Here is a 57,671-nt window from a genome sequence, read left to right as displayed (position 1 = left end):
GATTTTAGTTACGCGCATAGAAACTACCAATTGTCAGTCTATGAAAGTGCGGGTACGCTCTTTACAAACATTACAAATTATGGACTCTCCAAGAGCTACTACCAAAAAATGAGTAAAATCCCCTTGGATAATTTTTATCAGATGAAGTATGCGGCCAATCTCGCCATGGTCAATTACTATGATTCCGCCTTCACCCAGTCTCTGGAATATGCAGATGAAAGTCTCAAACTCTTGGAGGCCATGGGATACCGCGGTTCAAGTACATATACGGTAATGATCCTTAAATCTGAATTGTTGAATAATCTGGGAAGAGCAGAAGAATCCAGGGATTTGATTGTGAAGATTTATTCGGAACTGCTTGAGAGACCATTGACGGAGGCAGACTTGCAGGGTTTGGATTATCAGGAATTTGAGGGGATGAATACCGACCGACACATCACCATCATGATCCGAAGTGGGAATATCTATCGGGAATTATTCAAAAAGTCAGGTGATGCTTCGGATTTTGAGCGGGCATTTAACTTTTACAAGCTTGCGGCGCAGATGTTTCATGAGTATTATCTCAAAGGGTCCTACACTGCATGGCTTGAAAAACTGAACAAGGAGATAGAGGGCGGATTGTTGAGCTTGCTTGCTGAGCCGGACAGATTTGGTCAGGATACGGTACTCTCCACGCTCAATTTACTCGAACGTAATGCCTCACAGGAACTTTGGAAAAAATTTATCAGTAAAAACGAAGAAAGTCTCGGGAAAACAGCGGAAAGAATCAGTGAGTATAATCTCAAGCAAATGGAGCTAGAGAATTTGGCTGATTCACTCCAAGTAGAAAAAAAAGAACTTGAGTTGGCACTGGAAAAATTAGAACAGGCAATATCTTCCGAGCGGACCTTTGGCTTTTATTCCGGAGAAGATTTCGACTTGAGAGATTTTCAAAAATCCATTCCAGAGGACGAGCAGGTGTTGAAATATTATGTGGCAGATGCAGAGGTATTTGGAGTGCTGCTGAATTCCAATGAAGTTCAGGTCAGGAGACTGGGAAAAGCAAAGGAGCTAGAAGAACAAGTGAATCAGTTTCGCAAATCAATTCTCAATATTGACGACAAGTATTCTTCCCACGCACCAGAACTCTATCAGGACATCCTTTCTCCATTTTCGATTCAGGAAGGAAAAAGACTACAGATCATTCCAGATGACTTCCTTCACCTACTTCCATTTGAAGCCTTGAGTGAATCTGGGGCTGATTTTTTAATAGAAAAAATACCCATTGCCTATCAGCATTCATATAAACTGCTGAATTATCGCAATCCCGTCAAGTCCAAGTTTAACCCTGATTTCCTGATCGGATTTGCACCGTCTTACGAGGGAACCCAATTTAGTTCGATTGAAAACAACCTGGAAGAAACCGAACGCATCGTGTCTTACCATTCTGGTGAGGCTAAAGTAGGCCAAGAGGCCAGCAAACGAAACTTCGTCGCCAGTCTGGCGAATTATCGAATTCATCACCTTGCCATGCATACCGAGCAGCAGGAGACGAATTACGATCAGTCAGCCTTGGTTTTTTCCAATGCGGAACTACTGAAACTGGATGAATTGTATCGGATGAATTTCCCATCCGAACTCGTCGTCCTCAGCGCTTGCAACACGGGAGTTGGGCAGATGATGCCGGGAGAGGGGCTGAGCAGTTTGTCAAGGGCTTTGACTTTCTCTGGTGTGAAAAGCAGCGTCTACAGTCTCTGGGAAGTGCCTGACAAGGAGACCTCGGAATTGATGATTTTTTTCTATGAAGAAATCAAAAAAGGAATCCCGAAGGATCAGGCTTTGGCTCAGGCCAAGCGTAGATTTCTCAGCGAGTACCCGCTGAAAAATCACCCGATTTTCTGGGCAGGATTTGTGATCAACGGACAGTTGGATCCTATTCAGGCTTCCCTATTTCCGGCTTGGATGGGGATTGTGAGCGGATTGATTTTGGTGGTGCTGATCCTTCTGTTTTGGTTCAAAAGAGCCAAAAAACCTTGATTACTGCATTATTCCAGGGATTTCAAAATTTCCTCAGCTGAAGTTTGAAAAGGATTGGCACTTCCAGACGTAACCTGAAGTGCTGCTTTTCCCTTGTCCAGCATGTTTAATTTGAAATAGCCCAAGGCCTCATACCAAGATGCGATTTCTTTAGAATCAGAGCTTGCTGGTACAAGATTTAAAACCGGAATTGCTTTCTCAGGTCTACCGAGCTCGAGTTGGCAAATACCCAAATAGAGCAGGGCATATTCAGCGTCAGGTTCATTTTTAAGTTGTTCAAAAAGCACAGCAGCTTGCTCAAAATTTCCATTGTCGTAGGCCAAAAAAGCCTGGGCTTTTGGATCAACTGAACCTTCGCCCCGGGTACTGGGAGCGATGAGATTCGGGTAGGTTTCATAATGTCTGGCGTACAGTTTTTCACCCGGAGACATAGACAGGGTCGTCCACAGGAAGTATCCAGCCAGTACAACCATACATGCCGCAGCGGCGGAAAAAAGCCAGGACTTGACCCTGCTTTTCGGTTTGGCGGAGTTATCTTCAATTTCATCTAGAAATCCCCTGAGATTTTCACGCTCAGAAATCGTGATGGCAGCTTTGATTTTGCGCTGAGCCTCGAGTTCAGCTTTGTACTCCGGATTTTGGGCAATCAGATTTTCGAAAATCTTTTGATCTTCAGGACTTAGCGTTCCTTCCAAATAGGCGTTGATTAATTCCTCCTGATCCATGATTTCTTATTTTTTCATTGACTCTTTGAGACTTTTCAGACATCTCGATTTGGTACTTTTCAGCACATCTTTGGAAACATAACCTAATTGCAGGTAGATCTCATCCATGCTTTTAGCCTGATAATAGAATAGCCTGAGTAACTCCTTGCATTTCGCACCCAGCTTTTCAAACTGCGACTTGAGTTCCATGATTTCCTCATCGTTGGCTTCCTCTTCATAGCTTTCCCAGGGGATCGCTTCCAATTCATCAGCCTCGAGATTGACTTTTCGGTCGCTGATTTTATTGGATTTGAAGATTAGATACTTGCCGATGGCAAAGAGGTAGGTGCTGATGGTACTCTGCAGCTCATCCAGTTTGCCTTTGGCGGCATTTTCTACCAGCGCAAGAATCGCGTCCTGGTAAATATTTCGAATCTCCTCCACATCATCTGTGTATCGCTTGGCGAAAAGCCGGAACCCCTGTTGATTCTCTAGGTAAATGGTTTTGATCGTCTCCCGGTCTCCTGCTTTCAATAATGCGATCTGCGTCTCTTTTTCCATTGGTTAAAAAAGTCACTTAAAGTAAACACAAATTTTTTTGATTTTTTTTCAAAAACCCATGTTTACCTCGATCGATTTCCAGCACCAACAGGCAAATCATTACTTAAAATACCATGAACAAATTTTTAATCCTGGGTTTGTTTCTTTCGCTTTCTGCATGGGCAAATGCCCAAAACACCGGACAGCGCGTAGTGACAAACGCAAAAACCAAATCTACTACACGAGTAGAAACCAAAGCGGATGAAACTGTAGACCAAGCCCTCGATAAGATTGAGGATGGAATTGGGTCACTTTTCAAGAAAAAAGAAAAACCTGCCAAAACGCAGGAATCAGGATCTGAAGAAAAGATGTCTGAATCCTCAGAAGACGCAGCAGAAGGAACTTCAGGCTCTGAAACATCCAATGGAGGAACCACCAATCCAAGCTTGAGATCTTACTCCAAGTTTGACTTTGTCCCTGGGGAAAATGTGATTGCGATTGAGGACTTTTCTCAAGATGCTATCGGTGACTTTCCTGCTAAATGGAACACCACTTCCTCCGGTGAAATTGTGACCATTACTGGCTTGGAGGGAAACTGGTTGGCTTTCAAGGATGAAGGGGAGCTTTACCCTGAATTTTTGGAGGCACTTCCGGAAAATTGTACCATCGAGTTTGATCTGGGGGTTTTCAATGAAAGTCAGGCTTACACCCAATTCCTTTTTCTGGATGAAAACAACGGTCATGACCTTCTGGCTGGCTATCGTGAAAATGGAGTCGAAGTCGGTTTGGAAGCCAGGGGTATGGCCTATGTGCGAACTTATGATGCATATGGCGCGGCAAAAATAGATAATGATAAGCCTCAGAAGCAGTATTACATCCCAGAAGGTGAGGATTATACTTTTGTCAGAGTGTCGATCTGGAAGCAGAAGTCCAGACTGAGGGTCTACCTCAATGAAGAAAAGATCTGGGATATTCCAAGGGCATTTGTTGAAGAGGGAGCTTACCGGTTTATGCTGGGTTCAATTACTTACTACCACGAAAACAAAGAGTTTCTGCTAAGCAATCTGCGCTTTGCGGTCGGCGCGCCGGATACCCGATCCAAGTTGATTACCGAGGGAAAATTCACTACGCAGGGGATAGTTTTTGATTCAGGATCAGCGACTATAAAGCCGGAATCAGCCGGTGTGTTCAAAGAAATCGCTACAGTACTTCAGGAAAACCCAACAATCCAGATTGAGATCATTGGTCATACCGACAGCGACGGTGATGACAGCCTCAATCTTGCCCTTTCTAAAAAGCGGGCAGATGCAGTGAAAAATGCCCTCAACCTAGATTTCGGTATCGATGGATCACGCATGACCACCGATGGAAAAGGGGAATCCCTTCCCCTCGGTGACAATAAGACAGCTGTCGGGAAAGCCCAAAATAGAAGAGTCGAATTCATAAAAAAATAAGGATATGAACAAATACAATGCACTACTGCTCCTTCCCCTTGGCCTGATCCTTATGAGTAATTCTTGCGGGTCTGAAAGCAAGAAGGACGAGGTTACTTCCGAGATCTCTGAGGTCTTGGGAGAAGCTACTGAAGCTTCGGGAATGGCTTCTCTGGATGACTATACAGGCAAACTCAATGAGCTTCTCACTCTGGAGATGGCAGCATCACTCACGGGATACGATCCAGCTGACGCCAGTGAGGATTATTCCCAAATCATGGGTCCCCAATACCATAGCATCGCTTATACTTGGGACAGAGGCAGAACTAAGGTGATGAAGGTTGGGACTATGAGTGTGGATGTGCCGGACTTGGATGTAGTTCAGTTGGATGGATTGGCGGAGATTTCCAAGAAAGATTTCGAATACAATAATCGGCAACTCACCGAGCAAGATCTCAAAGACATCGACAATGCCATGAGTTCAAAGTTGGATGAAAAAGTCGCTGACGGCTCAGTTTCAAAGGATCAGGGCGACATGGCCGCCGACATGGCCAAGGGATTTTTGGGTGATTTGACTCGGGAACCGGTGTCTGGTGTGGGCGAAATGGCCGTCTGGATGCCGGGACATCATGCGCTGTCAGTCTATGAGGATGGGGTGACCTTTATCCTTCGGGTAAATCTGAATGACGATATGGAAACCTGCAAATCCAAAGCGGCTGTATTGGCCAAACAAATTCTTGAAAAGCTTTAAACATGTCAAATTCTTTTAAAAAATCTATGAAATCAATAGTTATTGCCTTGGTCCTTATCTTTAGTTTGGTGTCTTTTTCCCAAGGACAAAATCTTGTCTTTGTCAATGTGCAGTCCAATGCTACCACCCCAAAGTTTGAAATCAAAGGAGGGAAAACTTTACTCTATCAAATGGTGGGTACAGAAATGAAACTTACCAATACCTGGAATCAGGTTCCCAAATTGAACAGTTCGGAGGATCGGCTGGATAAATATTCAGGGGTGTTTGTCAATGATGATAAAGTAGCAAATAAGAAATATGAGATCCATTATGACCGAGAGTGGGGCTCCAATCGCTACACAGGATATATCCGCACGACGATTGACTTCAAAGATTCCCGACCTACTAAAGTGTTGGAGCATCGATTTAAACTCCAAGGCCAATAGCAAAGAAGATGAGAACGATTTTCACCCTATTCCTGATCTTGGCAGCTTCGGTTACTTTTGCGCAGCAAAAACTCAAAGTCGTCCGCAAATCCGATACGGAAAAACCGAAGGTAGACCGTGTCGATGCCACCAAAACAGAGGTGGAGCGAATCCAAGATCCTACCAAAGCACAAGTTGAACGGATTGAAGATGCCCCAAAAACCAAAGTTGATCGTATCGAAGATGCTCCGAACTCCAAGGTAGACCGCATAGAAGATGGTACTAAGCCTAAAGTGGATCGTATCGAAGATGGCCCTAAGGCTAAAGTAGACCGGATCGAGGACGTCGATCGAATTCAAGATGGGCCAAAAGCTACGGTAGATCGAATCGAGGATGCACCAAAAACTAAAGTAGAGCGACTTCCCGGAGAACCTGTCAAGCCTAACGTGCCTATCATTACCGATCCTATTCCCACACAGGTGGACCGAATCGAAGATGGACCTAAACCAAACGTAGATCGAATTGAAGATGGACCAAAGCCGAAAGTAGAGCGGATAGTCGATCCTCAAAAAGCGAATGTGGATCGGATTGAAGATGATCCCAAACCAAAAGTAGATCGAATAGAAGATCCGAAAAGAACCCAAGTGGATATCCTAGAGGATGAGGATGGAGGAAGTGGCACCGGTTCTGACAGTGGAAAAGCTTCAGGTGGAGGAGCTCCGGCGGCAGCAAATTCAGGTAGAGGAATATATGAAAATCAGGGTTTAAACAGCAAGTTTAAATTCAACCGTAAGATTGGATTTTATGTCACATCACCTGAAGGGAATATGGTGGGTCATTTTTATCTCGATACCCATACCGGAGCTTCGATGCTGGACCATGAGGGCAATCAGGCGATGGTAGAAGACAAATTGGAGGGAGAGACTACCCAAATCATGACTGCGATGCGGGATTTTCTGGGGTTCACCAAGTCTTCCGAGGGAAATTATTCATTCAAATTGGGGTCTGGCTCTTCACCTGTGATGGCAAGTCTTCAGGATGAGAAGTTTTCTAAAGAATTTTCCAAATACTTCAAGCCCACTGGAGAATCCCTTGCCAAAGGTCAAGGTGGAAATAAATTTAACAGCCAGGAATACTCAGGTATTTACGAAGGTCAGAGCATTACAGTATACTTAGCCGATCCCGGTCAGGTGCGCCTGGATACTAAGTATACGCATTCACTTACCGGGCATTTTGGATTGGGTTATATCGCGGATGAAAGTGGTAAGACATTCATGCTTACCGGTATCCAAGCAGGAGGGGTTTCGATTTTCATGACCTACAATGAGCCTTCTTCCAAGACATTTGATGGTTCCGGCTACCAAAGCATGGGGGATTTTTAGAGGTTTGAGAATCTTTGCTATTAAACGCAACTCAAAAAATGAATGCAAAATCAAATTTTAAATACAATCCAAACTGGTGCAAACAAATTAGAAGTTAGATGGAACAACAAGAAAAAGACGGCAAGCAGATCGGAATGATCGCTTACCTCACCGTGATCGGATTGATCATCGCATTTGTGATGAATAGTGAGAAAAAATCAGAGTTTGCCTAATACCATATCCGGCAGATGCTGGGTCTATTTGTCAGCGGAGTCGCCATCGGCTTGATTGGAATAATTCCGTTTTTGGGATGGCTGGTCGTGATTGTCGGGGTGTTTGTCCTGTTTTACATGTGGGTGATGGGGCTGATTGCTGCCATCAATGGGCAAATGAAACCCATGCCTATTTTGGGCAAAAAGTACGAGGAGTGGTTTTCAGGTGTTTGAAGGTAAACCTCAAAAAATATTTTTTAATTTTGGGTGAAAAAAAGAGCCGATTGATTTCGGCTCTTTTAATTTTTATATCCCCAATTCTACCCGTGGCCAACTTTCATTAAGGTTCACCTCTCTTCAATAACCTGAAATCCGGTGGCCGTTCGACAGTTGGTGAGCTTGTCGAAGTGTCGAGGCCATTTTGACCTTCTGGTAAAAACCGGATATTCAGACTAAAAAAAGGAATAGAGGATCCAGTACAGATCCTTAGTTATTGTTTTTTACTACAAATTAGGCGAAGTAAACCCCAGCTTTTCCAGTCCAGCTTTCACCTCAGGTGCTCCCATGAATAGCTTCCAACCCAGTCCAGTTCGGTGATTTTCGATCATTGCCACCATCGGTCCCTGATCAATCGCCAGATACCGGGTAGGGTAGAACTCATGGTGTGGGCTCATCGCATCGTAAAATCCATATTTGCCCAGTACTTTTTCGCCATAGGTGTAATAGAGGTTTTTGATCACTTCCATGGATTCTTTTGGGGTGTAGGGAATCGATGAAATGGCAGCGGTGGGCGAAATGACTCCGTTGTCATTGCCCGGGTGATGGGCATTGTAGAAGTTGATGGAGTAGGAGGCAGTCAGTCCCCATAGCGATTCTCCATAGCCTTTGTAGTTGCCCGGATTTTCAATACACCAAGCACGATTGATCAGCGTCTGATTTCGGTTTTCCTGCTCGTAGTCCGCATAGCGATCTTTTAGCCCCATGGGATTCAATCCTAGGTAGGAATAATGCGCCCAAAAGAGGGGTCCACCTTTGGACTCGGCACCGTTATGCTTTAGTTGGAGAGCGTAGCCATAGGCCTCGACATCGGCTTTGATAGCGCCACCCCTTGCCCATCCCTTGTGATAAGCTTCGGGTGAAATGGTATGCGTCGGAGAGGCAGCTGCCAGTACATAGGTGATCAAGCATTCATTGTATCCCTCCAGCGCGAAATTCATCTCCCACTCATACTCTGGTGACCAGTGCCAATAGAGGACATTCTTACCCCCTTGAGTATGCCAGGCCCAGTCCATTTCTTCCCAGAGCGTGTTGATCCGGTCGGCCACAGCTTTTTCGGCTGCTGTTCCATTTTTATAGTATTCCCGGACTGCGATTAAGCCCTGCATGAGAAAAGCTGATTCGACCAGGTCTGCTCCGTTATCCTTTTGTCCGAAAGGCTTGGTTTTACCCGTTTGCCCATCGATCCAGTGAGCCCAGATTCCATGGTAGCGATCAGCTTTCTCCAGAAAACCTACGATCCGCTCCATTCTGGCCACTCCTTGTTCCCGTGTGACCCAACCCCGATCAATCCCTGCTATTAAACCAAATAAGCCAAATCCGGTGCCCCCTGTGGTCACGATATGGGCGTCATTATCGGGGTATTCACCGTCTAGGTGAATCCGTTCGGGAGCCATGCCTGAGTTGGGCTCGGCCCCATGCCAGAAGTACCTGAACGTGTAATACTCCACCATGTCGAGAAGCTCTTCCTCTGACATCTTGCGGGTGGTAGTTTCCTTGGAGGCAATGACTACCGTGTCCTGAGGCTGAATGGCCCGGATTTCATAGGTTAGTTTGAGCTCGGAGCCGAGGTCAGAAACAAAGTCCAAGTAGAGTGTATCGGAAGTCTCTCCCCGCTGCGTGAAGGATTTACCATCCAGACTCACCCAAACAGCATAGCCCTGGGCTGCTTCAGCAGGACTCCATCTCAACTCTACATGACGATCATAAGGGTCTATCTCTAGATTACCGGAATCGACCGGTTCACTTTGGCAGGCCAAAAGACCCAAACCCAGCAGGAGTGGAGTGAGTATTCGTGTAAGCTTCATTTTGAATTAAGTTTAGGTGAAATCGGGCTTGTCGAAAGTCCTATTTTCTGTGGGCAAAACCAACAAAATAGCACAATCAGTAGCTTTCAAAAGTAGGATTTTGGTTCAAAGAAAATTCCCGGAATGTTCTGAAATATCACTACTTCAGAACGATCCGGGAATTTATTTTTTTGAGCTAGAATGCTGGACTACGCATCAACTAGTATTGTTTGCTAGGATTAATAGCCCGGATTCTGAGTGAGAGTCCCACCGCTGATATCTATTTCAGACTGAGGAATAGGATAGACTTCATGTTTGTTGGGAGTCCAGTTGATTCCGAGCGCATTGAATACTTCCTCTGCCTGACCCTGTCTGACCAGATCAAAATAGCGGTGCTGTTCCATAGCCAGTTCTACTCTTCGCTCATGCCAGATGGCAGCTCTCAGATCGGCCTGATCCGTTGTGGTGATATCAGGAAGGATGTCGGGATTACCCTGACGTGCCCGCTCACGCACTTGGTTTAGGTAGTTGAGGGCATCGGTACTATTTGCCAATTCGTTTGCCGCTTCTGCTGCAATGAGCAGTAGGTCTGCATATCTGAATAAGCGGATGTTGGCCCCGCTATTTCCAAATCCGATTGGAGGACGCTCCGGGACCCAGGCTTTTTTGCTGAATTTGGCACCTGCTCCCATATTCGGATCAGCGATCACCACCTGACCGGTAGATAGGGTGTCTCTGTTGAAAATCACCGTGGCGGCCAATCTAGGGTCATTTTCTTCAAAAGCAGCGATCAAATCATTGGATGGATTGTTGAATCCCCATCCGTTGTTTGGATTGCCTCGGATACCTTGGACTTCGTTAAACTGTGAACCGCCACCACCTTGCTCCAATCCTACAGTGGAAACTTCGAAGATACTTTCCGAACTATGTTCACCTTCTCTTCTGAAAATGGCTTCATAGTTTGGATACAGTGCATATTCTCCGCTGTTGATCACTTCCTGAGCTACCTGGAAAGCAGCCTGAAAATCATCCTGAAAGAGGTGAACTTTGGCCAGATAGGCTTTGGCTGCACCCGAGGTTGCTCTTCCCAATTCACTGGCAGGGTACGCTGATTTTTCTGGAAGATTTGCTATCGCAAAATTTAAATCCTCCTCTATAAAGGCATAAATCTCCGCAGCAGGCACTCGCTCTTGTCTGTATTCATCAGGATTCAATGGCCGGTCGATCAAGGGGATATCTCCGTAAGTTCTGACTAGGAAGAAATAGAAATAGGCCCTCAGAAATCTTGCTTCTCCCAGAAGTCTTGTTTTCAGTTCCTCGTCCATCTCAATGTTTGGAACATTGGCCAATACTTGGTTTGCCCGGAAAACACCCTGATAGTAACCTCTCCAGATCCCGTTTACAGCAGTGTTGTTGGCATCAAAAGTGAAATCATTGATGTCCTGCAAGAAGCCCGCATCACCCGGTACGGACCCTTTGTCTGCATCGTCAGAAGCAATGTCCGTGATTCCAATATAGGAAAATACATGGACGTTGAAGTTTCGCAGATGGGCATAGATGGCATTGACTGATTGCTCAGCCTGAACCGCATCCTTGAAGAAATTGTCCGAGGTCAGTTCTCCTTTTGGAGCCCGGTCCAGAAATTCATCTCCACAGGAGATCAACCCAGCCGACAGCACCAAGCTGAGGGATAGGGTCAAAATTTTAGTTTTTATAGTCGATTGCATGATAGTTTTTGGGTTTAGAAGTTGGCTGAAATACCTACATTAAATGTGCGGGCTATTGGGTAGATACCAGAATCGAAGCCAGTTCCCAATACATTTCCTCCTCCGATCTCTGGAGTATAGCCTGAATAGTCAGAGATAGTAAAGACATTGGTGCCCGATACGTAGACCCTGAAATTCTGCAGCTTGATTCGTTCCAAAGCCACAGTAGGAAAGCTATATCCGATCTGGATATTTCTCAATCTCAGGAAGGAGCCATCTTCGATGAATCTGTCTGAGACTTCATAATTGTGTCCTCCGTTGGTTACTCTTGGTTCGGAATTGCTAGTGCCCTCTCCAGTCCAGCGGTCCAAGAATGAAGTTTCGAAATTGTAGGTATTGAATCGAACTTGCTTTTTAGAGTTATAGACTTCATTTCCGACCGTTCCGTTGAAATCTGCACCGAAGTCAAAGCCTTTGTAATTGAATCCAAGATTGAATCCGAAGACCAAATCCGGGATTGGACTACCGAGGATTACGCGGTCGTTGTTATTGATGACGCCGTCGCCATTGGTATCCTCAAATATTAAATCACCCGCTACCTCTGGACCTCTTTTGGGGGTGTTTGCCAACTGTTCAGCGTTTTGGAATACTCCGGCTGTTTTGTAGCCAAAGTAATGGCCAATGGATTCGCCGACTATCGTTCTGGCACCCAAAAGTCCACTGATGCCTACAGCTCCGCCAAAGATGGCTTCATTTCCTTCACCGATATCCAAGACCTTGTTATTGACGGTGGAGGCCACGATTCCGAAATTGTATCCAAATTCGCCTTTTTGTTCTCTCCAGTTTAAGCTGAGGTCAATTCCCCTGTTTTCAACCGAGGCAGCATTGACGATCGGGTTGTTGGATGCGCCGACATAGGCTGGGATGGGTACACCGACGAGGATATCATTGGTTCTACGGTAGTAGTAATCCAGTTCACCGGTCAGTTTGTCATCGAAAAACCCAAATTCCAAGCCGATGTTGGAGGTTACTGTTTCTTCCCATTGGATAAATGGATTAGCCAGTCGGGTCAACGTTGCCCCATAGATCAGCTCTTCATTTTCTCCAAATACGGCATTTTCATTTCCAGTTACGACCGGACGTCCTTCGTAGAAAGCAATTTTATCGTTACCGATGATACCCCAGCTACCTCTGATTTTGAGGTTGGAAAGGAAAGTTTGATTTTGAAGAAAACCCTCTTCAATCAAGCGATATCCCAAGGCAATGGAAGGGAAATTACCATATCGACTTTCTCTACCGAATCTGGAGGAGCCGTCCCGACGGAAGGTACCCGTCACCAAAAATTTATCCTTGTAGGTATAATTCGCTCTGAATAAAAAAGAAAGCATGGACCAGTCACCTGCCGAGTTTGAGTTGGTCTGGGACGTAAGCTCTCCGGCATTTAGGTACCAAAGTGAAGGATCCTCACCAGGAAGATTTCTTCGCGCTCCGCCCAGAAATTCCTGATAAAAGGACTGGGTGGTGATACCTCCCAAGAGATTCAGTCGGTGGTCATCCCATTCTTTGGTGTAGTTTAAGGTATTTTCCCAAAGAAAATTCCGAGTCCTTCCCGTGTTCACTGACACGGAGTTTTCAAGATTTTGCTGGGTAGGGGAGACAAAGAAGACTGGCGTGAATGATTTACTGTCACGGAAGGCAAGATCAACCCCAAAATTACTTCGGAACGTGAAATTCTTCAGGAATTTGACATCCATGAAAAAGTTGCCCACACTACGATAGTCGTTGGTTTGATTGTTTGAGTTGTATTCAAACTGGGCAAGAGGATTCCCTACCGGAGCGGTGTTGGTGTAAGTTCCGTCAGGATTCCGTGGGTCAAAGATCGGGTAAGCGCGATAGGCGTTACCGACTACGCCGGGTTCATTCTGCTGATTGAAATAAATAAAGGAAAGATTGTGACCGAATGTCACTGCGTCCCCGAATTTGTATTGATTGTTCAGTCGGATGGTCAGTCGCTCAAACTCGGACTCTTTTACTACGCCTTTTTGGTCAAAGTAATTGACGCTGAGGTTATAGTTTGTGTTGGCATTGCCTCCGCTGGCGCCTAAGTTGACACTGGAAACCGGAGCATTTCTGAAAATCAGATCCTGCCAATCCGTACCTACGCCGTAGTCTTCCACATTGTAGAGCGGTTCGTTTCCTACGTTCTGCTCCAGTTCATTGGCCAATTCGGCAAATTGCCGACCATTTACCAAATCGATTCGCTTGGCGACTTGCTGGATTCCGGTGTAGGCATCGATGCTGATTTTTCCTTTGGTGCCAAAGCTAGCCTGTTTGGTGGTGACGATGACCACACCATTTGCACCACGCGAACCATAGATTGCTGTCGCTGAAGCATCTTTGAGGACTTCCATGGATTCTACATCGTTTGGATTCAAAAAGTCGATGTCATCCAGGAGCATTCCATCCACCACAAAAAGTGGATTGGAATTGTTTAATGTACCCACGCCCCGGATTCGGATAGTTGTCCCTGCGCCGGGAGCACCTGAGTTGGAAGTCACCTGGACTCCTGATACTCTTCCCTGAAGTGACTGACTGACATCCGATACCGGTAGTCGGTTGATTTCTTCAGATTTCAAGGATGAAATTGAGCCCGTCAGATCACTTTTTCGCTGGAGACCGTAGCCGACTACGATAAATTCATCCAGATCTGCAGTGTCATCTGCCAAGGTCACGTTGATTTCAGTTTGATTGTTTACCGGAATCTCCTGACTCATAAATCCAACAAAAGAAAAAATCAGTACTGCATCGGAAGGTGTATTTAAGGAGTATTTCCCATCCAGATCGGAAACTGTGCCTGAGGTAGTGCCCTTGATGACCACATTCACACCGGGTAGTGGCTCCCCTGTGGAGTCTAGGATTGTCCCTTGTACTTGAACTTGATTTTGGGCATTTGCGACTTGTCCCATGACTAGGAAAAGTGCGACGAGAAGAAGGCGAATGTGCTGGATACAATTCACCCGAGGTAGTAGTTTTCTCATTGGGTTATTTGGTTTAGTTTTTTGTTTGGGAATAAGGATTGATTTGGCTTGATTCCTTAGCTAAAACTAAACTTCCAAATACCGCTGTTTGGCAGTTGGGTCTAAAAATTGCCAAAAATCGATTCGAAATCGATTGTATTTTTTGTCGATTTTCCCGCTTGAATTCCAATTAAAATCGCCTCAAAATGGAGCTAGAAGCCTTTTATGGTTTTTCTTTCCCTCTTTGATCGCAGGTTTCAGATTATCATTCAGCCAGGCATCAAAGCCCCTTCATTCCGCTGTTCCAGCAATAGATCTTCCCAGACGAGGGAAGAGTTTCCGGAACTTTGCAAGAGCTGGCGCACCTTGATCCGAAAACTGCTGATGGCATTGATTCGCAGATCCAGCAGTTGTGAGAGTTGCTCCAATGTGTAGTCCTCCTGATCCGAAATAACCAAGTATGCGATGAAAAAAGCCTTTTCCAGCGGAATCCGAATTCCATGAAAAACCGTGTTGGCAGTAGGCGATTCGGTATGTCCGCAGCGGCCGCATCTCCTATTGAATAGTTTTGGAGCTTTGGATTCCCGATGATGACCGCAGGACTTACAGGAATAGCCTTTGCCCCATTTGATTTCATCCAAATACCTAAGGCAGGCGGAGGCATCCGGGAAGATCAGTTTAAACTCCGCGAGATTCATACGTTTATTGGTGATTCGCGCCTGCATACTTTCCTTTACTTGGGACTTGAGTTTCCAGATGTCCTTATCCAGAAGCGCATTGAAGCGCTTGATTTCCTCGTCTTTTTCCAGGATTTTTTTATTGTATTCCTCCAGAAGCCGGTTTTTGGTTTCGAGTTCCTGCGTTCGTTCGGCTACCTTTTGCTCCAGTTCTTCATTGATTTTATCCTTCAGCTTCGCATTGGTTTCGGATTGTCTGAGGGATCGACGCAGCGCCTGATCTTTGGTTTCCTTCAGAATTTTGACCCGGTCACCCAGAGCCAGAGTCAGCAGGAGCATTTCCACCAAAAAAGCGATGTGGAGGGAATAGTACAGTACCGTACTGTGTGGGATCACGGCCATCTGTACCAGCACTTTCAGCATCAGCCCAATAAAGAGAATTGTATATGCCGCGACAAAAAGCCGGGCGACTTTGTAGCCTTTTACTAAGACTTGGATACTGGCAATCAGGATAAGAGAAAAGGGAATCGCATCATACACCTGGATCTCCAATAATCTGGGAAAAAACCACAACCCGGCCAAAAATACCACGGAGCGGAGGATCAGAAAGCCAATCAATATCCGATGAAAAACACGATGCCGGTGTTTCAGATTCAGGAACCTGACAGAGAAAAGAATGGAAAAACTAATGATAGAAAAAGCAAAGACTCCCGTAGCAAAGGTGTTCCATGAGGGATGATTGGGCCATAGATACTGAAAACCCACTCCATCCAAAGCCATAGCAAACCCCGCTACACTCACCAGATAAAAGACATAGTAAAGGTATTTCATCTCCCGGATGGCGCCGTAGATCAGCAGATTGTACAAGGTGATGATCAGGATCATGCCGTAGAATATCCCATAGAGAAAGTATTCATTCAGGGCATAAAAGACAAAACGGTTCACTGAGCGGAATGCGATTCGGATATCAGCTTTTTGTGAGGATTTGATCTTAAAATAGTAATGGTCGACGCCTGCTGTGGTATTGCTGACGGGGATTTCGAAGTTTTTATGCGCAAAAAGACGCGCAGCAAATACCTGTTGATCTCCGAGTAGGATTCTCTGGTAGCCCGTGGGACTGGGGATGTAGGCTTCTATCCGGTCAATGGTCTGATCATAGAATTCCAAAATCCAGTTTTTGTCGCTTTCGGGCTGTTTGAGTAGGGATACTTTGACCCAATAGCTATGTGAGGTGGAAAAGTTGTTTTTGGAGAAATCTGGGTCAATTCTGAAGCGATCCTGGAAATCCGGATGCACCACCTCCTCAAAACTCAGGCTATCGGAGCTGTCCTCCACAAACTGCAGCTGATCGATGGCATAGATTCGCTCCTCGAGTTGATCATTGATCGCAAACGTAAAATTGCCTTCAGACTTGAGCTGTGCCTGTGAATTCAGGCTAAAAAAAAGCAATGCCGCTCCTATCATCCAATAGGAATGAAAAACTTTCATGGTAATGTTGGTTTAGTTCCTTTTTGAAAAAAGGCTTACTTAAACAACGGACTGCCAGAAAACATAGTTTCCTTGATCGGTATTCTTACAGGAGTGGTTGAGGGGAATTTGACCCTGGGAAGCTTCCGCTTAATCAAAAGAAAATAAGGCGGTAACATTGAGTTCATGTCCCGCGCTGATTTTTGTAGGATGCGAGGTAGTCTGTTTTTTGTTTTCTTACTAATCGGCTTGTTTTCAGAGAGTTTTGCTCAGCAGGATGCGCTTTCCGAAACTGAGATTTTGGAACGAGCCAGTCAGATGGCTTCCAAAGACCCTGAGGAAGCTTTTCGCTTGGTTTCCAGCTTGATTCAGGATCCAGATCAGATCAAAGACTTGGAATTTGCCAAAGCTCAAGCTTTGCGCGGAGCGCTATTGATGGGACTGGGGCTTTATCAGGAAGCGCTCAGCCCGCTGTATGAGGCCGAAACCCTTTTTATGAAATTGGATTGCCTCTCCTGCCTTGCCGATACCCACAATAAACTGGGGCAACTTTATTACAAAATAAAAACCCCAGAGTCTGCAATTGCCCGGCATGAAAAAGCCCTGAGTCTGTATTCGGAAGTAATGGATTGGCATGGCATCGCGGAGTCTAAGGGCTTCATCGGAGGAATGCATGAGAAAATGGGTGATTATTCCCTTGCCTTGGCCTATCAAAACGAATCCCTGGAGATGTTCAAAAGTGAGGGAGATCATGCCGATATGGCTTTTGTGCTGGAGAATATCGGAAGTATCTATGAAGATCTGGAGCGTTTTGATTCTGCGTTTTTCTACTTTGATCAGGCTTATACGTACAACCTGGCCGCGGGAGACAGTGCTGCGCTGATCGGTAACCTGAATAACCTCGGGGATGTATTCCGTAAATCAGGGAACCTGGATTCAGCACTGGTCTATTCCCAAAAGGCACTCAAGCTCAGTGAGCGCTTGGGCAATAGCTACCAAATACGAAGTGCTTTAGTCGATCTTTCCAAAGCCAATGACTTATTGGGAAATCATGCCCAAGCTTATTCCTATCTCGAGGAAGTGCGGCAGCTGAGCGAAGTGATTTTTTCGGAGGAAGCTGCCAGGCAGTTGGCGGTGAAGGAAGCACAATATGAGGTCAATCAAAAAATTGCTCAGATTGCCCAGTTGCAACAGGTCAGTAGGGCAGATGCGCGAATTCGCTGGCTGCTGATATTTCTTTTGTTGGTGCTGGCAGGCCTTGCTTGGGCAATGATCAACCGGCAGAAACTAAAAATCCGAAATAGCAAAGATCTTCTTGCGCGTCAGCAGGAGCTGCTGGAGATGAAGGAAAAACTGATTGCTACCGAAAAAGAAAACATCAACCTCCTGGAGGCACGAATGGCCACCGAAGTAGAGGCTCAATCCAAAGCGCTGACGGCACAGACCCTGCACGTGCTGGACAAAAATCAAATGCTCGAGGAAATTCAGGAAAAGCTAAAAAAGATCTTGGAGGAGGATCCAAAGGAGCAAAAGAAAAAAATCCGAAACCTGATCAAGCAGATTGATTACAATTTTTCGCAGGATACGGACTGGGATGATTTCAAGTTCAGTTTCGAAAAAGTACATCAGGATTTCTTCAAAAAACTGAACCAACCCGGTAATGAATTGACTCCCGGTGAGCTCAAACTCGCCAGTCTGATGCGGATGAATCTGAGCTCAAAAGAGATCGCATCCACCCTCGGAATATCACCGGAAAGCTTGAGGATTTCCAGATATCGGCTTCGCAAAAAACTGAATCTGGATAAAGGCGAAAGTCTACAGCAATACCTGCTTTGTATATGATTCACAATTTGTTAATCTGTTTTTAATATCCATTAAGTAACAGTAAAACAATGAGTTATGAATTTTTTTTCATCTTCTGTTTAGGTTTTGTTAACGCTCTGAAATCCGGCTGTAGCTCAATTGATAACGCGAAAATCTGGCGCTTGAGTCACCTGATCTCTAACATTGTGCTGTGATTTTACACCAGCAAAACCATGTTTAAAAAACCAACCCATTACCTCCTTTTACTTGCTTTGGCAGGCACGGTGGCCTGCAGTTCCAACTCAACAGAAGAGTCCAGCGATTCTGTTGATTCTGTCCAAATCGTCAAACCTGTTTTTGTGACCGATCCTGTGATTCACGATACCGATGATCCCGCAATTTGGATCAATCCTGCAAATCCTGCTAAGAGTCTGATTATCGGTACGGACAAAGATTCGCTGGGGGCATTGTATGTCTATGATCTGAAGGGAAAAGTGATCGACTCGCTTGTAAGAAAAGACATTCAGCGACCAAATAATGTCGATATCAACTATGGGCTTTCCCTTGGAAATGACACGGTAGACTTTGCTGTCACGGGCGAAAGATTGACCTCCAAACTCCGGTTTTTTTCCCTTCCTGACATGAAAGAAATCAATGCTGGCGGCATTGAAATCTATCAGGGTGAAAGCGGTCCTGACTTCCGAGACCTGATGGGAGTAGCTACTTACAAGAGCCCAAAATCCGGGAAAATGTATGTCATCGCAGGACGAAAAAATGGACCAACCGACGGCACCTACCTCTGGCAATATGAAGTGATCGGCGAAAATGGCCAAATCCGTCTGGAATTGATCCGCAAGTTTGGCCAATACTCAGGGCAGAAGGAAATCGAAGCAATTGCAGTGGATGCCGAATTAGGATATATCTACTATTCCGATGAGGGAGTAGGAGTGCGAAAGTACCACGCCGAACCTGAGATGGGAAATGAGGAACTGGCACTTTTTGCGACTGAGGGATTCACAGATGATCACGAAGGGATCTCGATCTACAAATTGGATGGTACCACTGGATACATTTTGGTATCAGATCAGCAAGCAGCCCTTTTCCATGTATTTCCTAGAGAAGGAAGCGAAGGAAATCCGCATCAGCATACCCTAATCACCAAAATTCCTGTCAGCACGGTGGAAAGTGATGGTTCAGAAGTGACGAGTACGTCTCTAGGGCCGGACTTTCCAAAAGGACTATTTGTCGCCATGTCTGATGACAAAACTTTTCAAATCTACCGCTGGGAAGACCTAGCAGGTGATATCCTCAAATCTAAAGGCAACTAACTCTAACCAATATGAACAAACAATTACTAACGCTTATCGCCCTTGTATCGATGACATTCCTGAGTGCAGGAGTCTTCGCTCAAGGCGTGCTGAAGGGTAAAGTGATCGATTCTCAGAATCTTTCGCTTCCTGGTGCCAATGTGATCCTGCAAGGGACCTCCATCGGTTCGGTGACGAATCAAAACGGTGAATTTACTATCGTGAATCTCGAAGCAGGTTCTTACGAAGTCGTGGTGACCTATTTGGGTTATGCTTCACTAAACCAAAATGTAACCATTTCAGCAGGTGAAACTACACTGGTCAATTTTAAATTGAACGAAACAGCAATTGAAGGAGCTGAATTCATTGTATTCGGTGATCGACTGAAAGGTCAGGCTAGAGCCTTGAACCAGCAAAAGAATAATGCCAATATCACCAATATTGTGTCTTCTGATCAAATCGGTCGATTCCCGGATGCCAACATTGGAGACGCTCTCAAGCGTGTACCGGGTATCACCATGCAAAATGACCAAGGTGAGGCTCGAAACATCATCATCCGAGGTATGGCTCCTCAGCTCAACTCGGTGACGTTGAACGGTGAGCGGATTCCTTCGGCTGAAGGTGACAACAGAAATGTGCAAATGGACTTGATTCCATCAGACATGATTCAGACTATCGAGGTGAACAAAGCTGTGCTTCCAAATATGGATGCAGATGCGATTGGTGGTTCTGTCAATTTGGTGACCAGACAAGCACCAAATGGCCTTCGTGTTTCCGGAACAGCAGCTTCCGGCGTGAATTTACTTTCCAACAAGCCAATTTGGACAGGTGGCGTGGTGATCGGTGATCGCTTCGCAAATGACCGATTGGGTGTGATTTTCTCAGGATCTTACAACAATCATAATTTTGGATCTGACAACGTGGAGGCAGTATGGTATGAATCTGACAACGGAGTCACACTTGAAGAATTTGATATTCGTGAATACCGAGTGCAGCGTGTTAGAAGATCAGCTACGCTAGCTTTGGATTATAAAATCAATGATAACCATACACTTTTCCTATCCGGGATGTACAATCACCGGGATGATTGGGAAAATCGTTTCAGGATGCGTGTGAGTCAGCTCGATGATAGCTTCGATGATGGAGACTTCACGGAGACATCTCCTGGTGTTTTTACCACCAAAGGAAGAGTGGAGTTCCAGACAAAAGGTGGATTGGACAATGACCGGATCAAGGCTGCAAGATTGGAAGATCAGCGCGTATACAATGCAACTCTTGGTGGTAGCCACCTTTTCAATAAGTTGAAAATGGATTGGAATGTAACCTATGCCAAGGCATCCGAAGAGCGGCCAAATGAACGGTACATTGCTTACAGGTCTTCCAATCAGGATGTGACTGTTGACCTTAGTAATCCTGAAAAACCATTGGCTATCCTCAGTGACTTGGCAGACAACACAGGCATTGGCTTCAATACCCTTCAGGAGCAGTATAGCTATACTTTTGATCAGGATTTGAATGCAAAACTGGATTTCAAACTGCCATACAGTGACAAAGGAATTCTTCAGTTTGGCTTGAGATACAGAGGGAAAGACAAAGAAAGAGACAACAATTTCTTTGAATATGAGCCACTGGACGAAGATGCATTTGGGGCGACTATCGGGGATGTACCAAACAGAAACTATTCTGACCCGAATTATTTAGCAGGTTCTCAATATGCAGTTGGGACATTCGTCACGCCGGAGTTCCTGGGTGGACTTGATGTGAAAAATGGTGGCCTATTTGAAGAAACGGATGTTTTGGAAGAGTATGTGCCCGGAAATTTCATCGCGAATGAATCAATTGTAGGAGCCTATGTGATGGCTGACCATCAGTTTTCGGATAAATTCTCTGCGATTGCCGGTTTGAGATTGGAATCTACTTCAATTGACTACACTGGAAATATTTATGATGTAGACAACGAGGAGTTCTCATCTGCAACGGGAGATCAAAGCTATTCCAACTTTATGCCTGGATTGCACCTGAAGTATGATTTGGATCCTAACAGCATCATCCGTTTTGCCTGGACAAATACGATAGCAAGACCAAATTACTACGACTTGGTTCCTTATGCTTTCTTTAGTCCAGAGGATGCTGAGTTGGAGCGGGGAAATCCAAACCTGAAGCCAGCCACAGCGATGAATTTCGACTTGATGGCTGAGCGCTATTACGAAAATGTAGGTCTGATATCATTCGGTGGATTCTACAAAGACATCGACGATTTTGTCTATACCATCACTACGCAGGGCTATTCAGACCCTCAATTTGGTTCAGATTTGCAATATTCCAGACCGGAAAATGGTGGGACTGCTTCTGTATATGGTTTTGAGGCAGCTATCCAGCGTCAGATTTTGAAGAACTTCGGGATTTATTTGAACTATACCTTCACCAAGTCTTCGACGACCGGTATCGAAGGTCGTGATGAAGATGATCTTCAGCTTCCAGGCACAGCGGAGAACATGTTTAATGCCTCACTTTCCTATGAGAATAAGCGATTGGTGGTCCGGGTTTCTCTCAATTACGCATCCGATTATTTGGATGAATTGGGTGGAGAAAACTTTGAAGACCGATTCTATGACAAGCAGACATTCCTTGACGTGAATGCCTCCTACGCCATCACGCCTAAGTGGAGAGTATTCTTTGAAGGCAATAACCTGACCAATCAGCCACTGAGATACTATCAGGGAATTCAGTCTCGCACCATGCAGATGGAATACTACAATGCCCGTCTCAACTTCGGTTTGAAGTTCGATTTGTTTGAGTAAAAATTAATTGATTTTACATTTGAAAGCTGCTTCTGGGAGGAGGCAGCTTTTTTGATTTTTTTTTAAAATTTCCCGCAGATTTCCACAGATAAAAACACAGATACCCGCAGATTCATTCTTAGCTATTTTAAGGTCTTTGTGAGATGATTATTTGATTGGATCTATTTGTATCTTGAGGTAAAAAATTAAACCGTCAATCGAATCAAATTTCTTTTCACCGAGAGAAATTGAAAAAGGATCTTTTTCTACTAAAATTGGTGATTTCACTTCTGATATTCCAGCTTTTTGAATTGCCTTTCTAGTCCAAAAAACCAGCTCTTTAGGTCCGGAAATCTCAAATCTCAAATCTTGAATTTCGGATTCTAATTTTCCTCTTTCCACACTGAACCGGTACTTTTCTCCGGGAAGTAACAGATTGATTTTACCTGAAATGATCAAGTCCTCCGGCTTTCCTGAAATTAGCGGAGTTCCACAATTTAGCAACCAGAATCGATCCGCTGTCTCGATCGCAATGTCTAAATCATGCGTTACCACCAAGACAGCTTTGCCTTTTTGCGCAGCAATGTCCCGCAGCAATTCCATGATTTCAAATCGGTTGACCAAATCCAGATGAGCCGTTGGTTCGTCCAGAATCATGAGTTTTCCATCCTGAGCTAAGGCCCGAGCGATCATTGCTTTTTGCCGCTGACCATCGCTGATTTCACTCAGGCGCTCGTTCCGGAGGTAAGTGATTTTGGTGTCTGAGAGGGCTTTTTCGACGATTTCTCGATCAGTAGAATTTAGCTTTCCAGACCAACCTGTGTGTGGAGTTCTTCCCAGAGCCACGAGCTGTCCGACGGTCATATTTCCTGGGAAAACAGGATCAGTCAGAACTACTGAGATGCGCTTGGCGAGTTCCTCGACTCCAAGGTTTTCTATGGATTGGGTTTCGATCAAAATCTCGCCTTTCCAAGGTTTGATTTGACCTAAAATGGCTTTGATGAGTGTTGATTTTCCGACTCCATTTGGGCCAAGCAAGCAGGTGAGTTCGCCGGAAAAGAGCTGAAAGTCAAGATCGCTCAGGATTTCCTTTTTGGATTTTTGATGAAAATAGCCTAGCGTCAAACCCTTGCCTTCCAATGCGATATGTTGCTTATTTTGTCCCATATCTTAAAAATCCCGGCTAAAATTCCGTTTCATAATCAATCCAATCACGATTGGTGCTCCTACCAAGGAAGTGACTGCATTGATCGGCAGTGTACTGGCAAAGCCCGGAAGTTGCCCAGCTGCATCACAAAGCAACAGCAAAATCGCCCCGATCAGTGCCGATGCCGGAAAGAGAATCCGATGATCTGAACTTTTCCAAACGATCCGCGCCAGATGTGGCACCGCAATGCCGATAAATGCAATCGGTCCGCAAAACGCTGTAATTCCACCTGCCAAAATCCCCGTGCTTCCGATCATCAGCCAACGCATTTTTTCAGTGCGGATGCCCATGCTCTTTGCGTAGGCTTCCCCTAGCAAAAGCGCATTGTAGGATTTAATCGATCCGAAAACAGGGATGCATCCGATTAAAATTAGCATACCTAAAATCCCGACTTGCGACCAGCCCAAAGCTCCCAAACTCCCCATCGACCAAACGGTGAAAAGCTTTAAAGCCTCGGCTCCTGAGAAGTAGGAAAGTACCGAGATCACAGCCGATACTGCCGAGCCAAACATCAACCCGACGATCAAAAGCGTCATGCTATCCTTGACTTTCCAAGCCACCAAACTCACGGCCGATAGGACCAATCCTGCTCCCAAAACTCCTGCAAAAGCTATTGCCCAAGAATTTACTCCACTGAGCACAAAACCAAAAGCCGAACCCGCAAGCATCAAGATTGCGACGCCTAAACCTGCACCAGAACTGATCCCCAAGACAAATGGTCCTGCCAATGGATTGCGGAAAAAGGTCTGCATCTGAAGTCCGCTCAGACTCAATCCAATTCCTGCACAAATCGCTACCAGCGCCTTTGGAAGTCTATAATTGAGAATAATTTGCTCCCAAGAAGCTTTGCTCCAGTCGCTGGAAAATAGACCTGACACGATTTCCCCAAACGGAATCCACACCGATCCCAAGCTCAGATTGAGCAGAAAGCTCAGGCCGAGGAGGAGGAAGGCGATGGGGAAAAGGTATCTTTTGGTATTCATCGATTTGATTTGTAAGTGGTTTTTGGGGACACAAACCACGGCGGTGTAGAAAGGCCCAAAGGGAAAAGGATCAGGTTACTTGCCTTCATCGAGTTTCTTATAAAAATACAACTCATACTCGGGCAAAAGCTCCGGGTGGAGGATTTTGATCAGATCCTTGAGAATCAAGTCTGGACGGACGTAGCCCAATTCGAAATATTCCAAGCCTCCGGTTGCTCCTTTTTTGGCAGTGTAGGTGTAAACCTCACCTTTTTTCCAAGGAGTAAATGCTTGATAACGAGGTTCGGAATTGCCCATGGCTTTCAGGTCTGCAAAGTCAGCTGAACCGATCCAAAAGTCAGTTTCTAAGCCATTGTCCAAGACAAATTCATAGCTGAGCTGCAGACTTCCTTCACCACTTTGGTCAGCGAAAATGTAGCTTCCTCCGGCGTTTTCCAGGATTCTCGCTCCCCAACTGTCAGCACCCGGCGCGTACCAAATGTCCTGATACATCACCCCGCTGAGGACTTTTGGTTTTGCAGAAACCGATAAGTTCTGAGTGAGCTTTTCCGCATCTAAATATGCTTTTTCAATCTCCTCAAAAGCGATTTTTGCCTCCTCATATTTCCCAAGTAAAATTCCTGTGAATTTGATCCATTCTGCCCGTCCTAGTGGGTTTTGTTCCACATACTCTCCATTGATGACTGCTGGAATTCCTGCTTGCGCAAAGAGATCCAAATACCTCAAATCTTCACCTAAAGTTGAAATCATCATCCAATCGGGCTGCAGGTCGATGACTAGTTCCGGGTTGGCTGAGGGACCATTTCCCAAGTCAGTGACTTTTCCGGATTCGATGAGCTTCCTTGTTTTTTGTGAAGAAATCAAATCGGTTTGGGGAAAACCGACGAGTTTTTCGGTCGAATTCAACAGGTCCAAGTGAGGAATATGGGTGGTCGAAGTCATGACAACTTTGGATATTGGGAGTTGAACTACAGCATCAAAGCCGGTTTTTTCTGCCCCGGAGTTTTCCTCCAACACCAGATATCGGAAGGTTTTTTCCGCTCCGGTGTATCCTTGTGTCACGTGGACTTCCCAGAAATCTTTTCCCTGAAAAATTTCAAAACCTTGAGCGTAACTCAGCGGAATTGGAGTTTTTTCAGTGCTGGCGTCCTGCTTTTTTTCGCAGGAAATCATTAGGACAAAACCAAAAAAGTAGAGGAGGTAAGTATTTGGTAGCGAGGGAAAAATGTGGTTTTGTCTTTTCACGGATTGGAGAAATGCTGGACGAAATATTCTGCCAAGGTAAAAGAGATATTCGCTGCTTTCCAAAATTTCTTGTGGTCTTGGGCTTTTTTGCCAAATCAAAATCGCTTTACTTTGTCGCCGATGAAGGTTCCCAATCCGCTCGTTCGGCTCTTGGGATTAAAAGGGAATCCGGTGTAAAACCGGAGCTGTCCCCGCAACTGTCAGTCTGTCTTTCGGATCATTCGAAAGGAAAAAGTTTTTGCTCCACTATGCCATTTCTCGCTGAGGCGGGAGAGAAGGCCGGCAAAAATCAGATGAGCCAGGAGACCTGCCTTGATCTGTTGATTCTGTGCTTTCGGAGGAAAAGCGAAGAAGACGTGTCGATTTTCGTCCTTTTGCCATCGCTAGGGTAGCATTGGGATCGATTAGTTTTCATTTCTTCCCATTTCTCTTCAAGCCCGAATCGAATTGAGTTTAAACTTATTCGATCAGGCATGACCTTGTTGTTTTGGGTATTTTCTGTCTTCGGCTTGGTGCCGGAGCAGGACACCGTTTCATTGGAGCAGGTGGAGGTGTATGCGCCTGCCTTGGATCGTTTTGCTCAGGGGCAAAAGCTGATCAACTTTGAATCCAAAGTATTGGAGTCCTATTCTGCGCGTTCACTTGCTGAGCTTTTGCAGGAGCAAAGCCCTGTTTTCATTCGGCAATACGGAGCGGGTATGTTGGCGTCGCCCTCTTTTCGAGGCACTTCGGCAGGTCATACGGCCATTTTTTGGAATGGTTTGCCGATCAACAGCCCTTCGCTTGGGCAAAGTGATTTATCCATTTTGCCACTTGAGGCGATTGATCAGGCTCAATTGCATTTTGGAAGTTCGGGAGCACTTTTTGGCAACGAAGCTATTGGAGGAAGTTTGCATTTGAATTCAAAAACAGACTTTGGAAAAGGATTTGAAGGAAAAATCGCACAGACAGTTGGAAGTTTTGGCTTGTTCAATACAGCGCTTTCGGGAGGCTTTTCTTCGAACAAATTCAGTAGCAAAACTCGGGTTTACAGGCAATTTGCCCTAAACGATTTCTCTTTTCGGGACATTTCACGACCTGGAAGTCCTGAGGTGAACGAGGATCATGCTCAAACAGAGCAAAGGGGAATGGTGCAGGATTTGGCTTGGAATATCAGTGACAAAAGCCAGTTGAAAGCTGCGTTTTGGTGGAACAAGGCTGAAAGAGAAATTCAGCCTGTGATGGGTTCCAATACTGTGGATCATCAGTCTGACGAAAGCTTTCGGGCAGTTTTGGATTACTTCCGGTTTGGAACAGGTTCTGTTTGGAATCTGAAAGCCGGCTGGGTTCAGGACAAGATGATTTTCAATGAAAGTCTAAATGAAACCCGACAGTTTTTCGCAGCTACGGATTGGGATTTTGCAAAAGGGAACAGTTGGCAATTCAAGGCAGGCCTGCGTGCGACATTTATTCAGGGCGATTTGAGCACGTATTCTACCACGGATCAGCGGGTTGAATTGTATCAATCCGGCCGCTGGACTGCTTCTGAAGACCTGTCGCTTTCATTGAACCTCCGGCAATTCGCCTATCTCGATAATTTAGTTCCTTTTCTCCCTGGTATTGGCGGAGACTGGAAGTTTTGGGATTCAGACTCACAGCAACTTCTATTGAAAGCCTCCGTGGGAAAAGGATTCAAAATTCCGACGCTGAACGACCAGTTTTGGAGCCCCGGTGGCAATCCTAACTTGCTGCCTGAGGAAAGTGTCTCTGGTGAAATTGGCCTGAATTGGCTGAAAAAGGGGGGATTCTCTTGGGATCAAAGCCTTACTTATTACCGAATGCAGGTCGATAACTGGATCATTTGGCTGCCTCAGGGATCAGTCTGGAGTCCTGAAAATATCCGTGAAGTCCAAAATCAGGGGATAGAATACCAGGGGAAAGCAAATTGGAAGATCGGAGGAATCAAGTGGGATTTAGGGCTGAGCTATACTTTTTCAGAGGCTTTGGATCTCACTTCAGAGCCCGCAAATCCCCGCCAACTTCCTTACACGCCGAAACATCAAGCGAATGGCAATCTCAGTGCGGAATATGCAGGGGTTGTCTTGAATCTGGGGTCCTTTTTTGTTGGCCAACGGGCCATCGGAACGGGCAATGCGCGGATTTTGGATTCCTATCAAATCTGGAACGCAGGACTTCAATTCTCTGACCTCAAATGGGGGAATACCCGATTTCCACTCAGTTTTCAGGTACTCAATCTCCTTGACAAAGACTACCAAGTGCTTTATCTCCGTGCCATGCCCGGCAGATCGTATCAATTTAATCTAACCATACACTTATGAATTACAAAAACCAACTAGGAGCTTTGGCTCTCATTTTTCTATTGTTTTCCTGCGAGGAATCGGGCAGCGAACGTCCCCTTGGTGTCTATGACACTGGGGTTCTGATCATGAACGAAGGAGCATTTGGCACAAATGACGGAGAGGTTTTTCACTTGGATCCGGCCACTGGAGAGATGAAAGAAAACATCTTTGAGGCAGAAAACAATCGTCCTTTTGCAGGTCTTTTGGAAGATATTGTTATCGAAGAAGACCGAGTTTATCTGGTAGCCAATACCGGAAAAGTGGAAATCGTCAATCCGGGAGATTTCAAATCCATTGGTGCAGTGATCGGTGACTTGGATCAGCCAAGATCGCTAGCTACGTCCCGAGGCAAGTTGTTTATTTCGGATTATGGGCCTTACGATGCGGATTACAATACACCTGATTCTTATGTCGCTGTGGTTTCCAGTTTGGATGGAGGAGTGGTGAAAAAGAAAATTGAAGTGTCAAATAAGCCGGAAGACCTGTTTGCTGTAGGGAAATATGTGTTCGTCGCGGGCTCAGAAGAGGGGAAAATCGAAATCATCGATGCTGAGACAGAAACAATCACCAAGACAATCGAGGTCTCGGGGAAGCCTGCACAGTTTTTTGAAGCGCGAGGCGATCTGTGGGTGTATTCTTATGATGCGAATATGATTTATTTCCAGTCTTTCCATTTGGATAATCTGACCAAACAGAATTCGCAGGAAATGCCTTTGGCTAATGCTACCAGCCGGATTGCATTGGATGAGGAGGATCGGATTTATATTTTGACCAGTTCTGGGTGGCCAGATTATAGCGATGGTATTACGATCTTTTCTCTTTTTGAATCAATCTTTATTCCAGACTGGAAGACAGGTTCGGGATTCTATGGCATCGGCTATGATCTGCAGCGTGAGGAAATTTACGTCACCAATTCAAATGGTTTCCAGGGGAATGGATCTGTCACAGTTTACAGCAAAGACGGAACAGAGGTGACTAATATGGAAGTGGGAAGAGGTCCTTCGGGATTTTTATTCAGGTAATTTGAAGATTGAAAGACTTTTCCGCCGTGGCGGATTGAAAGATTGAAAAATTAGCCCGGTCCGTGGATCGGGCTTTTTTTGAATTTTTTCCCGCAGACCTGACTGCCGTCAGGCAAGTTTTACATAGAAAAAAACACAGACCTGCCTGCTGCAGGCAGGTTTTCGCAGATTTTTTTTGAAATCTATTAAGAGTATTGAATTCAACAACTTGAGCGTCATAGATTTTTCCATTCAAATCCCATGAAAAGAGCCACTTTAGAGGAATCAATTCCATGTAGGTTGCGACTTTTGTGTATTGCGATAGATTTTCTCTATATAAGCTGGATTTGATGCAATTCTGATTTGATAATAGACATCAAAATCACTCCTCCAGCTTTTTCACCATAGTTCGCTCAAATCGCTCCAAAAGCCTAATGTATCTTTTGCGGATATTCTCCAAGAAGTTGGATTGCGTATCAATGTTATAGACAGGATTATACTGGATGCGGTCGATGATCATGTCCAGCCAAGATTTGCCGTCATCAATCAACTCGGCATGGAAAGCCTCAACAGTTGCGTCTCTGGAACCTGAAAAAGGGCCTTTTTTATGTCTTTCGAAATACTTTGCGATGACTTTCAAAGCCAGTTCATGTGCTACTTCAAAATTTATAATCAAATCTCTCGATTGGCTTTCGGTATATCCGGTTTTTTCACCGCGGGTTGCATAAATCGCCAATTCCTCCAAGGCAGTGCTGAATTCCTCGAGGCACTGTTCACAAGTTTGCGGTAAAGTCTTCATTTTGAGTTTAATTTTTCGGCTACTTCTTCTTTCAAATGGGGGAGATGATTCTTGACAATCGCCCAAATAATATTAAGATCAATCCCATCTAGGCATGAATTAGTCGGTTTCTAAGTCCAATGATCTTATTTTGACTTTTCAGCCTCAGGCTAGAATCTGTCTTTCTAAATTGACTTAGTGCTTCTCCAATTATTCCTAGTTGCCTTTCTATTGCAGATTGAGTTTTATAATCCTTTAGAAAATCGGTGAACGATTGAGCTCCCACAAAATCGATAATTCTTTCACAAGATTTTAGAATATCAATTAAATACTTCTGCTCCCGATCTGTCATAGATCATCACTTTATTTGCATCAATTGATTTTCTAAGAATAGGATTTTTCAAGCTATCAGGAGTAAGAAGATCCACTCGCCGATTAGTCAAACCTTCCAATTTATCCCAAAGACTCATCAAGAGTTCACCTTTAACTATTGGATCGGACTCCTCAATTTCTACCAGAAAGTCAAAATCACTTCTAGTTGGGTTAAATTTCTCAGTGAGGATAGACCCAAAAACATAGGCTTTTTTTACCTGATGGATTTCCAAAAGGGGGATTAGATTTTCCAAGTTTAGAAGCTTTTTCAAATCTGAATGCATAGTTCAATATACCATTTTCTTGAACAAATTACCTATTCTCAAATCACCTCACATTATAACTCTGCATAAACGGCTGACCATTTGGTGCGACACCTTCCAGTCGAAGTTTCCCGCTGAATTCCTCCAAGTATTTCCCTGCAGCTTTTGGATCTTTGGCAGGCACCTGATTGATATGGGTGATCACATAGCCATCCCGGAAGCCAAGATCCCGGAGATAACCTCTTGTCATGGAAGTGATTTTGACACCATAGGGGATTTTGAGCCGGTCCCGTTCGATAGTATTTACAGCTTCGAGTTTTGCTCCAAGGAGTCCCGAAGTGAAAAATTCCCGCTTGATTACACCTTCTTCACCTTCTAAGTTTTGTAGGGTAAGTTGAGCGGACTTTAAGCTTCCTCCCCGCATGTATTCCACGTTCACTTTGTCACCTGGATAGAAATAGGAGAGTGCTTCCTCAAAACTTCCCTTACCAGTGATTTTCCAATCGGCAATTTTGGTGATCACGTCATCCTTTTGAAGACCGACTTTGGCAGCTGATCCTTCTCGAAGTACGTGCGTCACGATCACCCCATCAAGAGATTTTAGTTTCATCTCTTCTGCCAATTCAGGAGTCAATTCCACCACATCGATTCCGGGAATTGCTTTCTGCACTTCTCCGTATTTGATCAGGTCATTGGAGATTTTCAGAGCGATATCCACAGGCACAGCAAACCCATAGCCGGTGTAAGACCCCGTTCGGGATAGGATCGCAGTATTGATTCCCACCAATTCTCCATTGACGTTTACGAGCGCGCCACCTGAGTTTCCGGGGTTAATTGGAGCGTCGGTTTGGATAAAGCTTTCCAGCGGAAAATCTCCGCCGAGAATATTGATCTGCCGCTCTTTGGCAGATACAATTCCTGCTGTGACAGTAGAAGTCAAGTTGAAAGGGTTACCCACCGCTAGTACCCATTCTCCGATTTTTAGGTTGCGGCTATTTCCGACTTTGATCTCAGGAAGGTTTTGCGCTTCGATTTTGAGTACGGCGATGTCTGTATTTTTGTCCGTCCCGACTAGTTTGGCCGAGTAAGTTCGCTTCTGATGGACCACCTCGATGGTCTCGGCTCGGTCAATGACGTGATTGTTGGTGATGATGTAGCCGTCCTTGGAAATGATCACACCGGATCCAGTGCTCACTTGCTGGGTTGGACCTGTACCAAAGAAATAGTCGAACATGCTATAGCGACGCGGGTCAGTTCCGGAAAAATTCTTGATAAACACGACCGACTCGGTACTGTTTTGCGAAGCTTCTACAAAAGAGAGCGGAACTTCTGTGGGAGGAATAGAGGTGTTGGGCTGATAAGAAGATGCAAACTGCATCTCACTTCGCGTCGGTTCTATGAAGCTGTTTTCGGAGGATTGAGGTGAATTGACTTCTACTAAGGACCAACATGCCGCTCCGGCAATCCCTGCCAGAAACGGTAATCCGATAGATTTAATGAGTGAGTTCATAGTAAAATAGGTACTCAATAAGTGGGCTAATAGTTTCTTCGGTACAAACCCTTCACAATTTTTAAGAGGTCTGGATCGACCGATAAATTCCAAAAATCATCCCAATTGCCAAAAAGTGACGAGATGTACAAGGAAAAGTCTGGTCAATTGGTAATTTTGTCAGCCTGAAAAAGAACTTTGGCAAAAAACTGAAGTTTTGATACAGCATGTAACCCCCTTCGAATGACAGAAATTAAGCGCGTAGCCATCCTGGGAAGTACCGGAAGCATCGGTACTCAAACCCTGGAGGTGGTTCGTCAGCATCCCGAGACTTTTTCCGTGGAGGTGCTTACAGCCCAGAACAACTGCGATTTGCTGATCGCGCAAGCTTTGGAGTTTAATCCAAATGCTGTGGTCATCGGAAATGAAGCCAATTACCAGAAAGTTAAAGAGGCACTTCTACCTCACGATATCAAGGTCTTTGCTGGGCAAAAAGCCATCGCACAAATCGTGGAAATGGAGACCATCGATGTAGTCTTGACAGCATTGGTTGGCTATTCGGGTTTGATTCCTACTGTAAATGCGATCAAGGCAGGCAAGCAAATTGCCTTGGCGAATAAAGAAACCTTGGTGGTTGCAGGTGAGATAATCACCGCTTTGGCCAAAGAAAATCGGGTTAACATTTTTCCGGTGGACTCCGAGCATTCGGCGATTTTCCAATGTCTAGTGGGTGAATACCAAAATCCAATTGAGAAAATCATTCTGACTGCTTCTGGTGGGCCTTTTCGCGGAAAAGATCGGGCTTTTCTCGAAACAGTCACGCGAGAGCAAGCGCTGAAGCATCCCAACTGGGACATGGGTGCCAAGATCACGATCGATTCTGCTTCCTTGATGAACAAAGGCCTAGAAGTGATCGAGGCAAAATGGCTTTTTGGCTTGAAAACCGAACAAATCGAAGTCATCGTCCATCCGCAGAGCATCATCCATTCCTTGGTGCAATTTGAGGACGGTTCGATCAAAGCACAACTCGGCTTGCCTGATATGCGTATCCCGATTCAGTTTGCACTCAGTTTTCCGGATCGGTTGAAAAGCGACTTTGAGCGCTTTGATTTCATGAATTATCCTCAATTAACCTTTGAGCAGCCGGATTTGAAAACGTTTCGGAACCTTCAGCTGGCATTTGATGCTTTAGCAAAAGGAGGAAACGCCCCCTGTATCCTAAATGCGGCTAACGAAATAGCGGTCGCAGCTTTCCTGAATAGAGAAGTGGGATTTCTGGAAATGTCTGATCTGATCGAAGAGACTTTGGAAAAAGCAACCTTTATTGCCCGTCCTAGTTTGGAAGATTACATTGGTACAGACGAAGAGGCTAGAACAATTACAACACAACTAATTAAGCGTAAAGTATAATGGAAACATTGATTATGGTGGGCCAACTGCTCCTGGGATTGTCGATCCTGGTAGGGCTTCATGAATTGGGTCACTTGCTTACTGCCAAGATGTTTGGCATGAGAGTAGAGAAATTTTCAATAGGTTTTCCTCCCAAAATCGCTGGCTTTCAGTGGGGAGAGACCGAATATTCGATAGGGGCGATTCCTTTGGGAGGATTTGTGAAAATCTCCGGAATGGTGGACGAATCCATGGACACCGAGCAGATGGCTTCAGAGCCACAGCCTTGGGAGTTTCGCTCCAAACCCGCCTGGCAACGTCTGATCGTCATGCTTGGAGGTATCATAGTCAACGTGATCACGGGGATTATCATTTTCGTAGCCTTGGTTTACCACAACGGGGAGACTTTTTACTCAAGAGATCAAGTCATCCAAAATGGAATTGTCGCCTACGAATATGGGGAGATGATCGGTTTCAAGACCGGAGATAAGGTTCTTGATATCAACGGACAACCCTATCAGGGTATCAATGACCTGACGAGCGGATCTGCTTTGCTCAGCGAAAATGGGTACTATACAGTGGACCGAAATGGCGAGCAAATCAAAATAGAAATCCCGAGAGGGTTCATCAATACGTTCAACACTGAGGAATCTTTTAACAAGTTTGTTCAGATCCGATTTCCTTTTGAAGTAGGAGCAGTGGACAAAGAAAGTGGAGCCGAATCCGCGGGTATTGAACCTGGGGACAAGATTCTGGCCGTGAATAACCAGCCTGTTGAATACTTTGATGAGATGCAGTCTGCCCTGCAACCGCTCATCGGCAAAACCGCACAAATCGTAAGGCAACGGGAATCAAAAATTGATACACTTGCCATTCCGGTGACTGATGAAGCGCGAATTGGGATAGCTGTTAAGCCATTAATCGAGCCGACACGCAGAGAATATGGTTTTGCAGAAGCAGTCAGCAAAGGGACATCCAGAGCTTTTAGCGTGGTGATCGTGAATGCAAAAGCGCTAGGAAAGATGTTTACAGGCGAAGTGTCTACTAAAAACGTAAGCAGTTTTGTCGGTATGGCAAAAATGTACGGTCCCATCTGGGATTGGGTAAAGTTTTGGAGCTTGACCGGTCTGATTTCCATGATTTTGGCATTTATGAATTTGCTGCCGATTCCGGCTTTGGACGGTGGGCATGTGGTATTTCTCCTTTATGAAATGGTATCTGGCAGAGCGCCATCGGACAAGTTTCTAGAAAATGCGCAGAAAGTGGGCATGGCAATCCTGTTGGTGTTGATGGTTTTTGCGATAGGAAATGATATCCTGAAGCTGTTTTCTTAAGTCCGCTTCAAATCCACAAAATAGGAATCCAGATCAGTCGATCTGGATTTTTTATTTTCTGAAAATCAATGGATTAAAAGAAATTTCTTGTAGTGCTATCTTTTTGGTTTTGCAAATTCAAACTAAGCCTGCTTCTTTGTGTGAATTTCAACCATAAGTGGATTATAAATTTGGTTCATCATCTTGCGTTGAGATTTATTCCATTGATTTGAGATGAACCTATGACTTTATTTTCCAGACTTTCCGCAGTCTTCTTTCTGCTTATTTTTTGTTTTTCCTTCCACAGTTTTGCCCAAAATTCTGTTGCTGTCCAAGTAGAAGATTACGTCATTCTAAAAAACGGGCGACGCTTTGACGGTACTGTGATCCGGACAATGGGGCAGTTGGATTTTGATAAAATCGAGTTTTTGAGAAGGGGTGAAACTGAAGTTTACTCTCCTGAAGATATCCAGTCATTCGGTTTGGGTACGGGGGAATTTTTCAAAAGTCTTGATTTACCCTCCCCTGATGGGAAGCAATTTATCCAGGTTTTCTATGAAGGGGAGTTGCTACTGGGTAGGGGCAAAGATGCTTTTTATGCAGGGAAGGAAGAGGATATGAAGCGCTTGACTGACAAACCAGAATCAATCGGGGGAGGGACTTCTAAACCATACAAGGAGACGCTTATGGAATTGATGCAGGGAAATTGCCAAAAGCGTGTGTCTTCCCAGATTCGTGGGGCTAAATTGAATGAAGATGATTTGGTGTGGCTTTTCAGCAAGTACTATGAGTGCAAAGGCGGAGAGTTCACTTTTTATGGAAAAGCCAGACCAGCCTATATTTTGTCACCGATAGGAAGGCTCGCTGTATTTGAATCAGGAATCAAAAGCCATATCAAAACCAGGGACAGAAAGGATGTACTGACTTCCTCACCAGTCATTCAGGGGTATGCAGGATTGAGTGTCCATTCCCTTCGCAAGTATCCACGCTTTTCGGCAGATGCAGGGCTTTCATTTGAGACTTCCAAACTTACTTGGGAAACGCAATACAACACTTCCTCCATTCAGCGGTCCGGTACAGAGGAGATTTCGCATTCCTTCGTTTCCCTACCGATATCCATCAATTATTCTTTGTTCAAAACCCGAAAAAAAGACTTTTTCGTAGGAATCGGCGGAGGGTATGGTGTATCCATTTCCGATTCAAAATTCGCCATTCAGGATGAGCGGGTATCCTTTTCCGAACGGGTAACATTGGAGGAAGGGAGTTTTACCACGATCAAAAACGGAGGATTTTTTTACCATGCACAGGCTGGATTGTTGGTTAATTTACCTTCAAATCGAGCGATGACATTTTCAGCCATTTTCAGGCATTTGGGAGATTATTATTCAGTGAAAGCGGGTACAAATACCGCCAATTACCACAAGTTAGATTTAGGGTTTGGAGTTGGATTTCGATTTTAGGTATGAGAAGAATTAGCAGTTATGTAGCCCTCCTAGGGATGTTATTTTTGTGGTCTTGCGAGGAAGAAACGCTCGAACCTAGGACCAATCCCCGATTCAGTGTCACTATTGTCCAGGAGATTTCCTCCTCTGGCGTTCAGTTTGGTGCTGATATTTATGATTATGGAAATGAGGAGATTTTGGAATATGGATTTGTCTATACTCAATCCACGGGCGCTCCTAACTTGAATCAAGACGACTATGTGGCCATCCAAGGTCGTCCTGGAGAGCATTTTGAGCTGGTGGCCAATCATTCGATGACTGTCGGGAAGAAATATTTCGTATCCGCATTTTTGAGAACTTCTACCGCTATTGTTTTTTCCAAGTCGATTGAGTTTGTCAGTCAAGGCTCGGAAGGGTTTATTATCAATTCTGTAGAATGGCCCGAATTAATCTATAAGGCACAAAACCTTGTCGTAAAAGGGCGTAGATTTAGTAAGCAGCGGGCAAATTATAAAGTCAAATTAGGTCAGTTTGATCTCTATCCAAATTTGGTAGACTCGACGACTTTGATGCTTCCACTTCCTGAAGGAATATTGACCCAGACTACGGGACAGGACATTGAGATGGAGCTGAGGATAGAAATCAATGAAAAAGTCTACACTGAGCGTAAGGTCTTGAAATTTCAGGAACCGGTGTTTGAAAGTCAGGAGCTACAGTTGATTGATTTCAATGAGGAAGTTTCTATAAAAGGGCAATTTTTGGATTTAGGGACGATTACTCTGAGAATAGGAACTCAAATACTTTCAGGATTAAGGGCTGGTCAAAATGAATTACGCTTTTTTCCACACAAAGGTACTTCCATTAAACCAATAAATGGCGAGGTGGAAATTACTTATGAGGCAAGGGGGATAAGCTATCCATTAGGAAAAATATTCAAAGTAAATGGACCTAAGATCGAATCAAATAAGGTTGTATTGAGCACTGAAAATCCGGTGATTCCTGCCGTTAATTTTAACCTTGAAAACTCAGGGGATATTCAGTTTTTAGATGAAAAAGGAGAAATAATCAATCTTGAAATTGTCAAAAGTGATATTTCTGGCATTACGATAAATACCATTCAGAGTATTTACCCGGGCAGGAAATTTAGAACACAAATAAGAAGCAGGGGTTTGGTTTCCAATTTTGTAGACATAGAAGTCATTAATCCGGTAGTAAAGATTCAAGCCAAGACGAGAGAATTTGCCTATGATACCAGTTCGCCTGCGTTGGTTTCAGGTGATTTTGCCTATGTTCTGAGTAGTCAAGGTGTAATCCGCGAGTCTTTGGACGGAAAGTTTATCCAGCAGAAAGTCGCCGATTTGCCGTTTACTAGCCGTTGGTTAGTCATCAGTCAGGTAGTCGAAGGGGGCTTTATTTATGGAGGAGGATTAAATGATTCTAGTTTGCCGGTATTCGACATCTATTTCTTTGACTTACAAACCCAGCGTTGGTCGAAACTCCCCAACTTACCTGAGCCGTATAATTCGTTTCAGACAGTGACCTCAAAGGACGGAAATCTGATTTTCGAGCAGGCGATCAATTATTCAAATGAGGTAGAAGGTGAACGCTGGAAATTGAACCTTCAGTCCAAAACATGGGAGAAATTACCGGCATCAATTGGGAAATTTATCCGATTCCAAACGTTCAATCAAAACGGTGAAACCTACCTTTATGGGCTAGAAAATCTTCAAGAGAATAAGGCTCTTTACAGAATGAGAGCAGATTTCACTTGGGAGAGGTACCTTGAAATCCCACGCGAAAAGGAAACTCCAGATTTCTTTGCTCCTGTACTTATCGGTAGTAAATACTATATTCTATCCAATTATTCGTATGTGATGGAGGAGATAGACTTGATTTTTAAATCATTTAAGCCCTATTCTATGCCATTTCACGAATATAGTGCTGTTGTGCCTGTAGTTGGAAAAGGCTCAATTTTCATTCTTTCTAATCATGGATTCCATATTGATATTCGGTTGGATTTATTTTAAAATATTTGCCAAAGTCAAATCCTGCCAATTTGACCCGATGCCCTTTTGGCATTGACCTTGACTTAATAGGAAGAACCTTCGTATATAGAGGGTTCTTCTTTCATTTTAGCTATTCACTGACAGTCCGGCTGTCATTCTGTCCATATGAACCAATTCTCAAATTCTTTATTTCAAAATCTGATGTCAGGGGATTATACAGGTGAGGGAGACCTTATCCAACTGATCACTGACGAAGAAGAAGGCGATCCGATCAATGAATCTTATGATGAAGAGATTCCGATTCTTTCTGTACGAAATACCGTTCTTTTCCCGGGGGTGATCATACCGATTACTGTGGGAAGACAGCGTTCCATCCGACTGGTAAAAAAGGCCCACAAAGGCAATAAACTAATAGGTGTATGTGCCCAGATCAATCCCAACAATGACGATCCGGGATGGGAAGACATCTATCATGTAGGTACTTTAGCGAAAATCGTGAAGATGATCGTCCTACCCGATGGCAATACCACGATCATCATCCAGGGTAAAAAACGCTTCAAAATCCGCGAGCAGGTCACCGATGATCCCTATTTCATGGCCAAGGTGGATTACTTGGAGGAAAGCTTTCCGAAAAACTCCAGAAAAATCAAGGCACTGGAAGAATCCCTGAAAGAAGCGGCAAGCAAGATTTTGCACCTGAATCCCGAAATCCCCCGTGAAGCACAGGTGGCCTTGGACAATATCGACAATACGCCATTTCTGACGCATTTTCTTTCGTCCAACATCAACGCACCCGTGGAATCCAAGCAGCGCCTGATCGAAATCAACGATGGGGTGGAGCGAGCGACGCTTTTGCTCGAATACATGATGAAAGACATCCAAATGCTGGAGTTGAAGTCTGAGATCCATAAGAAAGTTCACACCGACATCGATCAGCAGCAGCGGGATTATTTCCTTCGTCAGCAGATGAAAGTCTTGCAGGACGAGTTGGGCGAAGAGGGGCCGGAAAAAGAAGTGCAGGATCTGCGCGAACGGGGAGAATTGAAGCTTTGGCCGATGGAGGTCAAAAAGCACTTTGACAAAGAGCTCGACAAAATCCTCCGAATCAATCCCGCCGCAGCAGAATATCCTATCGCTCTCAACTATGCCGAAACGCTGGTAGATCTGCCTTGGAATGAGTTTACTCTGGATAATTTTGATCTGAAACATGCCAAGGCCACCTTGGATTCTGATCATTTTGGGTTGGAAAAAGTCAAGGAGCGAATCATCGAATACCTCGCCGTCCTGAAATTGAAAAACGATCTCAAAGGTCCTATCCTGTGTCTCTACGGACCTCCAGGTGTTGGGAAGACCTCGCTCGGGAAGTCCATTGCGGCTGCTTTGGGTCGAAAATATATCCGTATGTCACTGGGAGGGCTTCATGATGAAGCCGAAATTCGTGGCCATCGCAAAACCTATGTTGGAGCGATGCCTGGAAAGATCATCCAGAATATGAAGAAGGTAAAGATCTCCAACCCGGTTTTTGTACTGGATGAGATTGACAAGCTTTCATCAGATTTCAGAGGGGATCCATCTTCCGCTTTCTTGGAAGTATTGGATCCGGAGCAGAATTTCGCTTTTCTTGACAATTACCTGGAAGTGGAATATGATCTGAGTAAAGTCCTTTTCATCGCCACTGCCAACTCACTAGATACCATTCAGCCAGCATTGCGTGACAGAATGGAGATCATCGAGGTCACTGGATATACTCAGGAGGAAAAACTTGAGATTGCCAAGCGACACTTGGTACCAAAGCAGCGAAAAGAACATGGCTTGAAAGCAAAAGATATCACCTTTGACAAAGCTGCCTTGGCAAAAATCATCGAGGATTATACCCGGGAGTCGGGCGTAAGAGGCCTTGAGCGTGCAATAGGAAAAGTGGTTCGGAATATCGCCAAATCCATTGCCATGGAGGAGGAATACGATCACAAGATCACGCCGGCTGCCGTGCGTAAGATTCTGGGCTCAGAGATTTTTGACAAAGAAATCTACCAAGATAACAGCATCGCAGGTGTGGTGACTGGTTTGGCTTGGACAAGCGTTGGGGGAGAAATACTCTTCATCGAATCCAGCCTAAGTCGGGGAAAAGGCAAATTGACACTCTCAGGTCAGCTCGGTGAGGTCATGAAAGAGTCGGCTATGACGGCACTTTCCTACCTCAAATCTAAGGCGGAAACACTTGGTATCGACCATCGGGTTTTTGATCAATATGACCTCCATATCCACGTGCCGGCTGGTGCTGTGCCAAAAGACGGCCCATCTGCCGGGATTACCATGCTCACAGCAATGGCTTCTGTCTACACCCAGCGCAAGGTCAAATCCAAAGTTGCTATGACCGGAGAGATCAGTCTGATCGGTAAAGTCATGCCTGTAGGTGGAATCAAAGAAAAGATCCTGGCTGCCAAACGAGCCGGAATCAAAGAGATCATCCTTTGCAAAAAGAACATGCGTGATATCGAAGAGATCGATCAGCAATATGTCAAAGGCATCGAGTTTCATTTTGTAGATCGGGTATCCGAGGTATTGGATATTGCCCTCACGCAAAGTAAGGTGGATAAGCCGCTGAAGTTTACATTCTCGGCGGAAACAAAACCAACCGAATAATTTCCCTTCAAGACTTTCTCCCTAAAAAGAGGAAGTCTTTTTAATCATTTGGAAACGTAAACCAGTTTCATTACCAACACCACTAGGATCATGAATCAAATCGAATCACTTACTCCCAGACAGATAGTAGGGGAGCTTGACAAATACATTATCGGTCAGAAGGACGCAAAACGAAACGTGGCCATTGCGTTGCGAAATCGAATCCGTCGCATGATGGTGAAGTCTGATATTCAAAAAGACATCGTGCCAAACAACATTCTTCTCATTGGGAGCACAGGTGTCGGGAAAACCGAAATCGCTCGGAGATTAGCCAAAATTGCCCAGGCGCCCTTTACCAAAGTGGAAGCTTCCAAATTTACAGAAGTGGGCTACGTAGGTCGCGATGTCGAGAGCATGGTGCGGGACTTGATGGAGCAGTCCATTCACTTAGTCAAAGAAGTCAAAAATGAAGCGGTCAAGGTAAAAGCGACCGAGGCTGTGGAGGAACTGATCTTGGATATCCTGATTCCGCCGGTGAAAAGCGCCGGGTTCACCCGACCAATTGCCATTAATACTGAAGTCTCTTCTGATCCTGCTGACGATTCTGAATTGAATGAGCGTACCCGTGAGCGTTTCCGCGAAAAGCTTAGAAACGGTGAACTGGACGAGCGTAAAATTGAAATCAATGTTAAAGCATCTTCTCCTGTCGGAATCGGAATGATCGGAAACGGAATGATGGATGACGCCAGCATGGCTGGACTTCAGGACATGATCTCAGGCATGATGCCCAAAAAAACCAAAAAGCGCAAACTGAGTATCGCCGAAGCCAGAAAAGTCCTGCTCGAAGACGAAATATCCAAATTGGTGGACTTTGACGAAGTCAAAGAAGAAGCGATCAAACTTGCGGAGAACAATGGCATCATCTTTATTGATGAGATCGATAAGATCGCTTCCAAATCCGGAAAAGGCGGTAGCGGACCCGATGTCAGCCGCGAGGGTGTGCAGCGCGATTTGCTCCCGATCGTAGAAGGTACTGCAGTCAACACCAAGTATGGCGTAGTCAATACTGATCACGTGTTGTTCATCGCTGCCGGGGCTTTTCATGTGAGTAAGCCTTCAGATTTGATTCCGGAGCTTCAGGGTCGATTCCCGATCAGAGTGGAGCTTCAGAGCTTGACTCAGGAGGATTTTTCCAGGATTCTCAGGGAACCAAAAAATGCACTGACCAAACAGTATCAGGCGCTTTTCGGCTCAGAAGAAGTCTCCTTGGAGTTTACCGACGATGCAATCGAAGAGATTGCTAGACTTGCTTTCCTGATCAATCAGGAGGTGGAAAATATCGGAGCCAGAAGACTGCATACTGTGATGAGTCATTTGCTGAATGACTTCCTGTTTGATGTGCCAGATATCATCGAAGCCAACTCGAAGATCATGGTGACCAAAGAAATGGTGGAAGAGCGCTTAAATGCGCTTGTGAAAAACCGGGACCTGTCACAGTACATTCTTTAATTTCAAATGGCACTTCGGTGCCTTTTTTATGTCATGAAAAAATCTCTTCTCATCCTAACCGGTCATACCAAAGGACTGGGTAAAGCCATTCTGGAAAGATTCCTAACTAAAGGCACATTCCAAGTGGTGGCGATCTCTAGGTCAGGTTTAGCCCTGAATGACGAACGAGTCCTAGAAATTCAACTTGATCTCAAGGATTTAGTCGGATTGGAGGCGGAACTTCCCCAGCTCTTTCCTTCTGGGGATTATGAGAAAATAATACTGATCAACAATGCTGGCTGGATCGGAGAGATAAAACCCGTCGGAAAACTTTCACCAAAAGTGATCACTGATATGATGCATGTAAATCTCATCGCTCCGATGATTCTGACTGATGCCTTTGTGAAAATCTATGGATCCAAAAGTGGGGAGAAGTTGATCTGCAATATAAGTTCTGGGGCAGCCCATAAGCCGCTGTCCGGTTGGGCAGAATATTGCAGTAGCAAAGCTGGTCTCGCGATGTTTTCTAGAGTTGCTGCTGAAGATTTGCAGCAGATGGGATTCCGGGTTTATTCCTTAGCTCCTGGGATAGTGGATACCGGAATGCAGGCCGATATCAGAGGTTCCGACCCTGAGGAATTTCCGGCTTTGGAGCGATTTAGTAAGTATAAATCAGAAGGGCAGCTCAGCTCTGCCGACGAAGTGGCGGATAAAATTATGCACCTCTTAAGTAAGTCTGATGACTTTCCTGACACCCTCCAGGACGTAAGAGATTTTGACTTGACTTAATTTTTTTTCTTCGGATAGTCGATAAACCATACCCCAACTCTGGAGGAATTTATATCTGACCAATGCGTTGCATTGAGTTTAAATCCAAATTGTCCACTGGTGGGGAGATTTTCCAACTTACCTCCCAAGTGTGTGATCAATTCATTGAATCCCGGATTGTGGCCGAAAACGAAAAGGGTGTTCACGGAATCTTTTTGCATCCGGATGATTTTCAGAATTTCGTTGGCTGAGGCATGAAACAGGTTTTTATCAAACGAAATTTTATCCGAAGGATAATCGAGGATTTTTGCTGTGATTTTGGCAGTTTCGCTAGCACGGAGAGCAGTGGAACTGATCATCAAGTCAGGAATGATCCCTTTTTTCTTTAGACGTTTGGCCATTTTAGGAGCATCAGTCAGGCCCCGTTCAGCCAATGGACGATCGTGATCATTTAAAAAAGGATTGTCCCAGGCCGATTTTGCATGCCTGATCAAAATAATTTTTTTCATTTGGACAACCAATAAACGATTATTTTGTTTTTTTCGATCTAATATTTACTTTTAAATCACTTTCAGTTACAATTTATAACAATTCATTATGTTTACCGGAACAGTAAAATTTTACAATGAAGCCAAAGGTTTCGGATTTATCGTTGATGACCAAACTCAGGGAGATGTGTTTGTACACGCTACCGGTTTAGTGGACAAAGTCGAGCAAAACGACAAAGTCACTTTCGACATCAAAGAGGGTAAAAAAGGACCAAACGCCATCAACGTCAAAAAGGCCTAAGAAATTCAAGTGAATGTATTAGTGTAAATTATCCCCTGAATCATGATTCGGGGGATTTTTTTTGTTTTGAGGGTTCGTTGAAATCCTCAGGCAATTCCTTGATATAAACATCTCTTTTTGGAAATGGAATCTCAATTTCATGTTCATGGAATGTTTCAAAAAGTGCCTGCATCACTTCATTTCTCACATCGATGTAGATGTCCATCGATTCTACCCAAAACAGCAATCGGAAGTCCACTGAGTTTTCACCAAAATTTTGCATGAGTACCTTTGGTCCTGGATATTTCATGATCCGGGCTTGGTTCAAAACCTCCTCCATCAGTTTTTTGACTAGGGCCATGTCAGATTGATAAGCAACACCGATGAGGAGCTCTATTCGTCTTCTTTGGTCCGAAAGAGTCCAGTTGATGAGGCTTTGAGATAGCAAATCCCCATTTGGTACAATGATTTCCGATCCGTCGTAGGCGAGAATTTTACTCGCCCTGATCCCCACTTCCTTTACCTTGCCACTCATTGTTCCCACTTCGATGTCATCACCTATCTGAATCGGTCTTTCAAAGGCAAGGATTAGCCCTGAAACCAGGTTGTTGATAATGGTCTGGAGTCCAAATCCGATCCCCACAGAGAGTGCTCCCAAAACGATAGTGATCTTATCCAGAGGGATTTTGGCAGCTGTAGCTGCAATGAAAAAACCGACAGTCAACACTCCAAGTCGAATGATAAGCACGCTGCTTCCAAGCTTTTTGGATCGGATATCTCCTGCCTTTTGATCTTTTATAGAGAAAAAATAGGCCACGTTATTGGCCAATATAGATGAGCCATAGATCAGGCCTGCAAAAAGTAGAATGGCACCAAATGAGAATGGAGTGTTCCCTAACATTCTTTCTTTTGAAAGGAATTCACCCAAGGTGTCATTGAAATAATTATTGAGCGATAAATTATGCAATAAAATCATCAGCCAAAAGATCACTCCAATGGCTAATAGGAGGCTTTTCATTCTTTTTTGAATCTCATTGAAATTCAAGAGAGCATCGAGGGCATCGTGCTTTTTATTGTTTTCCACTAGGATATATACGATTTCCAAAGTGACTTTCACAAAGAAATACAGCGAGATTGCCTGCATGAAGCTTACCACTCCTGCTACGCTTAGGATTTTTGCCAAACTGAACCTTCCAAAGAGATTAGCTAATATTCCAAGTAGGAGGAATGATCCGGATATGATTCGAATCAAGTTGACGAATTTTTCTTCCGATTGGTCAATTGACGAAAAACGGATGGATTTGAACCTCAGAAAAACCAATACTGCGAGGATGTCACCAAATAGGTAATACATACGTTCTTGGTAGGCGATTTCCCAGTAGAGATTACTCAAGGTAAAGGATACAAAAACCACCAATAAAATCACCCATTTGACTCGGATAAGGTTGCCGAATGAGCGGAAAATCAGGATGGTGGAGAAAAAAATCTGAATAAAAATGGTCAGCGTAATAAAGTTGATGGATCCTTGTTCAAAAAGGAAGAATAAAGCTGGAATCAACGAAATTACTACTCCTGAAAACGGCGATTTTCTCAAAAACCTCAACCTGCTCAAGATTAGATCGGAGTTTTCATCTGTGAGTTTAATTTTTCTCAATATTCTCAATACCAAAAAGTAGAAGGCCAAAATCAATAAAACCGACACCAGGATACTCAGCCCTTGTCCGTCTAGTTGTCGGTTTAGAAGAAGGAAATTGATTTTCAGGGAGTCCAGCGTGATTTTTAAAATGGACTTGGGCGATGGGATCGAATAATCTTCCCATAGGTAGTTGATCTCTTTGGTGAAGAGGGATTTCTCGAGGATATCCTGGCTTTTGTCTACATATTGGTTTAGGTCTCTGATCCGGATGGTATTGAGGCTGAGTTGTGACTGAAATCTGGCTGCGAATAGAATCTCCCTGAAAAGGGTGCTGTCAAGCGTGTGAATGCTTTTTTTGAGACGGTCGATTTCTGCAATGTAATTGGGCAGGAGCAGGGTATCTCGTATTCTAAATCTAAATAGATCATCATTTCTGATGATGGACAAGAGACTGTCCTGGATATTTAATTTGTCTAACTTTTCTTGTACTGTTTCATCCAGTTCATCATTTGCCTTTTGGGTTTTTTCCAGAATTCGATTCAAGGCATTGACATACCTGAAGTTGAATTTAGTCACAGGGTTTTTGGTCCGGCTTTCCAGGCTGGTGAGTACTGACTCTATTCCGGCAAGTTCTGTGTACAGGAAGGTTGAATCCATTTTTTTTTCGAGCTCCATCCTGATGTCATTCGAAAGTAATGTGTAGGACTTTCCTTTTTTGATCAATTCTTCCAGCGAAGGAACGATCTCATTTTTGTTGGCTTTGGACAATGAATCCTCGGGCTCTACCAGTAGAAGTACATCTTTGGTAGACATCAAAAGACTATCTTCTTTCGTAGGAGGGAGGTTGGATTGCCCCATCAACTGGATAGTGAAAAATGGATGCGCTAGCAAAGCAAATAAAATCAGGAGACGCATGGCTGTGGATGATTATTTCTAAAAATATGAATTTCTTCTTGAAATAATCAAAATCAATTGACAACCTTAAAACCGGATTATTGCGCCACATTGACATGCTTTTTGAAGAAAAATAGCGCCAATCAAGACAGAATGACTGAAATTTTCGAGTGGTATGGATTTTACAGATTAGGAATCATCTAATCATTATAACCAACAACTACTATGAAACTGGTGAGATATAATCAACTTGATCCACAAATGCCAACTACCTTCAGCGGGATGCTGGATAGGTTCTTCAATGATTCGGTTGGCGCCAACTTAAAGCAATTTAGCCCAGCGGTAGATATCGCAGAGGATGACAAATCCTACGAAATCCATGTCGCAGTACCTGGGATGAAGAAGTCCGATTTCAAAATTGACCTTTTAGATGGCAAATTGATCATCTCAGGAGAACGGAAACTTGAGGAGAAAAAAGAAGGTAAAAACTTCCACAGCATTGAGACACAATTCGGGTCATTCCGAAGATCTTTCTTCATTCCAGAAGATGTGATGGAGGATCAGGTGGAGGCGGTCTATGCCGACGGATTCCTCAAATTGGTGCTACCCAAAAAGGAGAAAAAAGTAAATAAGGCAACGATCGAAGTGAAATAAATGAAGAGTGGGGAAACCCACTCTTTTAATTTCTGTTATACCTATAAGACTAACATAGATTGCGGTTAAAACTTGTTAATTTGGAACGAAGGACCGATCTATTCCCTTTCAAAATGAGTCTTAAGATGAAAATTCGTGACAGAAATTGAAGTGCCCGTGAGTTCACCGATTTACGAATGGGGATTTTAATCTAGGACACAGGAGGTGTCCTTTTTAGAAATGAATAATAATCATATGAAAACGATAGAATTATGAGCAAGAAACAATTCTTCTTGGGTATGCTTCTCGCAGCGTTTATTGGTGGAGTAGTGGCATTGGCAGGTGTGAGTTTTCTGATCCAGCCACAGAATGCCGGTACTTTCGACGAAAAACAGCAGGCATCCTTCGTCAACCTTTTGTCGGGAGAGGATTTTACCATCCCCGACGGAATCAATTTTGTAGCATCCGCCCAGGCAGTCACCCCAGCCGTGGTGCATGTCAATAGTCAGGTAGCGTTCACTCCTAGAGCTCAGCGTGACCCTATTCAAGAGTTTTTTGGGTTTCCCGATCCAAGAGATGAAGAGAGATCTGGCCGAGGAGGTCAGATGCCTGTAAGTTCAGGCTCTGGTGTAATCATTTCGGCAGATGGCTACATCGTGACCAATAATCACGTAGTGGATGGTGCGACTAAGATTGATATTTCCTTAGATAATAATAAGCGATATGAGGCTACCATCGTCGGTACTGATCCGACCACAGATCTAGCATTGCTGAAGATCGACGCACAAGGCCTTCCTTTTGTGAAGTTTGGGGATTCAGACAATACCAAAATCGGTGAGTGGGTGCTGGCTGTTGGAAATCCATTTAATTTAAACTCTACTGTCACTGCGGGAATTATCTCTGCAAAGGCCCGAAATATCGGGATTCTAAGAGGTGTGGAAAACAACCTTCAGATCGAATCCTTCCTACAAACGGATGCCGTAGTCAACCCGGGAAATTCGGGTGGAGCTTTAGTCAATCTCGCTGGAGAACTGATCGGAATCAATACTGCGATCGCTACCAGTACAGGAACGTTTACAGGGTATTCTTTTGCAGTACCCAGTACACTGGTGAAAAAAGTAATGGATGACCTCATGAAGTATGGCGCTGTGCAGCGAGGACTTTTGGGAGTGAATATTCAGGATGTCAGTCCTCAGCTGGAAGATGCTCTGGATCTCAAATTCCCAGTTGGACAAGGAGTCTACATCGGTAAAGTGAATGAAAACTCAGCCGGTCAGGAAGCTGGTCTGAAAGAAGGTGATATCATCATCGGAATAGACGGAAAAAAGGTAAACAATGTGGCAAATCTGCAGGAATTGGTCGCTAGAAGACGTCCTGGTGATAAAATCGACGTGGAGTATATCCGTGATGGTAAAACTTCCAAAACAACCGCAACCCTTAAAAACTTCTCCGGTGATACTGAAATCGTGAAACGTGAAGTACCGAAGACCTACACATTTGAAGGTATTCAGTTTGAGGATCTGAAAGACGATCAAAAAGCACAGCTTGAAATCTCCGGTGGAGCTTTAATTAAAATGAACAGCAATGAAAACTGGAGAAAAGCTGGGGCAAGAAATGGCTTTATCATCACTTCTGTGATCTCAGACAACGGAAGAACACGAATAAATAATGCTCAGGAAATGATAGATTTTCTGGAGGATTCCAAAGGCGAAGATTTGGTTATTTTGGGAATGTTCCCAGACGGAACAGAATATTATTTTGAAGTCGGTGGAAACTAATGTTTCCCCGACCAAGGAAAAGCCGGCTGATGCCGGTTTTTTTTTGCCTTCTTTTTTATACTTTGATGCCAGTTAATCCCAATAGAACCATGAACCTAAAAATCACCATTTCTTTTCTTTCCCTTTTTGCAGCTCTTCAGATTTCATTTGCTCAGACGATCATCGATGCTGGAAAAATTCCCGTCGAAGGCATCTCACGGGAAAGAGTAGAAAAACTCGATGCCATGCTCGAGGACGCCATCACAAAAGAGCAAGTTCCTGGATTAGTTGCCATGGTCGTGAAAAACGGAAAGGTAGTATACCACTCGGCCAAAGGATTCTCTGATGTAGAATCGGGAAAGGCGATGGAGAAAAACAGTATTTTCCGGATTGCTTCACAGACAAAAGCAATTACCTCGACAGCTATTATGATACTCTGGGAGGAGGGGAAGTTCAGACTGGATGACCCGATCTCCAAATTCATCCCTGAATTCAAAAACCCTCAGGTGCTTAGTGGCTTTCGTTATGCAGATACAACCTACAGCACCAAGCCCAGCACCAGAGAGATTACCATCCGTCATTTATTGACTCATACTTCAGGTTTGGGATATGGTGTAATTGATGGAGATGAGCGAATGAAAATGATTTATCACAAAGGCGGCATCACAGATTTATTCACTACCGAGGCAATTACCATTAAAGAGAGTGTTACCCGCTTGGCAAAGCTACCTCTGCACCATGAGCCAGGTTCTAAATACACCTACTCCGAAGGATTAGATGTCTTAGGATATCTGGTTGAAGTAATATCCGGGATGCCATTTGACCAGTTTTTGAAAACCAGACTGTTTGATCCGCTTGGAATGAACGACACCCGGTTCTATCTTAATGATGCGCAAGCGCCGAGATTGGTGACTGTACACACCCGCAAAGATGGAAAATGGGCTGCTTATCCTGTCACGTTCTATGATCCGGCCTATCCCAAAACTGGTGCAAAAACCTTCTTTTCAGGTGGAGCAGGACTGTCAAGCACGACTGAAGATTATGCTAAATTTCTCCAGATGTATCTCAATGGCGGAATATATAATGGAAAGCGGATTCTAAGCCCACAAACTATTCAGACCATGATGCAAAACCAAGTTGGCGACCTTTGGAATGCGGATCGTTACCATGGAATTGGTTTTGGGGTGGTGACGGACAAAGGTGTGGCAATGGGCGGAATGGGCAGCAAAGGAACCTTTGACTGGGGAGGGTATTTCAACACCCAGTATTTTGCAGACCCTCAGACTGGAATCATCGGACTGATTTTCAAGCAAACTTCCGGCGCAGGCAACGGAGACGAGACCGGATGGAAATTTCGGCAAATGGTATTCACGCTGGTGGAATAAATTCTATTTTCTCCAGACTAATTCTCAAGTCAAAAAAAGAGATTCCCACTTGATCTGCCAGAGATCAATCTGGCAGTTTTTTTTTAAAATTTTCGAATGATTTCGACTGAACCCCTCGCGAGTAGGAATTGGTTTTTTGAAGATTTTATACGTAAAAATCAGTTGAATTTATTTTTCACCAAAGCAAAACTACGGTCAATACCACGGCGAAAAGTGCAAAAAACAAAACTGTCCCCAAGGTTTGAATCAAAAGGCCCTTGAAGATTGCAGCACCCCAACCCGTGGTAAAAAGGTCTTTGTAAGCCCAAATGGCGTATGTATAGCTCGCCAGAATGTAGACCAAATAAAGCGAATCCACCTCCAATACCGATGAAATTAAGATAAAAGGAATGAACATCAGGGTCATCTGGTTGAAAATAAATAGGTTGCCTATGAGCTGTTCCCAATACGTAAAACCCGATTTCCTGAAAAATAGATAGGAAAAAAAGGCGGTGAAAAGGGCTGACACCGCAAACCAAATCGAAAGATAATCCACAAAGACGGATTGATAGACTTCGATGTATCTCTGATTAAATTCTTGCTGCTCAACGCTCATATTAGCCGTCTCCGAATTGCCAAAAGCCAAGTTTTGCTGAATCCAGAAATCAAACTTAACCGTGAGGTAGGTGCTCAAACCTACTATAAACAGAAAATACCGGATGGGGTTGGTGATCGTGAGTCGCTCCGTGTCCAGATATCCGCGGATGATTCTGCCAGGATATTGAAATAAACCGATGACTGTATAGACTATCCCACGATCTAGTTCAAAAATATCTAAGAAGCTTTGGATTAAGTTCCGGAAGGTGAATCTTCGGATTTTTTTCTCCTTTGTGATGATAGCTTCTCCCGTTTCCCAGATTTTTAGAGGTTCTCTAGCCATGGATCCATTTTAAGGGAAAAAGATATTGAAATATTGTCAAATCTTAATGGACAAAATCCAACCGTTAGTCAATACGATTGTGCTGTTTGTTTCCATTTGGGGAATTAGGAAGATTTTTGGAAAAGCTGATCAAGATGAGAAAATGAAAGGCTAAGGGAATTTTGATTGGTGCTGAGGTTGCATATTTACCTCCTATTGGGTCAAAAAAACGGGAGTCAATAGATATGTAAGTTGCAACAATCTTAAATTACCATTCTTGCTTGTCGGAAAATAATACCTCAGGTTTGTCGTCCTTCTTTTTCGGCCAAACACTAAAAAGGGTAAGGTCATTCTCTTCCACTTCATAGCCCATGATTACCATTCCCGAGGTGCAAAACTCGTATTCTAGGAAGAGAATTTTCTGGTTGTCATCTCCGATTTTTCGGTATGTTTTGAGCAGGTTGAAGTCTTTTGGATCACCCTTACATACCTCTGAGAAATAATTCTGAAGTCGCTCTATGGACTTAGCCCTGTTCTGTTCTGCTAGTTCTTCAGGAATATTTACAGGGATGACCCAGGGATGAGCTGCTAATTTCTCCGCATCGTCGAGGTTGCTGAAAAAGGTGTTGGCATCCTTTTCCGCCAGTTCTTCTACGGTTTTGGGTTGGCAGGAAATAGCTAACGTAAAAATACAAGCTAGCAGGAGATTCAAAAGTGAGGATTTCAATTTCATGGTTTTTTGGATAGGTCCTATTCATTCCTCTTGAAATTCACCAGAATAGTAAACTCCAAACCGGTCACTGATAACTTTAGGATATTGCAGAAATTTACGTTCAAAACTGGAGAAGGTTTCTGCTCTTATTTTCATCGGTTAAACGACTCTAATCTTGGGATCAAGTTCAAAGGTTCGGGTTTCTCCTGTTACCTTATTTCGAATGGTAAATCTGATCGTGTACTTAATTACGCCCACTTGGGCGTTGTCCTCGATTTTTGCTTTGGCTTTTTTTCCTCCTCCTTTGATGGGATTGTCCTTAAATGTACCACTGGGACCAGTCCAGGGAAAGTCCAAAAATTTGACTTGAAACTCATTGGGATTTGCTCCGATATTGTCGATTTCCCAGTTGACAAACTTGGAAATGTACGCTTCAGATTCGAAATCCGACGGTTTTCCGCTACTACTTCCACCGTTGTTGTCATCAGACATCTCGGAATACTCCTCCACATCACCCCCGTCAAAAATCGCCGCAGCATCGATTTCAAATTTTATGAAGATATCTCTAGGGTTCTGGGCTGAGGCTGTGCCAATTGTTAACCATGACAGGAGGAATATGGCAGAAAATAGGGGTATACGTTTCATTTTAAATTGATGAGATTCTGGGAAGGCTTATATGGTTTTCATGAATATATTCAATTATTTGAAGTTTATTACAATTTCTTAATAAGTTTTTAGTGAGGCAAAAATTGATTTATCCCTTAGACCGATACACGTCGTTGGCTGATTAATGAGCAAGCCCAGTATGCCGGGAAAGCTATTTTTAGAATTCGTTTTGAATTTCCGGCAGGATCGAGCGTTTAAAAAGCTTCGGTGATCCCGATAGCTATCGGGATAGCGAGAGGCCAGGTTGCAGGGTGGGCAACCTATGCCTAATCCAGTTTGTAAACTACACTTAGGCGGGTAATTTTTTGGGATTGATAGAGAAAGCATAATTCTTTAGATGCATTTCGTTTACCTCAGCATTTTTGCCAAGCCCTTTTCTTGGCCCTGCTTTAATAGGAAAGGAGTCAAATGATTTTTTGATAAGCTTGGTTTGTATGATTCCGTCAAAGGCATTGAATCCGCTAAAAAGGGTCATTGCACAGATCATCGGTCCTTTGATCTCCCTCTTTTCAGCAATGTCATAAATTCCTCTGATTAAGATCCCGCCTTCTCCTTTGAGTTCTTGATTGTCCAAGGCAATATCAACCCCCGAATAATGAAAAAACCAATCTCCGGCCTGTGGTCGGATATGATTTCTGCCATATGTGGATTGGTCAGGATGAGTTTCCGAATTCCAATAGAACTCAATCTCGATCAATCTAAAAAGCTTATCACCTTTCTGAATGACATATTCTTCAAAAAGGGTCTTTGCGATTTGACCAAATCCAGCTTCATTTTCTTTGTCCGGGGTTATTTTTAGGAAAGTCATGAATTAAAATAAGGCATTATACAATATGATTTGATGACATATTGTTCTGTGTTTCATTTAATTCTACTTTAAAATAATTCAAGTCATTATGATCTTTTGTGATTTTTTTTATTAAATCAATTTCAAACTTATTGGCATTCACTCCAAAATATATAGAAGAGAGTTTTCCAGGAAACTTATTTGATAAACCTTTTATACTAGTGTTTTCTTCAATTATAATCCTCCTGATTTCTTGTTCATATTTCCAGGTTTCAAGTTTTTGAGAAATCCAGCTTCCATTCGAGTTTATGTTCAGTGAAAGATGTCCGTCTTTGGTTATTTCAACATTGTCAAGTTTGGTTATTTTGTTATTATAATTTATTTCAATCAATGATGATTTAAAGTTATTATCTTCTGGGCATAAAAACTCTAAACATACACCTCTATGCTCATCTGCATAGTGTGACCACATTAAAATCTCATCTTTTGTTTTTGAGAAGCTGCAAATGCATAGTGTTTCTTTAAAATTTTTATAAATGCTAGTGCTGGTTTGATCATTGAAAAAAGCTTCATAAGGATCGTTTAGGTACTTTAATCTGCTATACCAATTTTCAGTGTTAACCAAGCTCCAGATCAAAAACTTATCAATTTTATGATATTTATATAGTCTCATATTCAATAAATTGATTTCAAGATTCCTTCTTGAAGGAATTAATTGCTTTTTCTTTTTTCATTTTTCTTAAATCATAATAAGTTTATTTCTGGGTGAAGCTTCGCTAGATGTAATCTCTTCTCAGCACCTTTGAAGTTCAGTATAAGGCTGGGTGGAATTTGCAATTCCACCCTCATATCCCTACCAATTTCTAATTGGTCAAGATACTATTGTCAAGGAATCCCATTCCGTTTTTTGTCCAAGAAAGATCTTTCAAAAGCCTTAAACCCCTTTTCAAATTTATCTCTGGCTTTCATACCCGTTGGCCCAAATTCTTCCTCAATCAATTGATCTAAGGTTTTTAGATTCTTTGCTTTCTTACTTTCCTTCATTGCTGTCGCCTTTCATTTATTATGAATTTAGGAATAGCTGGATGGAATTAAAAATCCCACCCAGCTTTTTATTTTCTCACTTCACAAACAAAACACCCACACCCTTTTCACTTGCCAGCTTGTTGAAGGCAGGCACAGCAGTTTGGATCAGTCGTTCGCCTTCGGCTTTGAGGGGTTTCCACTGCTCCATCAGTTCGGCATAGCGGGCTTTGGTGCCTTCGTTGATCCTAGGAATGGAGCTTTCGCCGTGGTTCATCATGTACATGAAGTTGGCGGTAAACTTGTTCGGGAAGTTCTCCACATCATCGTAGGCGGTAGATTTGCGCTGCACCATCTCCTCATCCCAAGTCTGAATTTCTTTGATCAGGGTTTCTGCTGCGGTTTTGAGGTCTTTGTATTCAGCTTTATCATCCAATCTGCTGACCAGATCTTTGAGTTGGTCTTGGTAGGTTTTTGCAGTATTGACCATGGTGTGCATCGTAGTGACTTCGCTCTCGAGTTGGCTCATCCACTCGTGATAGGCTTGGTAGTCAGCTGGAGTCAGGTTGTAGGCAGGAATATCCTTGATTTCTCCTTTGGCTTCGGCAGTCATGCCACCTCCGCTGAGACGAAGGGTATATGTGCCCGGAATCGCTTTATGTCCGGCATAGCTGGACTCGATGTAAGCGGTTGGGATACCCGGCACAGTAGGGTAGCGCAGATTCCACACGAATCGGTTTACTCCTTTGCGGGTAGAGATAGTCTGATCGGGGGAAGGTCCTCCGTCGTAAGACACAAAGTCTGGATTACGCTTGGAACTGAGCTTTTGCACGAGTTTGCCATCCGCATCCAAGACCTCCAAGGTCAGTTCGGTGCTGTCTGCAAAAGTCTCCGGCAAGTGGTAATAGATCACCATGCCATTGGCAGGATTGTGTCCTTGGAAAGGATTCGTTCCGGTGAAGTTATCCAGATTTCCTCCATTCATAGCAGAATACCAGTTGCCAAGGAGTGCTACTTCAGGCGTATAGAGTTTGATTTGATCGACTTTGGGTTGGAGTTCGCGGACGGCATTCAGTTCGTCCAAAATCCAGTAGGAGCGACCAGCTGTGGCCACGATGAGATCATCATGGGCTACTTTCAGATCGGTAATCGGAGTGAGCGGCAGGTTGAGTTGAAAAGAAGCCCAATTCGCTCCACCGTCTTTGGAGATATACATTCCGGTCTCTGTTCCTGCGAAAAGCAGGTTTTTCACCTTGGTATCTTCCCGCACCACCCGAGTAAATGCTCCAGTTGGAATGCCTTTGGAGATATTTGTCCAGGTCTTTCCATAGTCTGTTGTTTTGTAGAGACCTGGGGTGTAATCATTAAATTTGTAACGGGTAGTAGCAATGTAGGCCGTCGCCGGATCGTGTGGAGAAACTTCAATAGCATTGACCAGACATTCCGCAAGGCCTTTAGGCGTGACATTGGTCCAGGTTTTTCCATTGTCACGGGTCAGCTGCACCAGTCCGTCGTCGCTTCCTGTCCAGATGACTCCAGCTTCGTGCGGGCTTTCGATCACATAGGCGATAGTGCCGTAGTTTTCTGCACCCACGGCTTCATTGGTATAAGGCACGCCTCCTTTTCCTTGCTTTTCCTTCTCATTTCGGGTCAAGTCGGGAGATACCTCTGTCCAGGTTTTACCCCAATCCTGAGTTTTGAGCAGAATTTGCGCAGCATGGTAGAAGGTGTTTGGTTCGTGCTGAGACCAGATGATCGGAGCATTCCAGTTGAACCGGTACTTCATATCTTTGGCATCCATGCCGAGGTATTGAATCGGAGCGGCCATGATATTGGTCGAACCTTGAGACTCCATGTCGAGTACTTCGATAGTACCCTGATAGCTTCCTCCGAGCACATACCTTGGATCATCGGGATCGAAAGCCAAGAATGCACTTTCGCCCCCTGCGGAGTAGTTCCAGTGCTCCTGTGTGATGCCTCCACGACCCAAAGCCATGCTAGAAATCACCAGTGAAGTGTTGTCCTGCTGGCCGCCGTAGATGCGATATGGCCACTGATTGTCCACATTGATGCGATACATCTGTGCAGTAGGCATATTGCTTTGAGTAGACCATGTTTTGCCGCCATTGAAGGAGATCGAACCGCCACCGTCATCGGCGAGGATTAGGTTGTTGGCGTTTTTGGGATTGATCCAGAGATCGTGGTAGTCGCCATGTGGACCGTCGATGTCCTCAAAGGTTTTGCCTCCGTCGATCGACACCAAGAACGGTGCACTTTGCACATAGACTTTGTGCTCGTTGATCGGATCAGCGAAAACCTCGATGTAGTACCAAGCTCGCTGGGTGAGTCGGTTGCTTTTGTTGATCAAGGACCAGCTTTCTCCAGCGTCATCAGAGACGAAAAGTCCACCAAGGTCCTTTTCAGTGTCGCTTTCAATAAGCGCATATACTTTGTTTGAATTGGCTCTAGAGACCGAGATGGCCATTTTTCCTTTTTCTTCAGGTAGCCCTTTGTGGATTTTCTTCCAGGTTTTTCCGGAGTCGGTGGATTTGTAGAGACCCGAACCCGGACCTCCTGACTTCACCTGCCAAGGGAATCGCTGATGCTCCCACATGGCTGCGTAGAGGATCTCGGGATAGTTCATGTCCATGGAAAGCTCCACGGCTCCGGTCATGTTGTCCACAAAAAGGACTTTTTCCCAAGTCAAACCACCATCCATAGATTTGTAGACGCCTCGGTCTTCGTTTTGGGCGTGAAGTGCTCCTTGAGCCGCCACGAAAAGTACATCAGGATTGGTCGGGTGGATCTGGATGCGGGAAATGTGTTGGGTTTTCTCCAAACCGATCTTTTTCCAGGTTTTGCCGGCATCGGTGGATTTGTACATGCCATCTCCGTAGGAGGTCATCACGCCCCGAGGAGCATGCTCACCCATGCCGACATAGACGATGTTGGAGTTGCTTTCGGCGACAGCCACAGCACCTACCGAGCCTGTGGTGAAAAATCCGTCAGAGATATTCTCCCAATGCTGTCCTGCATCGGAAGTTTTCCAGACTCCTCCGCCAGTGGTACCAAAGTAGTAGGTCAAGGGGTCATTGACTACTCCAGAGGCTGTGACGGATCTACCGCCACGGAAGGGACCGATATTTCGGTACTTGAGTGGGAGGGAAGAATCGAAGGTTTGGGAATAGGAGGTGAAGCTGCTCAAAAGCAGCAAAAAGACTAATATCCGTTTCATATTCAGCAGGTGGTTTTGAAATGAAAAGATAGGGAAAAAGTCGAAGTTTAGTTTGCTTGGTGCCCAAGATCGGCCGCCAATCTCAGTTATTGGAAGCGAGTTGGCTGTGATAGGTTTGGGTGGATTTGGCTACGCCAAAGTTTACAGGAATGATCACTTCAGGCATCACTTGACAGGCCAGTCTGATCAGTGCCTGATGGTGGACGCAATGCTCAAGGTTATATAGCAATTCGCGGAAAAAAGTGGTTTTTATTCCTTGATTCCCTAAAGATTGATCTTGAAAAAGTGTCAAATCCCTGTCAGGAAGACTGATGTTGGATTGTACCTGCCT

General features: G+C 44.3%; 44 protein-coding genes and 1 riboswitch (2 of these 45 only partly in view). Of the genes, 22 read left to right on the top strand and 22 right to left on the bottom strand.

Annotated features, from left to right (window positions below; genetic code table 11):
* A protein-coding gene (locus tag DK188_RS09665) for a CHAT domain-containing protein (RefSeq protein WP_157963213.1) crosses the window boundary here: on the top strand, nucleotides 1-2,016 show its 3' portion. 864 nt of this gene lie to the left of the window's left edge; the window shows 2,016 of its 2,880 coding nt (coding positions 865-2,880); its start codon lies off the left edge, out of view; its stop codon occupies nucleotides 2,014-2,016.
* Between the two features lie 8 nt (nucleotides 2,017-2,024).
* Here DK188_RS09665 and DK188_RS09660 read toward each other — a convergent pair whose 3' ends face one another.
* Both DK188_RS09660 and DK188_RS09655 read right to left on the bottom strand, forming a co-directional pair.
* Nucleotides 2,025-2,741, bottom strand: a complete 717-nt coding sequence (locus DK188_RS09660; protein WP_111670597.1) for a tetratricopeptide repeat protein — start codon at nucleotides 2,739-2,741, stop codon at nucleotides 2,025-2,027.
* Nucleotides 2,742-2,747: 6 nt separating this feature from the next.
* Nucleotides 2,748-3,281 (bottom strand): RNA polymerase sigma factor, encoded by a 534-nt coding sequence (locus DK188_RS09655; protein WP_111670596.1) that lies wholly within the window; start codon nucleotides 3,279-3,281, stop codon nucleotides 2,748-2,750.
* A 113-nt stretch (nucleotides 3,282-3,394) separates the two neighbouring features.
* On the opposite strand from DK188_RS09655, the gene DK188_RS09650 reads away from it, so the two are divergent.
* The 5 genes from DK188_RS09650 (at nucleotide 3,395) to DK188_RS21635 (ending at nucleotide 7,655) form a co-directional block, all read left to right on the top strand.
* Nucleotides 3,395-4,714 carry an OmpA family protein gene (locus tag DK188_RS09650; RefSeq protein ID WP_111670595.1) on the top strand — a complete coding sequence of 440 codons (1,320 nt, stop codon included), beginning with the start codon at nucleotides 3,395-3,397 and terminating at the stop codon, nucleotides 4,712-4,714.
* Nucleotides 4,715-4,718: 4 nt separating this feature from the next.
* Nucleotides 4,719-5,444, top strand: a complete 726-nt coding sequence (locus tag DK188_RS09645) for a hypothetical protein (protein ID WP_111670594.1) — start codon at nucleotides 4,719-4,721, stop codon at nucleotides 5,442-5,444.
* A gap of 26 nt (nucleotides 5,445-5,470) precedes the next feature.
* Nucleotides 5,471-5,869: a hypothetical protein gene (locus tag DK188_RS09640; protein ID WP_157963212.1), complete on the top strand. Its 399-nt coding sequence runs from the start codon at nucleotides 5,471-5,473 to the stop codon at nucleotides 5,867-5,869.
* A gap of 8 nt (nucleotides 5,870-5,877) precedes the next feature.
* Nucleotides 5,878-7,230 carry a hypothetical protein gene (locus tag DK188_RS09635; RefSeq protein WP_111670592.1) on the top strand — a complete coding sequence of 451 codons (1,353 nt, stop codon included), beginning with the start codon at nucleotides 5,878-5,880 and terminating at the stop codon, nucleotides 7,228-7,230.
* 227 nt (nucleotides 7,231-7,457) lie between these two features.
* Entirely contained in the window at nucleotides 7,458-7,655 is a 198-nt protein-coding gene (locus DK188_RS21635) for a hypothetical protein (RefSeq protein ID WP_198672998.1), read from the top strand.
* Between the two features lie 269 nt (nucleotides 7,656-7,924).
* On the opposite strand, the gene DK188_RS09625 is transcribed toward DK188_RS21635, so the two are convergent.
* The 4 genes from DK188_RS09625 to DK188_RS09610 all read right to left on the bottom strand — a co-directional run bounded on the left by DK188_RS09625 (nucleotide 7,925) and on the right by DK188_RS09610 (nucleotide 16,372).
* The gene (locus DK188_RS09625) at nucleotides 7,925-9,505 is read right to left on the bottom strand and encodes a glucoamylase family protein (RefSeq protein ID WP_111670591.1); all 1,581 of its coding nucleotides are present in this window, start codon (nucleotides 9,503-9,505) and stop codon (nucleotides 7,925-7,927) included.
* Nucleotides 9,506-9,723: 218 nt separating this feature from the next.
* Nucleotides 9,724-11,211, bottom strand: a complete 1,488-nt coding sequence (locus tag DK188_RS09620; RefSeq protein ID WP_232825705.1) for a RagB/SusD family nutrient uptake outer membrane protein — start codon at nucleotides 11,209-11,211, stop codon at nucleotides 9,724-9,726.
* A gap of 14 nt (nucleotides 11,212-11,225) precedes the next feature.
* Nucleotides 11,226-14,228, bottom strand: coding sequence for a SusC/RagA family TonB-linked outer membrane protein (locus tag DK188_RS09615; RefSeq protein WP_111670590.1), 3,003 nt, complete (start codon nucleotides 14,226-14,228; stop codon nucleotides 11,226-11,228).
* A 248-nt stretch (nucleotides 14,229-14,476) separates the two neighbouring features.
* A complete protein-coding gene (locus DK188_RS09610) occupies nucleotides 14,477-16,372 on the bottom strand; it encodes a 7TM diverse intracellular signaling domain-containing protein (protein ID WP_111670589.1) in 1,896 nt (631 codons plus the stop codon).
* Nucleotides 16,373-16,537: 165 nt separating this feature from the next.
* On the opposite strand from DK188_RS09610, the gene DK188_RS09605 reads away from it, so the two are divergent.
* The 3 genes from DK188_RS09605 to DK188_RS09595 all read left to right on the top strand — a co-directional run bounded on the left by DK188_RS09605 (nucleotide 16,538) and on the right by DK188_RS09595 (nucleotide 22,262).
* Nucleotides 16,538-18,193, top strand: coding sequence for a tetratricopeptide repeat protein (locus tag DK188_RS09605; protein ID WP_111670588.1), 1,656 nt, complete (start codon nucleotides 16,538-16,540; stop codon nucleotides 18,191-18,193).
* A 194-nt stretch (nucleotides 18,194-18,387) separates the two neighbouring features.
* The gene (locus tag DK188_RS09600; protein WP_111670587.1) at nucleotides 18,388-19,482 is read left to right on the top strand and encodes a phytase; all 1,095 of its coding nucleotides are present in this window, start codon (nucleotides 18,388-18,390) and stop codon (nucleotides 19,480-19,482) included.
* A gap of 11 nt (nucleotides 19,483-19,493) precedes the next feature.
* Nucleotides 19,494-22,262 (top strand): TonB-dependent receptor, encoded by a 2,769-nt coding sequence (locus DK188_RS09595; protein WP_198672997.1) that lies wholly within the window; start codon nucleotides 19,494-19,496, stop codon nucleotides 22,260-22,262.
* A gap of 147 nt (nucleotides 22,263-22,409) precedes the next feature.
* On the opposite strand, the gene DK188_RS09590 is transcribed toward DK188_RS09595, so the two are convergent.
* The 3 genes from DK188_RS09590 to DK188_RS09580 all read right to left on the bottom strand — a co-directional run bounded on the left by DK188_RS09590 (nucleotide 22,410) and on the right by DK188_RS09580 (nucleotide 25,676).
* Nucleotides 22,410-23,408: an ABC transporter ATP-binding protein gene (locus DK188_RS09590; protein ID WP_111670585.1), complete on the bottom strand. Its 999-nt coding sequence runs from the start codon at nucleotides 23,406-23,408 to the stop codon at nucleotides 22,410-22,412.
* A 3-nt stretch (nucleotides 23,409-23,411) separates the two neighbouring features.
* A complete protein-coding gene (locus DK188_RS09585; protein WP_111670584.1) occupies nucleotides 23,412-24,431 on the bottom strand; it encodes an iron ABC transporter permease in 1,020 nt (339 codons plus the stop codon).
* 75 nt (nucleotides 24,432-24,506) lie between these two features.
* Nucleotides 24,507-25,676 (bottom strand): ABC transporter substrate-binding protein, encoded by a 1,170-nt coding sequence (locus DK188_RS09580; RefSeq protein WP_232825704.1) that lies wholly within the window; start codon nucleotides 25,674-25,676, stop codon nucleotides 24,507-24,509.
* A 107-nt stretch (nucleotides 25,677-25,783) separates the two neighbouring features.
* A riboswitch (cobalamin riboswitch) is annotated at nucleotides 25,784-26,005 on the top strand.
* Nucleotides 26,006-26,149: 144 nt separating this feature from the next.
* Between DK188_RS09580 and DK188_RS09575 the strand changes: the two genes are divergently transcribed.
* Together DK188_RS09575 and DK188_RS09570 are read left to right on the top strand one after the other, a co-directional pair.
* Nucleotides 26,150-27,994, top strand: a complete 1,845-nt coding sequence (locus DK188_RS09575) for a TonB-dependent receptor plug domain-containing protein (RefSeq protein WP_111670583.1) — start codon at nucleotides 26,150-26,152, stop codon at nucleotides 27,992-27,994.
* Nucleotides 27,991-29,037, top strand: coding sequence for a YncE family protein (locus DK188_RS09570; protein WP_111670582.1), 1,047 nt, complete (start codon nucleotides 27,991-27,993; stop codon nucleotides 29,035-29,037). The genes DK188_RS09575 and DK188_RS09570 overlap by 4 nt, the downstream gene beginning before the upstream one ends.
* 361 nt (nucleotides 29,038-29,398) lie before the next feature.
* Here DK188_RS09570 and DK188_RS09560 read toward each other — a convergent pair whose 3' ends face one another.
* From DK188_RS09560 to DK188_RS09545, 4 genes are all read right to left on the bottom strand, one after another.
* Nucleotides 29,399-29,815 carry a nucleotidyltransferase substrate binding protein gene (locus DK188_RS09560; RefSeq protein WP_111670580.1) on the bottom strand — a complete coding sequence of 139 codons (417 nt, stop codon included), beginning with the start codon at nucleotides 29,813-29,815 and terminating at the stop codon, nucleotides 29,399-29,401.
* Nucleotides 29,816-29,903: 88 nt separating this feature from the next.
* Nucleotides 29,904-30,146 carry a HepT-like ribonuclease domain-containing protein gene (locus DK188_RS21840; RefSeq protein WP_111670579.1) on the bottom strand — a complete coding sequence of 81 codons (243 nt, stop codon included), beginning with the start codon at nucleotides 30,144-30,146 and terminating at the stop codon, nucleotides 29,904-29,906.
* Nucleotides 30,115-30,420, bottom strand: a complete 306-nt coding sequence (locus tag DK188_RS09550; RefSeq protein WP_198672996.1) for a nucleotidyltransferase family protein — start codon at nucleotides 30,418-30,420, stop codon at nucleotides 30,115-30,117. The genes DK188_RS21840 and DK188_RS09550 overlap by 32 nt, the downstream gene beginning before the upstream one ends.
* Nucleotides 30,421-30,493: 73 nt before the next feature.
* Complete coding sequence (locus DK188_RS09545) at nucleotides 30,494-31,939, bottom strand: S1C family serine protease (RefSeq protein ID WP_111670577.1); 1,446 nt, start codon at nucleotides 31,937-31,939, stop codon at nucleotides 30,494-30,496.
* Between the two features lie 222 nt (nucleotides 31,940-32,161).
* Here DK188_RS09545 and DK188_RS09540 point away from each other — a divergent pair, with 222 nt between their 5' ends.
* The 7 genes from DK188_RS09540 (at nucleotide 32,162) to DK188_RS09510 (ending at nucleotide 42,967) form a co-directional block, all read left to right on the top strand.
* Nucleotides 32,162-33,328: a 1-deoxy-D-xylulose-5-phosphate reductoisomerase gene (locus tag DK188_RS09540; protein ID WP_111670576.1), complete on the top strand. Its 1,167-nt coding sequence runs from the start codon at nucleotides 32,162-32,164 to the stop codon at nucleotides 33,326-33,328.
* Entirely contained in the window at nucleotides 33,328-34,641 is a 1,314-nt protein-coding gene (rseP, locus tag DK188_RS09535; RefSeq protein WP_111670575.1) for an RIP metalloprotease RseP, read from the top strand. The genes DK188_RS09540 and rseP overlap by 1 nt, the downstream gene beginning before the upstream one ends.
* 221 nt (nucleotides 34,642-34,862) lie before the next feature.
* Nucleotides 34,863-36,080 (top strand): hypothetical protein, encoded by a 1,218-nt coding sequence (locus DK188_RS09530; RefSeq protein ID WP_111670574.1) that lies wholly within the window; start codon nucleotides 34,863-34,865, stop codon nucleotides 36,078-36,080.
* 2 nt (nucleotides 36,081-36,082) lie between these two features.
* The gene (locus DK188_RS09525; RefSeq protein WP_111670573.1) at nucleotides 36,083-38,089 is read left to right on the top strand and encodes a kelch repeat-containing protein; all 2,007 of its coding nucleotides are present in this window, start codon (nucleotides 36,083-36,085) and stop codon (nucleotides 38,087-38,089) included.
* Between the two features lie 144 nt (nucleotides 38,090-38,233).
* On the top strand, nucleotides 38,234-40,711 hold the full coding sequence (gene lon / locus DK188_RS09520; RefSeq protein WP_111670572.1) for an endopeptidase La: 2,478 nt from the start codon (nucleotides 38,234-38,236) through the stop codon (nucleotides 40,709-40,711).
* Between the two features lie 90 nt (nucleotides 40,712-40,801).
* Nucleotides 40,802-42,199, top strand: coding sequence for an ATP-dependent protease ATPase subunit HslU (hslU, locus tag DK188_RS09515; RefSeq protein WP_198672995.1), 1,398 nt, complete (start codon nucleotides 40,802-40,804; stop codon nucleotides 42,197-42,199).
* Between the two features lie 33 nt (nucleotides 42,200-42,232).
* Nucleotides 42,233-42,967: an SDR family NAD(P)-dependent oxidoreductase gene (locus tag DK188_RS09510; RefSeq protein ID WP_157963211.1), complete on the top strand. Its 735-nt coding sequence runs from the start codon at nucleotides 42,233-42,235 to the stop codon at nucleotides 42,965-42,967.
* Here DK188_RS09510 and DK188_RS09505 read toward each other — a convergent pair.
* Nucleotides 42,964-43,455 carry a SixA phosphatase family protein gene (locus DK188_RS09505; protein WP_111670569.1) on the bottom strand — a complete coding sequence of 164 codons (492 nt, stop codon included), beginning with the start codon at nucleotides 43,453-43,455 and terminating at the stop codon, nucleotides 42,964-42,966. The genes DK188_RS09510 and DK188_RS09505 overlap by 4 nt on opposite strands.
* A gap of 88 nt (nucleotides 43,456-43,543) precedes the next feature.
* Between DK188_RS09505 and DK188_RS09500 the strand changes: the two genes are divergently transcribed.
* Nucleotides 43,544-43,735: a cold-shock protein gene (locus DK188_RS09500; protein ID WP_111670568.1), complete on the top strand. Its 192-nt coding sequence runs from the start codon at nucleotides 43,544-43,546 to the stop codon at nucleotides 43,733-43,735.
* Nucleotides 43,736-43,775: 40 nt separating this feature from the next.
* Here the strand turns inward: DK188_RS09500 and DK188_RS09495 are convergent, their stop codons facing one another.
* Complete coding sequence (locus tag DK188_RS09495) at nucleotides 43,776-46,265, bottom strand: mechanosensitive ion channel family protein (protein ID WP_111670567.1); 2,490 nt, start codon at nucleotides 46,263-46,265, stop codon at nucleotides 43,776-43,778.
* 204 nt (nucleotides 46,266-46,469) lie between these two features.
* Here DK188_RS09495 and DK188_RS09490 point away from each other — a divergent pair, with 204 nt between their 5' ends.
* The 3 genes from DK188_RS09490 (at nucleotide 46,470) to DK188_RS09480 (ending at nucleotide 50,019) form a co-directional block, all read left to right on the top strand.
* A complete protein-coding gene (locus tag DK188_RS09490) occupies nucleotides 46,470-46,898 on the top strand; it encodes an Hsp20/alpha crystallin family protein (protein ID WP_111670566.1) in 429 nt (142 codons plus the stop codon).
* A gap of 251 nt (nucleotides 46,899-47,149) precedes the next feature.
* On the top strand, nucleotides 47,150-48,655 hold the full coding sequence (locus DK188_RS09485; RefSeq protein WP_111670565.1) for a trypsin-like peptidase domain-containing protein: 1,506 nt from the start codon (nucleotides 47,150-47,152) through the stop codon (nucleotides 48,653-48,655).
* An 89-nt stretch (nucleotides 48,656-48,744) separates the two neighbouring features.
* Nucleotides 48,745-50,019, top strand: coding sequence for a serine hydrolase domain-containing protein (locus DK188_RS09480; RefSeq protein WP_232825703.1), 1,275 nt, complete (start codon nucleotides 48,745-48,747; stop codon nucleotides 50,017-50,019).
* Nucleotides 50,020-50,194: 175 nt separating this feature from the next.
* Here the strand turns inward: DK188_RS09480 and DK188_RS09475 are convergent, their stop codons facing one another.
* From DK188_RS09475 to DK188_RS21460, 7 genes are all read right to left on the bottom strand, one after another.
* Nucleotides 50,195-50,938 carry a DUF3667 domain-containing protein gene (locus DK188_RS09475; protein WP_111670564.1) on the bottom strand — a complete coding sequence of 248 codons (744 nt, stop codon included), beginning with the start codon at nucleotides 50,936-50,938 and terminating at the stop codon, nucleotides 50,195-50,197.
* 247 nt (nucleotides 50,939-51,185) lie between these two features.
* Nucleotides 51,186-51,650 carry a hypothetical protein gene (locus DK188_RS09470; RefSeq protein WP_111670563.1) on the bottom strand — a complete coding sequence of 155 codons (465 nt, stop codon included), beginning with the start codon at nucleotides 51,648-51,650 and terminating at the stop codon, nucleotides 51,186-51,188.
* Between the two features lie 138 nt (nucleotides 51,651-51,788).
* A complete protein-coding gene (locus tag DK188_RS09465; RefSeq protein ID WP_111670562.1) occupies nucleotides 51,789-52,274 on the bottom strand; it encodes a hypothetical protein in 486 nt (161 codons plus the stop codon).
* Between the two features lie 310 nt (nucleotides 52,275-52,584).
* Complete coding sequence (locus DK188_RS09460) at nucleotides 52,585-53,103, bottom strand: hypothetical protein (RefSeq protein ID WP_111670561.1); 519 nt, start codon at nucleotides 53,101-53,103, stop codon at nucleotides 52,585-52,587.
* 16 nt (nucleotides 53,104-53,119) lie between these two features.
* The gene (locus tag DK188_RS09455; protein ID WP_111670560.1) at nucleotides 53,120-53,755 is read right to left on the bottom strand and encodes a DUF2971 domain-containing protein; all 636 of its coding nucleotides are present in this window, start codon (nucleotides 53,753-53,755) and stop codon (nucleotides 53,120-53,122) included.
* A gap of 447 nt (nucleotides 53,756-54,202) precedes the next feature.
* Nucleotides 54,203-57,340 (bottom strand): WD40/YVTN/BNR-like repeat-containing protein, encoded by a 3,138-nt coding sequence (locus DK188_RS09450; protein WP_111670559.1) that lies wholly within the window; start codon nucleotides 57,338-57,340, stop codon nucleotides 54,203-54,205.
* An 82-nt stretch (nucleotides 57,341-57,422) separates the two neighbouring features.
* Nucleotides 57,423-57,671: the 3' portion of a DinB family protein gene (locus tag DK188_RS21460; RefSeq protein ID WP_157963210.1), read on the bottom strand. Its footprint extends 246 nt past the window's final position; the window shows 249 of its 495 coding nt (coding positions 247-495); its start codon lies beyond the right edge, outside the window; it ends in the stop codon at nucleotides 57,423-57,425.

The organism is Algoriphagus litoralis, assembly GCF_003259255.1.
Classification (GTDB): domain Bacteria; phylum Bacteroidota; class Bacteroidia; order Cytophagales; family Cyclobacteriaceae; genus Algoriphagus; species Algoriphagus litoralis.
This window is presented reverse-complemented; position numbering and strand designations above follow the sequence as displayed.

Bases quoted from the DNA above. Each gene is read 5' to 3' on its own strand.
- DK188_RS09660 (WP_111670597.1), bottom strand. From the start codon at position 2,741: ATGGATCAGGAGGAATTAATCAACGCCTATTTGGAAGGAACGCTAAGT.
- DK188_RS09655 (WP_111670596.1), bottom strand. From the start codon at position 3,281: ATGGAAAAAGAGACGCAGATCGCATTATTGAAAGCAGGAGACCGGGAG.
- DK188_RS09650 (WP_111670595.1), top strand. From the start codon at position 3,395: ATGAACAAATTTTTAATCCTGGGTTTGTTTCTTTCGCTTTCTGCATGG.
- DK188_RS09645 (WP_111670594.1), top strand. From the start codon at position 4,719: ATGAACAAATACAATGCACTACTGCTCCTTCCCCTTGGCCTGATCCTT.
- DK188_RS09640 (WP_157963212.1), top strand. From the start codon at position 5,471: ATGAAATCAATAGTTATTGCCTTGGTCCTTATCTTTAGTTTGGTGTCT.
- DK188_RS09635 (WP_111670592.1), top strand. From the start codon at position 5,878: ATGAGAACGATTTTCACCCTATTCCTGATCTTGGCAGCTTCGGTTACT.
- DK188_RS21635 (WP_198672998.1), top strand. From the start codon at position 7,458: ATGCTGGGTCTATTTGTCAGCGGAGTCGCCATCGGCTTGATTGGAATA.
- DK188_RS09625 (WP_111670591.1), bottom strand. From the start codon at position 9,505: ATGAAGCTTACACGAATACTCACTCCACTCCTGCTGGGTTTGGGTCTT.
- DK188_RS09620 (WP_232825705.1), bottom strand. From the start codon at position 11,211: ATGCAATCGACTATAAAAACTAAAATTTTGACCCTATCCCTCAGCTTG.
- DK188_RS09615 (WP_111670590.1), bottom strand. From the start codon at position 14,228: ATGAGAAAACTACTACCTCGGGTGAATTGTATCCAGCACATTCGCCTT.
- DK188_RS09610 (WP_111670589.1), bottom strand. From the start codon at position 16,372: ATGAAAGTTTTTCATTCCTATTGGATGATAGGAGCGGCATTGCTTTTT.
- DK188_RS09605 (WP_111670588.1), top strand. From the start codon at position 16,538: ATGTCCCGCGCTGATTTTTGTAGGATGCGAGGTAGTCTGTTTTTTGTT.
- DK188_RS09600 (WP_111670587.1), top strand. From the start codon at position 18,388: ATGTTTAAAAAACCAACCCATTACCTCCTTTTACTTGCTTTGGCAGGC.
- DK188_RS09595 (WP_198672997.1), top strand. From the start codon at position 19,494: ATGAACAAACAATTACTAACGCTTATCGCCCTTGTATCGATGACATTC.
- DK188_RS09590 (WP_111670585.1), bottom strand. From the start codon at position 23,408: ATGGGACAAAATAAGCAACATATCGCATTGGAAGGCAAGGGTTTGACG.
- DK188_RS09585 (WP_111670584.1), bottom strand. From the start codon at position 24,431: ATGAATACCAAAAGATACCTTTTCCCCATCGCCTTCCTCCTCCTCGGC.
- DK188_RS09575 (WP_111670583.1), top strand. From the start codon at position 26,150: ATGACCTTGTTGTTTTGGGTATTTTCTGTCTTCGGCTTGGTGCCGGAG.
- DK188_RS09570 (WP_111670582.1), top strand. From the start codon at position 27,991: ATGAATTACAAAAACCAACTAGGAGCTTTGGCTCTCATTTTTCTATTG.
- DK188_RS09560 (WP_111670580.1), bottom strand. From the start codon at position 29,815: ATGAAGACTTTACCGCAAACTTGTGAACAGTGCCTCGAGGAATTCAGC.
- DK188_RS21840 (WP_111670579.1), bottom strand. From the start codon at position 30,146: ATGACAGATCGGGAGCAGAAGTATTTAATTGATATTCTAAAATCTTGT.
- DK188_RS09545 (WP_111670577.1), bottom strand. From the start codon at position 31,939: ATGAACTCACTCATTAAATCTATCGGATTACCGTTTCTGGCAGGGATT.
- DK188_RS09540 (WP_111670576.1), top strand. From the start codon at position 32,162: ATGACAGAAATTAAGCGCGTAGCCATCCTGGGAAGTACCGGAAGCATC.
- rseP (WP_111670575.1), top strand. From the start codon at position 33,328: ATGGAAACATTGATTATGGTGGGCCAACTGCTCCTGGGATTGTCGATC.
- DK188_RS09530 (WP_111670574.1), top strand. From the start codon at position 34,863: ATGACTTTATTTTCCAGACTTTCCGCAGTCTTCTTTCTGCTTATTTTT.
- DK188_RS09525 (WP_111670573.1), top strand. From the start codon at position 36,083: ATGAGAAGAATTAGCAGTTATGTAGCCCTCCTAGGGATGTTATTTTTG.
- lon (WP_111670572.1), top strand. From the start codon at position 38,234: ATGAACCAATTCTCAAATTCTTTATTTCAAAATCTGATGTCAGGGGAT.
- hslU (WP_198672995.1), top strand. From the start codon at position 40,802: ATGAATCAAATCGAATCACTTACTCCCAGACAGATAGTAGGGGAGCTT.
- DK188_RS09510 (WP_157963211.1), top strand. From the start codon at position 42,233: ATGAAAAAATCTCTTCTCATCCTAACCGGTCATACCAAAGGACTGGGT.
- DK188_RS09505 (WP_111670569.1), bottom strand. From the start codon at position 43,455: ATGAAAAAAATTATTTTGATCAGGCATGCAAAATCGGCCTGGGACAAT.
- DK188_RS09500 (WP_111670568.1), top strand. From the start codon at position 43,544: ATGTTTACCGGAACAGTAAAATTTTACAATGAAGCCAAAGGTTTCGGA.
- DK188_RS09495 (WP_111670567.1), bottom strand. From the start codon at position 46,265: ATGCGTCTCCTGATTTTATTTGCTTTGCTAGCGCATCCATTTTTCACT.
- DK188_RS09490 (WP_111670566.1), top strand. From the start codon at position 46,470: ATGAAACTGGTGAGATATAATCAACTTGATCCACAAATGCCAACTACC.
- DK188_RS09485 (WP_111670565.1), top strand. From the start codon at position 47,150: ATGAGCAAGAAACAATTCTTCTTGGGTATGCTTCTCGCAGCGTTTATT.
- DK188_RS09480 (WP_232825703.1), top strand. From the start codon at position 48,745: ATGAACCTAAAAATCACCATTTCTTTTCTTTCCCTTTTTGCAGCTCTT.
- DK188_RS09475 (WP_111670564.1), bottom strand. From the start codon at position 50,938: ATGGCTAGAGAACCTCTAAAAATCTGGGAAACGGGAGAAGCTATCATC.
- DK188_RS09470 (WP_111670563.1), bottom strand. From the start codon at position 51,650: ATGAAATTGAAATCCTCACTTTTGAATCTCCTGCTAGCTTGTATTTTT.
- DK188_RS09465 (WP_111670562.1), bottom strand. From the start codon at position 52,274: ATGAAACGTATACCCCTATTTTCTGCCATATTCCTCCTGTCATGGTTA.
- DK188_RS09460 (WP_111670561.1), bottom strand. From the start codon at position 53,103: ATGACTTTCCTAAAAATAACCCCGGACAAAGAAAATGAAGCTGGATTT.
- DK188_RS09455 (WP_111670560.1), bottom strand. From the start codon at position 53,755: ATGAGACTATATAAATATCATAAAATTGATAAGTTTTTGATCTGGAGC.
- DK188_RS09450 (WP_111670559.1), bottom strand. From the start codon at position 57,340: ATGAAACGGATATTAGTCTTTTTGCTGCTTTTGAGCAGCTTCACCTCC.